The following is a 57,324-nucleotide window of genomic DNA, read 5'->3' on the forward strand; positions in this document are numbered from 1 at the left end:
TTCACGCGGTCGCCAGCGAACTGGGCCTGACCCTTGAGCCCATCGGTGAATTGGTTGAGCGACAGACCCACGCGGTAGAGGTGTTTTGATGGCGACTGACATCACCGACTACCGCGACATCTTCCTCAACGACCGGCCGATGATGGATACCCGCGCGCCGGTCGAGTTCGCCAAGGGCGCGTTCCCGGGCGTGGTCAACCTGCCACTGATGACCGATGACGAGCGTCAGCGGGTCGGCACTTGCTACAAACAGCAGGGCCAGCAAGCGGCTATCGTGCTCGGGCACGAACTGGTGTCCGGGGCGATCAAGGCCGGGCGTATCGAGCAATGGGCGCGGTTCGCCCAGGCCAATCCCGACGGCTACCTGTACTGCTTTCGTGGCGGGCTGCGCTCGCAGATCGTGCAGCAATGGCTGAAAACCGAAGCCGGTATCGAGTACCCCCGCGTCGGTGGCGGCTACAAAGCCATGCGTGGTTTTTTGCTGGAGACCGTCGAACAGGCGGTCGCCGAGTGTGATTTCGTGTTGCTGGGCGGCATGACCGGCACTGGCAAGACCGAAGTACTCGGCCAACTGCGCAACGCCCTGGACCTGGAGGGCCACGCCAACCATCGCGGTTCCAGCTTCGGCAAACGGGCCACAGTGCAACCGTCCAACATCGACTTCGAGAACCGCCTGGCGGTGGACCTGCTGAAAAAACGCGCGGGCGGCGTCGAGCAGTTTGTGGTCGAGGATGAGAGCCGCATGATCGGCAGTTGTGCGCTGCCGTTGCCGTTGCACAAGGGCACGCAGACCTTTGCGATGGTGTGGCTGGAAGACACTGTCGAAGGCCGGGTCGAACGTATCCTGCGCGATTACGTGGTCGACCTTTGCGCCGAATTCATCGCGGTATTTGGCGAAACCGGCTACGTCCTGTTTGGCGAGCGCCTGACCCAGAGCCTGGCCAATATCCACAAGCGCCTGGGCGGCGAGCGTTTCCAGCGGTTGCAGGCAATTCTGCAGGACGCCCTGGCGGAACAGACCCGCAGCGGCGCTGTGGACCTGCACCGGGTGTGGATCGAAGGGTTGCTGCGCGAGTACTACGACCCGATGTACGCCTTCCAGCGTGAAAGCAAAGGCGCGCGCATCGAGTTTGTCGGGGAGCAGGCAGCGGTGGTGGAGTATTTGCGCGAGCGTGGTGCGTTGCGAGGTTGATGCTTGCCTGCAATAAGGCCCTCAACCCCGCCTGCCACTTACAGAATCGCCGCTCCAATCAAGCCGCAGACCACGCCTACCAGCATGGTCAAGCCGGCCACGGTGACCAGCACCCGCGCGTCGAAATCCTTGCGCAACATCAGCAGCGACGGCAGGCTCACGCTCGGCAGGGTCATCAACAGGGCCACAGCCGGGCCGCTGCCCATGCCCAGCGTCATCATGGTTTGTACGATAGGAATCTCCGCGGCGGTCGGAATCACGAACAGCGTGCCGACAATCGCCAGCGGCACCAGCCACAGCAGGCTGTCGGCCATCGCCCCATCCACATGAGGAAACAGCCAGACCCGCGCCGCGCCCAACACCAGCACTGCCAGGATATACACCGGGATCGTGCTCCAGAACAGTTGCCACAGGGTGCGCAACCAGCGGCTGAAAAACGGTTGCGACTCGATCACGCTGGCCTCGGCCACCGCGCCCAGCGCCGCTTCCGGCACTTGTTCCGGGCGCGCGATGCGCTGGGCCACCAGGGACACGCCCACCACCAGCACAATCCCCGCCACCAGCCTTAACGCCGTGAAGCCCCAGCCCAGCACAAACCCCATGAATACCAGGGTGGCCGGGTTCAGCACCGGGTTGGCGATCCAGAACGCCAGCGCCGCGCCCACCGACACTTGCTGCCGGCGCATGCCTGCCGCCACCGGTGCCGCGCAGCAACTGCACATCATTCCGGGCAGCGCGAACAGCCCGCCGCGCAGGGTCGAACCCAGCCCGGCACGCCCGAACAGGCGCAACAACCAGTCGCGGGGGATCAACACTTGCAGCAACGAGCCCAAGATCACCGCCAAAACGGCGGCTTTCCAGATCGCCAGGAAATACACCTGGGCGTAGGCCAGCGCCGCGGCCAGTGGCGAGGTTTGCTGGTCATTGAGAATCGACGCGCCGATGCTGTGGTTGTCGGCGGCGACAAATGCCTTGAAGTAGTAGGGCGACCACTTCACGTAGTAGAGGCCGATGCAGGCGACCAGCAGGAACAGCGCTGGTTTCCACCAGAACGACCAGCCCCGGTTGGGCTGGGTGGAGACGAGGTTGGACATGGTGTTGATCCGCAGATGAGTCAATAGCCGCGCATCATACGCCGCTATCGCCCATCCTTCAGATATCTGCGCTGATCTGCGTCGCCGGTGGGCAGGTTTGTTCGCCGTTGTTCAGGCCCTGCTTGTAGTTGCGGCTCAGCAGCGAGGCCTTGCCGTTATGCCAGGTGAGCGTCAACACATACAACGTGTCGTAGTCATTGCCGGACCAGTCTTGGGTGATGGTGTGCTTTTCGCCCACCGCTTCGCTGGCCACCTTGTTGATCAATTCCGGCAGATAGCCGTGGGACCAGGCGGTGTAGATGATGGCGTTGTGGTACTTGTTTTCCACCAGTTCGTCGGCGAGGGCGCTGGTGTCATTCGCCGAAAACTTGATGTTCACCGGCAAGCCGAGCTTGATCGCGCTGGGGCTGATGGTCATCAGTGGGCGAATGTAGCTGTAGGAATTATCTTTTTCGCCTTCCTCGACATTGCGCGTCGGGTTGGCGGCGAAGACGAAGTTGGCCTTGCCGAACTTTTCCGGCAGCACGGTGGCCAGGTTCATCGCACGGTTCAGGCCCTGGCAATTGAGTTGGCCCAGGCCGCCGACGGGTTTTTCGCCGTGGCGCAGGAACACCAGGGTTTGCACGCCGTCCACCGATTCGGCGCGGCTGATGCGCGATTGCAAGGTCAGGTCGAGGGCGCCGCCGACCAGCAACAGCGGTAATATGATGTATGAATATCGTTTGAGGCGTTGCGCAAGGCACAGAGGCTTTATTGTCATTGGGCTCGAGTCTTCAGTGCATCGGATTAAGGCGGACAAGCCCGGCCCCAGTGACACACGCGGCGTCCTGCGGGTTCCGTGTCTTATTAACAGGGTGCCTCCATTCACCGTTCAGCGCACTTAAGAGTCCACTCGGCCACTTTGGTTCGCTCGTGGGGGAGAGTAGCGAGGGCATGTTGCGCAATGATGACCCATGCAGGATGCCGGACAGATGATTATCATGGGGATTTCCGCCGAGGGATATCCCGATGAATTCACTCGCCGCTTTCCCGATCAACCGTAAATGGCCCGCCCAGTATCCGGAACGCCTGCAACTGTATTCGCTGCCCACGCCCAACGGGGTAAAAGTCTCGATCATGCTCGAAGAGCTGGGCCTGCCCTACGAGGCGCACAAAGTCAGCTTCGAGACCCAGGACCAGCTGTCGCCCGAGTTCCTGTCGCTGAACCCCAACAACAAGATTCCCGCGATCATCGACCCCAACGGCCCCGGCGGTCAGCCGTTGGCGCTGTTCGAGTCCGGTGCGATCCTGCTGTACCTGGCGGAAAAAACCAGCCAGTTGCTTTCCGAAGACCCGGCGACACGTTATGAAACCATTCAGTGGCTGATGTTCCAGATGTCCGGCATCGGCCCGATGTTTGGCCAGGTGGGGTTCTTCAACAAGTTCGCCGGCAAGGCCTACGAAGACAAGCGCCCGCGTGACCGCTACGTCGCCGAGTCGCGGCGCTTGCTGGAAGTCTTGGAAAAACGCCTGCTGGGCCGCACCTGGATCATGGGCGACGACTACAGCATCGCGGACATCGCGACGTTTCCGTGGATCCGTAACCTGATCGGTTTCTACGAATCCGGTGACCTGGTCGGCATCGCCGATTTCCCCAATGTGCTGCGCGCGCTGGACGGCTTTGTCGCACGTCCGGCAGTGATCCGTGGCCTGAACATTCCGAGCTGAGCCCATGCCGACTTTCGATTTCAAACAACTGGATGTCTTCAGCAGTGTGTCGCTCAAAGGCAACCCGCTGGCGGTAGTGCTGGGGGCCGACAGCCTCAGCGAGCAACAGATGGCCGACTTCGCCAAGTGGACCAACCTCAGCGAAACCACGTATTTACTCACGCCCCGCGATCCACGGGCTGACTACCGGGTAAGAATCTTCACCACCTTGCAGGAACTGCCGTTCGCCGGGCACCCGACGCTGGGCAGTTGCCATGCATGGTTGCAGGCCGGTGGCATTGCGCGAGGGGAGGAAATTATCCAGGAGTGCGAAATCGGCCTGGTGCGTATCCGTCGCCAAGGCGATGAGCTGGCGTTCATCGCGCCGCCGTTGTTGCGCTCGGGCCCGCTGGAGGCGGCGTTGCTGGAGCGCGTGCGGCTGGGGTTGGGCCTGGCGCCGGAGGCTATTGTGCGCAGTCAGTGGGTGGACAACGGCGCAGGTTGGCTGGCGGTGATGCTGGCCGACCGCCAGGCGGTGCTCGATCTGCAGCCCGATTATTCGCAGTTGCTCGGTCTGGCGGTGGGCGTGATTGCCCCCTGCGATCCCGAACGCGACGCTGTAGACACGCACTTTGAAGTGCGCGCGTTCATCGCCGGCGACGGGTCCCCGGAAGACCCGGCCACCGGCAGCTTGAATGCCGGGGTGGCCCAATGGTTGTTGGACGAAGGCCTGGCACCGAACTGTTACGTGGTCAGCCAGGGCACGGCCATGGGGCGCGCGGGGCGTATCCGCATCGAGCGCCAGGGCGATGAGATCTGGGTCGGCGGTGCTGTGGCGGTGTGCATCGAAGGGCGTCTACAGCTCTAGATCAATGCAATTGTTGTGGGCCTTGCCATAAACTATTGCCTGCCTGGCATTTGCGCTGCCGGGGTCGGGGGGCATACGCTTTCGCCCCAACGTTTTTAGCCTTATTCAGGACAGCCATGACCAGCCAGTTCCCTCAAGCCCGCCCACGCCGTCTGCGCCGCTCCCCGGAGTTGCGTAGCTTGTTCCAGGAAACCGAGTTCACCCTCAACGATCTGGTGCTGCCGATTTTCGTCGAAGAAGAAATCGACGACTTCGTACCGATCACCAGCATGCCGGGTGTGTTGCGCATCCCTGAGAAAAAGCTGGCCGGGGAAATCGAGCGCTATGCCCGCGCCGGGATCAAATCGGTGATGACCTTTGGCGTGTCCCACCACCTGGACGCCAGTGGCAGCGACACCTGGAAGGAGCGCGGCCTGGTCTCGCGCATGTCCTCGATCATCAAGGACGCCGTGCCGGAAATGATCGTGATGTCCGACACCTGTTTCTGCGAATACACCGATCATGGCCATTGCGGTGTGATGCATGGCGCCCATGTCGACAACGACGCGACCTTGGTCAACCTCGGCAAGCAAGCCGTGGCGGCGGCTCGTGCCGGTGCCGATGTGATCGCGCCGTCGGCGGCGATGGACGGCCAGGTTCAGGCGATTCGCCGGGCGTTGGATGACGCCGGTTTTACCCATATTCCGATCATGGCCTACTCCACCAAATTCGCTTCGGCCCTCTACGGCCCGTTCCGTGAAGCGGGTGGCAGCGCGCTCAAGGGCGACCGCAAAAGCTATCAGATGAACCCGATGAACCGCCGCGAAGCCGTGCGTGAATCGCTGCTGGACGAGCAGGAAGGCGCGGATGCGCTGATGGTCAAACCGGCCGGTGCCTACCTCGACATCATCCGCGACATCCGCGAAGCCTCGCGCCTGCCGGTGGCGGCGTATCAGGTCAGCGGCGAGTACGCGATGATCAAATTCGGTGCCCAGGCAGGCGCGATCGATGAGGACCGCGTGGTGCGGGAAACCCTGGGTTCGATCAAGCGCGCCGGTGCGGACCTGATCTTCACTTACTTCGCCATGGACCTGGCGCTGGCAGGGATCTAAAGCGCCCAACCTGTGGGGCGGGTAAGCCCGTCCCCACAGCGGGTTGCAGTGTTTTTCAGCGCTGGGCGAGCGCTAGATTCAAGCCCAACCCCGCAAAGGCCGCCGCAAAACTGCGCCGCAGCCAGTTCTGTACCCGTGGTGACTCGATCACTGCGCGGCGAAACACATTGGCCAGCAGGCCATACACCACAAACACCGCAAACGTCATGGCCATGAACACGCCGCTCAGCACCAGCATTTGCAAGGCCGGCGCCGTGCTGGCCGGTGTGACGAACTGAGGCAGGAAGGCCAGGAAGAAAATCGTCAGCTTGGGGTTGAGAATATTCAGCAAAAAACCGCGCAGCATCAGGCCACGAGCCGTGGTTGCCGTTGGTGTGTCATTCACCGCGAAGGCCGAACGATCGCGCCACGTGGCGTAGGCCAGGTACAGCAAGTAGGCGGCTCCGGCGAATTTCAGCGCTTCGAATGCCAATGCGCTGGTGTGCAGCAGGGCGGAAAGGCCGAGTATGGATGCCAATAAGTGCGGGATGATCCCAGCGGTACAGCCCAGCGCGGCGAACACGCTGGCGCGCTTGCCGGCCATGAGCCCCGTGGACACGGTAAAGATCACGCCGGTGCCGGGAATCAGCACAACGATCAGGCAGGTGATGAGAAAGTTCATGCTGAGCATGGCATTCAAACTCCTTGTACGAATGGTCGGTGAAAGATCCTGTCATATTCGCATTGTGTTGGCGAGGGGGCCACAGGGCGAACCCGCGTTAGACTTATCGGTCGATATCTGCATCGCCCGGCCCATCGCCCCTCAAGGAAGCCCCATGCACCTACGCCGCCTGATCCTGTGTCTCACGCCCTTGCTGGTGCTGGCCGGTTGCTCGACCGCACGCGGCCCGCAACAGCCGGAGCGCAGTGAAGCCGAGGTCAAGGCGCAGATCGTGCGTTTGCTGCCCGCCAAGGTCGCCGATCGCAACGGTTGGGCCCAGGATATCTACACCGCTTTCGACACCCAGCACATCTACCCGAGTACCGAAAACATCTGCGCCGTGCTGGCGGTGACTGAGCAAGAGTCCACTTACCAGGTCGACCCACCTGTGCCGAACATGGGCAAGATCGCCCAGGATGAAATCCTGCGCCGTGCTGGCAAGGTGCATGTGCCGGCGGTGTTGGTCCGCACGGCACTGCAACTGCGTTCTCCCACTGGTAAGTCCTACGCCGATCGCTTGAATGCCGCCCGCACTGAGAAAGACTTGAGCGGGATCTTCGATGACTTCATCAGCATGGTGCCCTTGGGCAATACGCTGTTTGGCGGCTTCAACCCGGTACACACCGCCGGCCCGATGCAAGTCAGCATCGACTTTGCGCAGAAGCAGGCGCGGGGTTATCCCTACACGGTAGACGGCACGATCCGTCGGGAAGTGTTCACGCGACGTGGCGGCATGTACTTTGGCATCGCCCATTTGCTTGGTTACCCGGTGAGTTATGACCGGCCGCTGTACCGGTTTGCCGACTTCAACGCCGGTTGGTACGCCAGCCGCAACGCCGCGTTCCAGGCCGCCGTCAGCCGCGTCTCAGGCACTGAGTTGGCGCTGGACGGGGATTTGATCCGCTACGGTTCGCTGCTGCCCGGCAGCACCGAATTGGCGGTGCGTTCCCTCGGCGCCCGGCTGGGCATGCGCAACCCCAGCATCCGCAGTCAGCTGGAGCAGGGCGAGCAATTGGATTTTGAGCAGACCACGCTCTACACCCGCGTGTTTGCCCTGGCCGACACGGCGGCCGGCAAACCGCTGCCGCGCGCGATCCTGCCGGGCATCGTGCTCAAGAGTCCGAAGATCACCCGCAACCTGACCACTGCCTGGTTCGCCCAGCGGGTGGATGAGCGTTATCAGCGCTGTATGAAGCGCTGAGGCCGGTCCTGAGCGGGGTTGGCGAATCAGCCCCAGGCATTGCAGAGGATATGTGCGGCTGATGGTAATGGTCGCCGTGTGGGGCCTGGGGTACACCTCATGCCTGACTCCAAGGAAGACTCCGCGATGATCGCTCACGCCGTGCCCGAAGGTTTTGTCTCACTGCCGCGCAGCAGCCCGCTGCTCGACTTGTTGGGCCCGGCGTATTGCCGGGGTGAAGGTCTGCAACTGGAAATCGGCCTGCGCGCCGACAACCGTCATGCCAATGGCCGCGGCACGGTGCATGGCGGGGTGTTGGCGACTCTGGCGGATATCGGCATGGGCTACGCGATGGCGTTTTCCAGTGAGCCGCCATTGCCGTTGATTACCGCGAGCATGACTGTCGATTACCTGGGCGCGGTGCAAGTGGGGGAGTGGATCGTGGTACGACTGGAGCATCACAAGCGTGGCCGGCAAATGGCGTTTGCCACGGTGAGTCTGCAGGTGGAGGAGAAAGTCGTGGCGCGGGCGAACGCGGTGTTTGCGGTGCCGCGTGCGGACTGACAGGCGAAAAAAAGCCCGGTTTTTCGTGGAACCGGGCCTTTTCGTGTGTTGCTCTTGAATCAGCTGCGCTCAAGGGCCAGGGCTACGCCTTGGCCGCCACCGATGCACAGTGTCGCCAGGCCTTTTTTGGCGTCGCGCTTGATCATTTCGTGCAGCAGGGTCACCAGTATGCGGCAGCCTGATGCGCCGATCGGGTGGCCAATGGCAATCGCGCCGCCGTTGACGTTGACTTTGTCGGCGTCCCATTCCAGCTCTTTGGCCACCGCCAGGGATTGCGCGGCAAAGGCTTCGTTGGCTTCGACCAGGTCCAGGTCGCCGACGCTCCAGCCGGCTTTGTCCAGGCAGCGGCGGGTGGCCGCGACCGGGCCGATGCCCATGATGGCCGGGTCGACGCCGGCATTGGCGTAGCTGGCGATACGCGCCAGAACGGGCAGGCCAAGGGCCTTGGCCTTGTCGGCGCTCATCAGCAGCACCGCGGCGGCGCCGTCGTTGAGGCTGGACGCGTTGCCCGCGGTGACGCTGCCGTCTTTCTTGAACGCGGGTTTGAGTTTGGCCAACGACTCGGCGGTGGTGCCGGCGCGCGGTTGTTCATCCACGGCGAAGGCCACCGGGTCGCCCTTGCGCTGCGGGATCAGAATCGGCGTGATCTCATCGGCAAAGCGGCCGGCTTCGATGGCGGCGGCGGCTTTTTGCTGGGACGCGGCGGCGAAGGCGTCCTGGGCTTCACGGCTGATGCCGTACTTGTCCACCAGGTTCTCGGCGGTGATGCCCATGTGGTAGTCGTTGAATGCATCCCACAGGCCGTCGGTGATCATGCTGTCGATCATCTTGGCGTGGCCCATGCGCAAACCGGTGCGCGCACCAGGTAATACGTAGGGGGCCAGGCTCATGTTCTCCATGCCGCCGGCGATGATCACGTCGGCATCGCCACAACGGATGGCCTGGGCGCCCAGGTGCAGGGCCTTGAGGCCCGAACCGCAGACCTTGTTCAAGGTCATCGCGGGTACGGCATGGGGCAAGCCGGCGAGGATCGACGCCTGGCGCGCCGGGTTCTGGCCTGAGCCTGCGGTGAGTACGTGGCCGAGGATCACTTCATCCACCTGGGCCGGGTCGAGGCCGGTCTGCTCCAGCAGGCGACGGATTACGGCAGCGCCCAACTCCGGTGCCGGGACGCTCGCGAGCGATCCTTGAAAACTGCCTACGGCGGTACGTGTGGCAGCAACAATCACAACGTCTTGCATGGAATGTGTCCTCACTGGAATTGCATTTCTGGAACGTGGTCGGGGACGATTAGTTTACCGGCTGTCTTGCTGACAATCTCTTCAATACTGACCCCTGGGGCACGCTCCTTTAGGATAAAGGCGCCGTTGTCGATTTCCAGGTATGCAAGGTCCGTCAGCACACGCTTGATGCAGTGGGCACCGGTCAGCGGCAGGGTGCATTGGCTGAGCAATTTGGACTCACCGTCCTTGGAGGCGTGGGTCATGATCACGATGATGTTTTCCGCGCCGGCCACCAGGTCCATGGCGCCGCCCATGCCCTTGACCAGCTTGCCCGGGATCATCCACGAGGCGATGTTGCCCTGTACGTCCACTTCAAACGCGCCGAGCACGGTGAGGTCGACATGGCCGCCGCGAATCATTGCGAAGGACTCGGCGGAGGAGAAGATCGAGGCGCCGATGCGCGCGGTCACGGTTTGTTTGCCGGCGTTGATCATGTCGGCATCGATGGTGTCTTCGGTGGGAAACGGGCCCATGCCGAGCAGGCCGTTTTCCGATTGCAGCATCACTTCCATGCCTTCCGGGATGTAGTTGGCCACCAGGGTCGGAATGCCGATGCCCAGGTTGACGTAGAAACCGTCCTGCATTTCGCGGGCGACGCGTTGAGCCATTTGTTCGCGGGTGAGAGCCATTGTGCTGTTCCTCTTGTTCTCTTCGGGCTGGAGGGATTATTTGCGGACGGTGCGCTGTTCGATGCGCTTCTCGAAGGTGCCGCAGATGATCCGGTCGACGTAGATGCCAGGGGTGTGGATCTGCGACGGTTCCAGCTCGCCCGGTTCGACGATTTCCTCGACTTCGACCACGGTGATCTTGCCGGCGGTGGCGGCCAGCGGGTTGAAGTTCTGGGCGGTGTGGCGGTAGATGACGTTGCCGAAGTGGTCGGCTTTCCAGCCTTTGACGATGGCGAAGTCGCCGGTGATGGATTCTTCCATCAGGTACGGGCGACCGTTGAATTCGCGGGTTTCCTTGCCTTCGGCCACCGGGGTGCCGACGCCGGTGGCGGTGAAGAAGGCCGGAATGCCAGCACCGCCGGCGCGCATTTTTTCCGCCAGGGTGCCTTGGGGGGTGAGCACCACTTCGATTTCGCCGCTGAGCAGTTGCTTCTCGAACAGGGCGTTTTCGCCCACATAAGACGCGATCACTTTGCGGATCTGCTTTTGTTCCAGCAGCACGCCCAGGCCAAAGCCGTCGACGCCGCAGTTATTGGAAACCACGGTCAGGTCGCGGGTGCCTTTGCGCTTGATCTCGGCGATGAGGTTTTCCGGAATGCCGCACAGGCCAAAGCCGCCAGCGAGTACGGTCATGCCATCTTCCAGGCCTGCGAGGGCTTCTTCATAGGACGCCACGCGTTTATCGAAACCTGCCATATGCACCTCTTTTATTGTTAGTGGGCCAGCCAATGCCTCGAGTGTTGCGCCGACGGATTGATTTGTTAAGTTGTTTTTTAAGGTTGATTGATTTAAAAAACTGCATAGTCGAGCCGTCGTCCGGAGTAATGTCATGACCGTCAAACAGATGCGTGCCTTTTTGGCTGTGGCGCAGAGCCTGAGTTTTGCCGCCGCCTGCGAGCGCCTGCACCTCTCTCAGTCGGCGCTGAGCCTGACCATCAAAGGTCTGGAAGAAGGGCTGGGCGGGCGCTTGTTCAGCCGCAATACACGGAATGTCGCGCTGACCCCTGAAGGGGAATCCTTATTGCCGCTGGCGCGTCGGCTGATTGCCGATTGGGACAACGCCGAGGATGAACTGCGCCAGCGCTTCACCCTGCAGCGCGGGCGCGTAACGGTGGCGGCGATGCCGTCGTTTGCGGGCAACCTGCTGCCGCCGATCCTGAAGATATTCCGCGCGCGTTACCCCCATGTGAACGTGACGGTGCATGACCTGATCAACGAACAGGTGCTGGAAATGGTCCGTGATCGCCAGGTCGAGTTGGGCGTGGCGTTCGAACCGTCCGAGGGGTCGTCGCTGGCGTTTACGCCGTTATACCTGGACCGCTTCATTGCCGTGGTGCCCATGGATTCACCCTTGGCACTGCGTGCTGAAATCGACTGGAAAAGCCTGTTGGAACAACCGTTCATTGCCCTGCAACGACCCTCGACGGTACGGGTGATGCTGGAGGAGCATCTGGGCGCCTTGCAGATGAAATTGCCGGTGGCGCTGGAGAGTCATCAATTGGCGACGGTGGGCAAGATGGTTGCCAGTGGCCTGGGGGTCAGCGCCGTACCGGCATTATGTGCGCAGCAGATGCAGGAGGCGGGCGCCCATTGCATCACCTTGACCGATCCGGTGATCGAGCGGCCGATTGGTGTGTTGACCAAACCGGGGCATGAACTGTCGGCGGCGGCACAGGTGTTGTTTGATATTTTCCGCGATGAAGCAGGGAAAGGGCGTTATCCCAACTTTTGAAGTTGCATAAAAAATGTGGGAACTGGCAAGCCAGTTCCCACATTAGTTGAGAAGTACTTAGTAGTAGCGGTCGATTACTTTAACTTGCGAGTTGTCTTTGAAAGACTCCCACGCGTGGTTAAGTGTGTCGAACACTTGCTCGATGAAATTGCGATCGGCCGCCGCTTTCTTGCCGACATAACCCTGGCCACGGCGGTACATCTTCAGGCGCGCCGCCAGTTCACGGTTGTTTTTGTCGAACTCGGCTTCTTCGGTGTGGGGCGCCAGGCAGTCAATTTGGACTTTGCCCGATTTGCCAATCCACAGGATATGGTCGTCGAGTGTGTCTTTCTGCGCTGCGAACATCTCAGCCAATTCTTCGATAGTTGGTTGGTTGTTCAGATTCATGTGTAAGCCCCTTGACCAGTTGGCGATCTATCAATTGATTCGTTAAAACTGCTTAGTTGTCTCCGGTTCCGAAAACCGGGCGTCAGTGACGGTCTGCCGAATACGGGCAGGGTCTTGAACCTGATGCATGTAGTCTTGCTGATGAACTGCTACGCAATGGTTTCATAACGAAGACAAGCAGCGTTTGAGCTCCTTGTACCGAACCCTTCGGGTCGGTCAGCTTCATCAATCTGCCTTGTGGGCAGTGCACATCCGGAAGAAACAGCTCGGCGGTCAGACGAGCTTGTTCAAAACGCTTGTTACCAACGCTCCCGATCCGGGAGACGTCTAGATCATGCAAGGACAAAAAGGTTACGTCAACGGTTATGTAGTGATTATTTTTGATCACTACATAAATCGCCGTGGGGATGGGGGCATGCGAGGAGGTGTGACTCAGGCGTCATTTTTTGTGCGGTGGGTCGCTGCAGTTCGTTGGCCTGCCCGGGTCTCCCGCTGATTTTTGAGGGGCGGTGCCCTGGCTATCCCAGGCGCTCTGCCAATAGCGGCAACAACCGCTCGCAGGATGCCGCGATCTTCAGTTGCAACAACTCATCCCCACGGGTCTTGCCCAGATTGATGGCAATCACCGGTTTGCCTTGCTCGACCATCGCCTTGCACAGGCGAAACGCCGAATAGGCCATCAGCGACGACCCCACCACTAACAGCCCCTCGGCGTGTTCCACCGCCGCCATCGCCCTGGCGGCGGTGGCCTGGGCAACGTTTTCGCCGAAGAACACGACGTCCGGTTTGAGCCGTTCACCGTCGCAATGGGGGCAGCGGGGCACGCGAAAGCGTTGTTCAAACGCTGCGTCGAGCAGCGTATCGCCGTCGGGTGCCTGCACGGCGTCGACGCCTGCCAGGTACGGGTTCTCGGCCTCCATCAACCATTGGATCACATCGCGTGCGCTGGGCCGATGGCAATCCAGGCATAGCACGCGATGCAAGCTGCCATGCAGCTCGATCACATCCTCACTACCGGCCTGGTCATGCAGTGTGTCGACGTTTTGTGTGATCAGCCCGCTGATACGCTGGCGATGTTGCAAGGCGGCCAGCGCCAGGTGGGCCTGGTTCGGCTGCGCAATCCGTACCCGTGGCCAGCCCAGCATCGCCCGTGCCCAATAACGGCGCCGCGCTTGCGGGGTGGCCAGGAACTCCTGGTACATCATCGGCGCCTTGCCTCGGCGCACGCCTTCGCTGTCCCGATAATCCGGGATACCTGATGACGTGCTGATCCCCGCCCCGGTCAGCACCAGAAAACGCCGTGCGGCCATGGCCCGGTGCAGGGTCTCGAGGTGGGCTTCTTGATGTTCGAGCATGTCGAGCATGGGCTCTCCTATTCGCCGCGAATGTATTGCTCCAGTTGCTTGATCAGGTTGGCTTGTTCGGCAATGGCTTCCTTGACCAGGTCACCGATGGAGAGCAGGCCCAGCAGTTTTCCGTCGACGACCACCGGCAAGTGGCGCAGGTGACTGTCGGTCATGATGTTCATGCAGGCTTCGACCGTCTTGTGGGCATCGACCGTGATGACTGGAGAGCTCATGACCTCGTGGACTTTGGTGGTGACGGAAGAAAGGCCTTTGAGTATCAGCTTCCGTGCGTAATCGCGCTCGCTGATGATGCCAACCACCTCACCCTGCTTGACGACCGGCAAGGCCCCGACATTTTTCGATGACATCACCACCAATGCTTCGAATACGGTGTGGTCCCATTCAATGGTGTGGACTTCCTGGTTTTGCTTGTCTTTGGCTTTGAGTACTTCTGAGACGGTTTTCATGGTGGCCACTCCGGTGTTGTTGTTAGGAAGTCAGCAATCCCCTACAGAATCCTAGACCGCCGGCGCCGGAGCAAGGACCAAAGCGGCGTTAAAACTGTCGAAAAACGTCATCCGCCGGATTTATTCATGGTTTACCCGGTACTTGTCGGCTTTTTCGCCCGCTTTGGGCTGGCCGCCGTCTTGCGGGGCGCGGCCGTGCGTTTCTTCTTCCACGGGGTGGCGCCGCGTCCTGCCGGGCTGGCGGGGCCGGTGATGGTCATACGCATACCGTTGCAGCGGGCCACTTGCTTGCTCATCCAGGCCGCTTGCTTGGCGACGAATTCTTCCAGGCTCATTTCGCCGCTTTGCACCATGTCCAGCGCCTGTTCCCAGATCGCCGTGGTGCCCGGGTCGGCGATGGCGCGCGGCACCGCATCGATCAGGCTGAACGCCGCCGGGGTGGCCGAGAGGGCCTTGCCGTTTTTCACCAGGTAGCCTCGGTCCAGCAGGCCCTGGATGATCCCGGCGCGGGTGGCTTCGGTGCCGATGCCGGTGGTGTCCTTGAGCTTTTGCTTGAGCAACGGGTCTTCCACCAGCTTGGCGACGTTTTTCATCGCCTTGATCAGGTCGCCCTCGGTGAAGGGTTTGGGCGGCTGGGTCCACAGGTCCTTGAGGTTGACCTTGGCAACGGCGTAATCCTGGCCCTGCACCAGCGCCGGCAGGGCTTGCGGCACCGGCGCCTCACGGCCTTTGGCGGGTGCAAGGGCTTCGGGCAGCGCGCGTTTCCAGCCTGGCTCGATGACGACTTTGCCCACCGCGCGCAGCGCTTGACCGGCACAGTCGAAATCCGCCTGGGTGCGGTCGTATTCATGGTTGGGCAGAAACTGCGCCAGGTAGCGCGCGCGAATCAGTGTATAGACCGCCCGATGCTTGCCGGTGAGCTGCCCGGCATCCTTGCCGGCGCCGGTGGGAATGATGCCGTGGTGGGCGCTGACCTTGGCGTCGTTCCACGCCCGCGAGCGGCGCTGGGGATCGAGATGCGGCATCAGTTCGTTGACGGCCGCGTCGGCCCGGCCCAGGGCGGCAAGGATCTTCGCCGCGTCGCCATGCTGACTCAATGGCAGGTAGCCGCAATCGCTGCGCGGGTAGGTGATGGCCTTGTGGGTTTCGTACAGCGATTGGGCGATGTCCAGGGTTTCCTGGGCGCCGAGACCGAGCTTCTTCGAGCAGATTTCCTGCAACGTCCCCAGGTCGAAGGGCAGGGGCGCGACCTCGCGCATGCGTTCGGTGCGCAACTTCACCAGCCGCGCACTGGCGGCGTGGGTCATGGCGTCGGCGGCGTCCCGGGCGAGTTGCGGGTTGAGGCAGCGGCCTTGGTCGTCACAGGCATCGTCGACGGCGCGCCATTGGGCGGTGAAGGTCATGTGCGCGTGGCGCAGGTCGACGTCGATGGCCCAGTAGGCCACCGGTACGAAATCGGCGATGCTGCGGTCGCGGTCGACCACCAGGCGCAGGGTCGGGGTCTGCACCCGGCCCACCGGCAGCACGCCTTGGTAACCGGATTGGCGGCCGAGCAAGGTAAACAGGCGGCTCATGTTCATGCCGATCAGCCAGTCGGCGCGGGAACGGCCGAGGGCCGAGTGGTACAGGCTGAAGGTCTCGGCGCCGGGTTTGAGCGCGGCCAGGGCCTTGCGGATGGAGGCGTCGTCCAGCGCCGACAGCCACAGGCGTTGGATCGGCCCGCGATAGCGGCAATGTTCCACCAGCTCGCGGGCGATCATTTCGCCCTCGCGGTCGGCGTCGGTGGCGATCACCAGTTCCAAGGCTTCCCCCAGCAGGCGCTTGACCGCCTTGAACTGGGCGGCGGTCTTGGGCTTGACCCGCATCTTCCATTTGTCCGGGACGATCGGCAGGTCGGCGAGCACCCAGCGCTTGTACTTGGCGTCGTAGGCGTCGGGCGGGGCGGTTTCCAGCAGGTGGCCGATGCACCAGGTGACAGTCACCCCGTTGCCCAGCCAGCAACCGTCGCCACGGCGCGTGGCGCCGAGCACGGCCGCAATATCCTTGGCCTGGGAGGGTTTTTCACAGAGGAACAGCCGCATGGTCATCACATCAGATCGGGTTGATGCCTTGCAGGATGCGTAGTCCGAGGGATTTGAGCAACCATTATCTGTATGGATGTACAGCAATTTGTGTGGCGCCGCAGAGCAGATGTGGGAGGGGGCTTGCTCCCTCCCACAGGGGACCTGCGGTGTTCAGGTGGTCGGGTCAGTTGTTGTCGATATCCACATGCCGCGTTTCCTTGAGGCAGAACATCCCGACAACCAGGCTCACCCCGGTCACGACCACCGGATACCACAAGCCATAGAAGATATCGCCGGTGTACACCACCAGGGCAAACGACACGGTCGGCAGGAAGCCGCCAAACCAGCCGTTGCCGATGTGATAGGGCAGGGACATCGAGGTGTAGCGGATGCGTGTCGGGAACAGTTCCACCATCAACGCCGCCAGCGGGCCGTAGCACATGGCCGCGATCAGGATCAGCACCACGATCAGCGTCACCACCATCACCTTGTTGACCTGCGCCACATCCGCCGATGTCGGGTAGCCGGCCAGGGTCACGGCGGCGCGCAGGGCCGACTCGTCAAAGCCATCGATGTGCACGTCGCCCACGCTCACCTGCACCGGGCTGCCCGCAGGGGCGGCGGCGCTGCTGTAGGGCAGGCCTTGCTTGACCAGGAAGGTCTTGACCTTGTCGCAGGGGCTGTCAAAACGCGCCTTGCCCACCGGATCGAACTGGAAGGTGCAGGTGGCCGGGTCGGCCAGCACGGTGATCGGCGCCTGGCGACTGGCCTGGTCCATCGCCGGGTTGGTGTAGTGCGCCAGGCCCTTGAAGATCGGGAAGTACAGCGCGGTCGCCAGCAGCAGGCCGAGCATCAGCACCGGTTTGCGCCCGATCTTGTCCGACAGCCAGCCGAAGAAGATAAAGAACGGTGCGCCAATCACCACGCTGATGATCAGCAGCATATTGGCCAGGGCCGGGTCCATCTTCAGGAACTGCGTGAGGAAGAACAGCACATAGAACTGCGCCGCGTAAAAGGTCACCGCTTGCCCGCCGTTGATGCTGAACAGCGCAATCAGCACCACCTTGAGGTTTTCCCACTTGCCGAAGGACTCGCGGATCGGCGCCTTGCTGGCCTTGCCTTCCTCCTTCATTTTCAGGAACGCCGGCGATTCATGCAGGCTCATGCGGATCCAGGTGGAAATGCCCAGCAGCACGATGGAAAACAGGAACGGAATGCGCCAGCCCCACACTTCGAACTGATCGCCAGTGAAGTAGCGGCAGGCCAGCACCACCAGCAATGACAACAGCAACCCCAGGGTGGCGGTGGATTGAATCCAACTGGTGTGCAGGCCGCGCTTGCCGGCGGGGGCGTGTTCGGCCACATAGGTGGCTGCGCCGCCGTATTCACCGCCCAGCGCCAGGCCTTGCAGCATGCGCAGGGCGATCAGAATGACCGGCGCCGCGATGCCGATGCTGGCATACGTCGGCAACAGGCCGACGCAGAACGTCGCCACACCCATCAGGATAATGGTCACGAGGAAGGTGTACTTGCGCCCGATCATGTCGCCCAGGCGGCCAAACACCAGCGCGCCGAACGGGCGCACCACAAAGCCGGCCGCGAAGGCCATCAAGGCAAAGATAAACGCCGTGGTGTCGTTGACCCCGGCAAAGAACTGTTTGCTGATCACCGCCGCGAGGGCGCCATAGAGGAAGAAGTCATACCACTCGAATACCGTCCCCAGGGACGAGGCGAAGATGACTTTTCTCGATTCGCTAACGGTGCTCGTGCTGACCGCCGAGCCCAGGGTTTGAGCATGTTCTGACATCGGGTATCCCTCACAGTGATTATTTATTGTTGTTCCACTGTCGGCGCCAACCTCAGCGCCGGTCTGTTTTCCGTTCCTCTGTAGGCGCGCGCTTGCTCGCGAAAATCACCAACGATTACGCGGGAAATCTGGATGAACGCGGCGCCTTTGTGTTTTTCGCGGGCAAGCTCGCTCCTACAGTGTTCGGTGAAAGGATCAGTTGCGCGGCTTTCTCCGCGATCATCAGCGTCGGTGAGCAGGTATTGCCGGATGTGATGCGGGGCATGATCGAGGCATCGGCGATGCGCAGCCCCGGCACGCCATGCACCCGCAGCTGCGCGTCGACCACCGCGTCCTGGTCACTGCCCATGCGGCAGGTGCCCACCGGATGGAAGATCGTCGTGCCGATGCGCGCCGCGGCTTCGTGCAGTTGCTCTTCGGTTTGCAGCGCATCGCCGGGCAAGTATTCCACCGGTTTGAACGGGCTCAGGGCCGGCGCGGCGACGATCCGTCGAGTCAGGCGAATCGCGTCGGCGGCCACCCGCAGGTCTTGCGGATGGCTGAGGTAATTGGGCTGGATCAACGGCGCATCCGCCGGGTTGACCGAGCGAATATCGATACGCCCGCGGCTTTGCGGGCGCAGGTCGCAGACCGACGCGGTAAACGCCGGGAACGCGTGCAACGGCTCGCCGAAGCGCTCCAGGGACAGCGGCTGCACATGGTATTCAAGGTTGGCCGAGGTTTGTTCCGGGCCCGAGCGGGCAAACGCGCCGAGCTGGCTGGGCGCCATCGACAGCGGGCCGCTGCGGTCATACAGGTAACGCAGGCCCATGCCCATTTTGCCCCACATGCTGCCCGCGATCTGGTTCAGGGTGCGCGCGTTTTCCAGCTTGTAGATCAGCCGCAGTTGCAGGTGGTCCTGCAGGTTGCCGCCAACCCCCGGCAGTTCATGCAACACATTGATGCCGAGCGACTTGAGCACGTTGGCGGGGCCAATCCCCGAACGCTGCAAAATGCCGGGCGAACCCACGGCGCCAGCACACAACACGATTTCCTTACGGGCCTTCCAACGGAGCGACTGGCCGTGCTGACGCCCGACCACTGCCGATGCGCGGCCGTTTTCCAGCAACACGCGGTCGACTTCGACTTCGGTCAAGACCGTCAGGTTCGGCCGTTGGCGGATCGGTTTGAGGAACGCCTTGGCCGCATTCCAGCGGACGCCGGCCTTCTGGTTGACCTGAAAGTAACCGCAGCCTTCGTTATCGCCCTGGTTGAAGTCGCTGACGTTGGCGATGCCGCTTTGCGCTGCGGCCTCGCGAAAGGCATCCAGGATCGGCCAATGCAATCGCTGTTGCTCGACGCGCCACTCACCGCCGTCGCCGTGAAATGCCGAACCGCCGGCAAAATGGTTCTCGCTGTGCTTGAACAGCGGCAGCACGTCTTCCCACGCCCAGCCCGGGTTGCCTGCCGCCGCCCAGCCGTCGTAGTCCTGAGCCTGGCCGCGCATGTAGATCATGCCGTTGATCGACGAACAACCGCCGAGCACCTTGCCCCGCGGGTAACTCAGGGCGCGGCCTTGCAGGCCGGCCTGGGCTTCGGTCTTGAAGCACCAGTCGGTGCGTGGGTTGCCGATGCAGAACAGGTAGCCGACGGGGATGTGAATCCAGGGGTAATTGTCGCGACCACCGGCTTCAAGCAACAGCACACGGTGGGCGGGGTTGGCGGACAGTCGATTGGCCAGCAGGCAGCCTGCGGGGCCGGCGCCTACGACGATGTAATCGTATTCAGCAGTTGCAGTGGGCATCTGAGGTCTCGCTTGTTTTTCTTATTGGCTCCATCCTAGTTGTTAGTTTTCGTCTTAAAAATGTTAGTTTTTACCCAGTGGCTGTGCGTTTTTAAACAGCGCGGCCCAGGCTCACGGATTGGAGGCGCTATGTTCGACTGGAATGACCTGCGGTTTTTTCTTGAGTTGCAGCGCAGCGGCCGCCTGCTCACCGCCGCGCAACGCCTGAAAACCACCCACGCCACCGTGGCGCGGCATATCGAGGCGATCGAGAAAAGCCTCGGCACCGCGTTGTTCGTGCAGCACGCCCACGGCTATGAGTTGACGCCGTCCGGCGAGGCCCTGCTCAAACACGCCGAAGCCATGGAAAACGTCGCGCTGCTGGCCGAAGACGAACTGACCCACACCGCCGCGCCCCTGGGCAAGATCCGCCTGGGCGTGGCCGAAGGGCTGGGGGTGATGTTCCTCGCCAGCCGCATGGGCGGGCTGTTCGAGCGCTATCCGGGGTTGGAAGTGGAGCTGGTGGCCGTGCCGCGTTTCGTCAGCATCCTCAACCGCGAAGCCGAAATCAGCATCCACCTCGAACGTCCCAGCGTCGATCAACTGGTCACGCGCAAACTCACCGACTATCGCCTGGCGCTCTATGCCAGCCGCGCGTATCTGGCGCGCACCCCGCCGATTGAAAAACGCGAAGACCTCGCCGCCCATGCCTGGATCGATTACGTCGACGATCTGCTGTTCAGCCAGGAACTGAAACTGCTCAGCAGCTTCTGCCGCAACCCCAAAGTGGTGTTCCACAGCACCAGCGTGATCGCCCAGCACCAGGCGGCGCGTTCCGGGCTGGGGATTGCGGTGTTGCCGTGCTTCATGGCGGCCGGTGATCCGGACCTGGTGGCGTTGTTGCCGGGGGAGGGGATTCAGCGCAGCTATTGGATCAGCTCGCGCCGGGAACTGCACAAGTCGGTGCGGCTGCGGGTGTTGTGGGATTACGTGGTGGAGTTGTGCGCGCGGGAGCAGCCACTGTTGCTCGGCGGGTCCACCTGAAGAACCTGGATCAAAAATGTGGGAGGGCGCTTGCCCCCGATAGCAGTGTGTCAGCCAAAACATGCATGACTGAAGCACCGCTATCGGGGGCAAGCCCCCTCCCACATTTTTGACCGGATTCAGCTTCCAAGATCGGGTCGGCTATAAGGCCAAGCAAGAGCAAGAGCAGAGCAAAAGCAGCTCAGGGTCTATCTGATCTATGGGGATCCAAATGTGGGAGGGGGCTTGCCGCCGATAGCAGTGTGTCAGCCAAAACATGCATGACTGAAGCACCGCTATCGGGGGCAAGTCTCCTCCCACACTTTTGACCGGATTCAGCTTCCAAGATCAGGTCGGCTATAAGGCCAAGCAAGAGCAAGAGCAGAGCAAAAGCAGATCAGGGTCTATCTGATCTATGGGGATCCAAATGTGGGAGGGGGCTTGCCCCCGATAGCAGTGTGTCAGCCAAAACATGCATGACTGATTCACCGCGATCGGGGGCAAGCCCCCTCCCACATTTTTGACCGGATTCAGCTTCCAAGATCAGGTCGGCTATAAGGCCAAGCAAGAGCAAGAGCAGAGCAAAAGCAGCTCAGGGTCTATCTGATCTATGGGGATCCAAATGTGGGAGGGGGCTTGCCCCCGATAGCAGTGTGTCAGCCAAAACATGCATGACTGAAGCACCGCTATCGGGGGCAAGCCCCCTCCCACATTTTTGACCGGATTCAGCTTCCAAGATCAGGTCGGCTATAAGGCCAAGCAAGAGCAAGAGCAGAGCAAAAGCAGATCAGGGTCTATCTGATCTATGGAGATCCAAATGTGGGAGGGGGCTTGCCGCAGATAGCAGTGTGTCAGCCAAAACATGCATGACTGAAGCACCACTATCGGGGGCAAGCCCCCTCCCACACTTTTGACCGGATTCAGCTTCCAAGATCAGGTCGGCTATAAGGCCAAGCAAGAACAAAAGCATATCAGGGTCTATCTGATCTATGGAGATCCAAATGTGGGAGGGGGCTTGCCCCCGATAGCAGTGTGTCAGCCCAAACATGCATGACTGAAGCACCGCTATCGGGGGCAAGCCCCCTCCCACATTGGATCTGTGGTGTTGCTTGAACTGAGTCAATCGCGCAAGACGAATTCCGCGCTGCCCAGCCGTTCTCCATTCACCAGCACATGCACCGCGTGCTTGCCCGGGTAGTGCTTGCGCGTGGTCAGTTCACGGATATGTTGTTCGCGGCTGATGTGCTGCTGCTCGCCTGCGCCAAGGGTAAAGGCCTTTAGCTTGAACACTTTGGCCGCACGGTGGCCGGCGCTTTTTACGTAGTCGATGGCGTAGTCCACCACCAGTTTTTGTGGTGCGGCGGCGGTGGATTCGAGGCTGAAGGTCAGGTTGATCCGCTCCCCCAGTGTGATCACCGCCGGCGTGACGCGCAGGTGATGAATCTTGACCTCGGCCTTGGCTCCCGCGCCGATGATCGTCAGCGCGCGGGTGTTGCCCTGCTTGATCAGACTGCGCAGTGCATGGCGGGCGATCCAGGCGGTGTGCGGGTTATCCAGCGACCAGCCTTCGATCAGGCTGAGGACCCAATCGGGGTGGTCCTTGGTGATGTCGTTGAGGTGGTTGGCCACGGACTTGCGCACGTAGAGGCTGCTGTCGGCCTTGAGGTTGTCGAGGATCGACGCGCACAGCGCGGGGGTGGCCTGCACGTCGGCCAGGCGGAATGACCACGGCAGGCGCGGTCGCGAGCCTTCGCTGGCGAGGCGGCGCACGTGTTCGTTGTCATCCAGCGACCACTGTTGCATCACCGCCAGGGTGCGTTGGAAGTCGTGCAGCAAGAAGTGCCGGATCGCGAATTCGGCGGAGCCAAAGGTGGTGAAATATTTGAGCGCGGCCATGGAGCGCTCGAAGTCATCCCGGCCATGACTCGCCACGTAGTGCGGCAGGAACAGGCTGACAAAGCCGCTGTTCAAGCGCGGCGCGAGGGCATAGAGCCGCGTGAGAGTCTGTGGGTAATCCAGCGGGATCACCGCATGCAGGCTGTCGCTGACCCGCGCCACGCGCTGCATCACCGACAACTCGGCCAGCCCGGCCTTGGCGTGCTGGAGAAAGCCCTGGGCGTCGAACGCCGGGTACACCGCCGTCATCTCGGTGGCGATGTGTTGCAGGCGTTCGGCGTTGAAGATTTCCTTGAGGGCCGGGGCGCTTTGGTCGGTCATCGGTGATTCCATGGGGGGTTAGAGAAACCAGCGGTATTCCCGCGTGTTGATCTCCTGCTGAAACGCCAAGTGGTCCTGGCGTTTGTTCTCGCAGTACACGTCGACAAATTCCGCGCCCAGCTTATCGCGCAATACCGCTTGATGTTGCATGGCGCGCACGGCCTCGAGCATTTCCAGGGGGAAGTCGGTGCCGCTGTTGCGGTCGTCGTTCAGTGGGGCGATGGGTTCGCGCTTGGCGTCAAGCCCATGCTCCAACCCCACCAGAATCGCCGCCAACACCAGGTACGGGTTGGCATCGGCGCTGGCCAGGCGGTGTTCGATACGCAGGTTGCGCGGGTCGGACTCGGGGATGCGTACGCACGCATCGCGGTCTTCGAAGCCCCAGCTGGCACGGGTGGCGGCGTTGACCGTACCGCCCAGGCGGCGGAAGGCGTTGTGGTTCGGCGAGAAGATCGGCATGCAGTGCGGCAGCAACTCCAGGCAGCCGGCCACGGCGTGGCGCAGGGGTTGCTGTTGATGGGCCGCGAGTATGTTGTTGCCGGCGCCGTCGTACAGGCTGACATGCACGTGCATGCCGCTGCCGGGGAATTGCAGGTAGGGCTTGGCCATGAAGCTGGCGCGGTAGCCGTGCTTGAGCGCCACGCCGCGGGTGCTGCGGCAGAACAGGGCGGCCCAGTCGGCAGCGCGCAGGCCATCGTCCAAGTGGCCGAAGTTGATCTCGAACTGGCCGGGGCCGAGTTCTGCGGTGATCACCGTGATGTCGATGCCTTGGTCCTTGGCGGTTTGCGCCATATCGTCGAGCACCTCGCTGAAGCGCGACAGTCGCTCGATATGCAGGTTGGGCTGGTCGTCGGCGTCGTTACTCAGCGGGTCGCGGGCGAATTGCGGCAGGCCGTTGTCGAGCTGCTTGTCGAACAGGTAAAACTCCAGTTCAAAGGCCACCACCGGGTGAATGCCTTTGTGGTGCAGGCGTTCCAGGACCTTGGCCAATACTTCCCGCGGTTCGAATTCGATCGGTGCTTGCGTACCGTCCGAGGTGATCAGCATCTGGCCCAGCGGCTGCGACTCCCAGCTCACCGGCTTGAGCGTGCCCGGTACCAGGCGGCGGTTGGCGTCGGGGTCGCCATCGTTGAAGCAGTAATCACCGATTTTGAACAACCCGCCCTGAACCCCCAGCAGCACGGCGTTCTGCGGCAGCTTCAAGGGGCCGCCGGCGGCGACTTTTTCCAGCATCTCCACCGGGTAGCGCTTGCCGTAGAAATGCCCGGGGATGTCCAGGGCGATCAGGTCGACATAACGCACGTCGGGGTGGTTCTGGCGAAAGCTCCGTACTTCGGCCAGCAGCGTGGAGGAATGGCTTTTCACGGGTGTAGCTCCTAGTTGTAAACCCACAGCACGCGGGCGGGCAGTTCGGTCAGGTTGGCGTAGCGGCAACGGGCGAAACTGGCCAGGTGGAAGCTGTCGCCTTGGTGCAGGGTGACCGAGTCGGCTTCCCCTTCCACCCACAGCGTCAACTCACCCTCCAGCACAAACCCGGCCTGCTCGGCGCGGTCGCTCATGGTCTGCTCACCGCTATTGGCTCCGGGGGCCAGCAGGCTGTCGAGCATCGAAAACGCACCGTTCATGTTGGGGGAGACCAGGATGTCGGTGATGCCATTGGCGTAATACACCGTGCGCCGCTCGTTGGGGCGCGTCACCCAGTTGATGGCCTTGGGCTTGCTCAGGCTGTAGAAATAGGTGGTGGGCACGTCAAGGGCGTGGCTGATCGCGGTCAGGTCCGCCACGGTCGGGCGTGACAGGCCTCGTTCGACCTGAGACAGGAAACCCACCGAACGCTCGATCTTTTGCGCCAATTGCGCGAGGGTGAGTTTCTTGTACTTGCGCAGGTCGTGGATCAGGATTGCCAGGGCTTCGAGTTCTTCTTGTTGGTTCATGAAATTTATTTCGTTAAATTTCATGAAAAATTACAGGATAAATTTCACGAGGGCAATAGGTTTGTGCTGCTCAAAACCACTAACGGCACCATCCTCGAGATCACCCCGGTCAAGCAATAATCCGCTGGCAACGTCTGCTTTTTTTCGGGTTACTGAGGTAAGGTGACCGGCTGCAATGGCCGCGTTACCTTCATGGAATGAGAGCAGGATGCTTGCCACCCTAAGACACTACCCCCGCACAGTGAAGCTGTTGCTGTCCGCCACGTTGATGTTGACGCTGGCCAAGGCGATCACCTTTCCGTACCTGGTTATCTACCTCACCCGGCATTTTACCCTGGACATCACCCAGGTCGGCCTGGTGATCGGCAGTTCGCTGATCGTCGGTTCGTTGCTCAGCGTGTATGGCGGGTTTCTCGTCGATCGCATCAGCAGCTATCGGTTACTGCTGGGCTTGAGTGCGCTGTTTGTCGTGGGCTTTATCGGTACGGTGCTCGCGCAGACTATCTGGGCGTTCTATGGCTGCCTGATCCTGATCAACCTGGCTTACGCGGTCATCGATATTGCGATCAAAGCCGGCTTTGCCAGCCTGTTGCCGGAAGACGCGCGCAGTGAGGTGTTTTCCATCAAGTACACCCTGACCAATATCGGCTATGCGGTGGGGCCGTTCTTTGGTGCGATGGTGGCCAGGTTGGATATCAGCTTGCCGTTTATGCTGTCGGCGCTGTTGGGGGCGGGTTTTTTCCTGCTGTACTGGCGCTGGGGTGATCGTGCGCTGGCCACTGTCGATGCCACGCAAAAGCCGGTGTCGTTCCTGGCTGTCGGCCGCGTGCTGTTGAAGGATCGGCGCCTGGTGTGCTTCACCGTTGGCGGCGTGCTCAGTGCGGTGGTGTTCGGCCAGTTCACGGCTTACCTGTCGCAATACCTGGTGACCACCACCACAGCTGAATACACCTACAAGGTCATCAGCGCGGTGCTTACGACGAACGCCGTGTTGGTGATTGCCTTGCAATACGTGATCGGTCGGCGCATCTCGCACCGTTACCTGAGCCAGTGGCTGATCTTCGGCTTGAGCATGTTCATGCTGGGGTTGATCGGCTTTGCGCTGTCCACCAGCGTGCTGTGGTGGGTGCTGGCGATGGCGGTGTTTACCGTGGGGGAAATCGTCGTGTTCCCGGCCGAGTACATGTTTATCGACCGTATTGCCCCGGACCACCTGCGCGGCATGTATTACGGCGCGCAAAACCTGTCCAACCTCGGCGCCGCGCTGGGGCCGGTGCTGTGCGGGTTGGTGTTGGCCAGCCTGCCGGCGCATTACATGTTCTACATGCTGGGGGCGTTTATCGTCGGTGGCGGGGTGTTCTATTTCATGGGTGCGAGGCTGAAGGCAAGTCATCCAGAGTGAGTTTGCCCAGGTGGTTGCTGTGCAGCTCGTAGCGTAATTCTTCGACCATCTTGTCCACTTCTTGCGGGGTCTGCAGCCGATTGGTGCTGATCCCGGTGACCACCAGGTCGACCCGGCCGGTTTCGGCGTCGAAGACTTTGAGGGTCAGCGACGCGTCCCGGCACAGGGTGAATTCGCACGTCAGCGGCGACAGGCCTTCTTCGATGCAATTTCGCAATTGAGACAGGGTAAACATGCTAATTCCTTCCGGGTGTGGAATACGACGACACAGGATCGAAAGCCTGTGCCCACCTCAGGAAGGTTAAGCATTACACCTAGGCGCAATAAGGCGAATTCGCACTAGCCGCACTAGTGCATTTGCACTTTCAGCGCTTGTTTTTCAGACGCAGTTCACCGGCGAACAGCCCGCGCTCACGGGCCCAAACGATCGCTGCACTACGGCTATGCACCCCCAGTTTGGAATACACCGTGGCCACATGGTTACGCACCGTGTTGGGCGCCAGCTTCAGGCGCGAGGCGATCTCTTTGTCGGCCAGGCCTTCGCAAATCAAACCCAGCACATCGCGCTCGCGGGTGGTGAGATCGGTGAAGGCAATGCCCGGCACATTGGGTCGGTTGGCGCCTTTGGCGTTGGCCAGCTTTTCGATCAGGGTCTGGCTGAACCAGGAGGCGTCCTGCATCACTTCTTCGATGGCCGCCACCAGCTCCAGCTCCGAGCGCTTGCGTTCGGTGATGTTCATCAGCACCAGCAGGTAGCAGGGCACGTCCTGGATGCTCACGGTATCGGCGGACACCACGCAGTCGATCACCTCAGCGCCTTTCTTGCGCACCTTCAGATCCAGCCCGTCGAGGTTGCCGGCTTTTTCCAGAGTGGCGAACAACTGCGCGCAGGCTTGGGCGCTGTCGATGAAGTCGATGTCTTCGATGGCTTTGCCGATCAGTTCTTCACTGGTGTAGCCGGTAATGCTCATGAAGGCTTCGTTGATATCCACCACTTGACGGTTGTCGGCGTTGCACACCAGGGTTGGCACCGGCGTCAGGCGGAACGACTTGGCGAAGCGCTCCTCACTCTGGCGCAGGGCGATTTCTGCCTTGCGCCGCGGTTCCAGGTCGGTGAAGGAAAACAACATGCAGTCTTCCTCGTTCATGTCCAACGGCTGGCCGGCCACGATCACCAACTTGCTGCCGCCCTCGGGCAATCGCAATTCGGCCTGCATCTGCGGGATGGTCGCGCCTTCGGCCAGGCGCTGGATGGCCAGGTCCTTGCGCTCGGCGTGTTCCAGCACGTCCAGTTCATACACCGAGCGGCCGATCACTTGGTCGCGGTTATAGCCGGTCATCTCCAGAAAGCCCTGGTTGACCTTGATATAGCGCAGGTCGCTGAGGCGACAGATCACGGCGGGCGCGGGGTTGGCGTTGAAGGTTTTTTCGAAGCGCTGCTCGGCACTCGCCCATTCGGTGGCGTCGCTGAGGATCAACACCAAAAGCTCCGGTTCGCCGCGTGAATCGGTCAGCACCAGGCTGCGCAGGCGATGGACCCAACTGCGCTCGTCGTCGCCGGTGGGGCTGACTTCCACGATCACGTCGCTGAACGCTTCGCCGGCCGCCACCCGGCTGAGCGGGTAGTTGTCCGGCAACAGCGGGTGGTTATTGCGATAGCGCAAGGCGAACCGCTCGGCATAGGCCTGATTGTTGGCGCCCAGGTGTTCGACCGCGCTGACCCCGTGCATGGTCAGCGCGGCCTCGTTGGCCCAGAGGATGGTTTGGTCGAGCTCGGCCAAAATCACCCCGTCGGACAACCCGGAGATGATCTGCTGCAATTGGCGGCGGTTGGTTTCTTTGGCGAGGACGTCCTGGCTCATGGTTTCTCCTGGGAATGGGCGCATGCGAGTTACGACACCCAGGCTGCGCGATAGTGCAGCGCAACTGCCCCGTGCGATCTGGCGCACGCTGCTGTTGCGCACGGCGCTGAACGTTTCCTTTCTTCACCTGCCGCGTTGAATGGGTAAAATGCCGGCTTTTTACGCGTATCCCGCAAAGGTGCATCTTGAACGCAGGCAAAGCTGTCGGCTTGTTATTACTCACTTCGCTGCTGGCGGCCTGCGGCACCTCGCCACCCCGCACGCCCAACGACCTCTGCGGCATCTTTCGCGAAAAGGCCGACTGGTACGACGCCGCCCAAGTCACCCAAAAGCGCTGGGGCGTGCCGATCCAGTTACCGTTCGCCATCATGTACCAGGAATCGGCCTTTCGGCAGGACGCCAAGGCTCCGCGTAACTACCTGTTGTGGATCATCCCCTGAGGCCGCGTCTCCACCGCCGCCGGCTACGCCCAGGCCAAGGATGAAGTGTGGAACGACTACCGCAAAAGCACCGGCCGCAGCGGCGCCAGCCGTCAGGACTTCGACGACGCCATCGACTTCGTCGGTTGGTACATGGACAAGACCTACACCATCAACGGCGTTTACAAGTACGACGCCTACGGCCAATACCTGAACTACCACGAAGGCTGGGGCGGCTATCGCCAGCGCACCTACGCCAGCAAAGCCTGGCTACCCCCCGTGGCCAGCAAAGTGCAGGCTCGCTCGCAGCTGTATGCGCAGCAATATGCGGGTTGCAAGAATGATTTGGGGCGTGGGTTCTGGAGCCGGTTTTGGCATTGGTTGTGAGGCCGCTCGTGCTCAACGCGGCAATGCTCGATGCTGCATATAGCCCAGCATCTGATCGTACAGGTCAACCCGCCGATCCCTTTGCAGATCATTGAGGCTGTTCCAGATGGGCGCACTGCGCGCGCTGCTCAGGTCGATATCGGCGAACAGGATTTCCTGGCGATTGGCCGACGCCACCTTGCCGATAGGCCACCCATTGGTCCCGGCAATCAGCGAACACCCCAGGTAACGGGCATCGCGCTCTTCGCCGATTCGACTGGCGGCGGCAATAAACACGTTATTGACGTGTGCTGCCGTCATCGTCTGGAAAGCTCCGGCAGCACGATCAGATTGGCGCCGCCGTTCGCTGCCGCGGCTGCCAACTCCAGGCTACGTCGCAGGTTTGCGGTACGGTGGTCCACACCGACCTGGGGATCGAATTGCACAACAGAAACACGTACAGGGCTTGTGGCTTGGTTCATTGCGGGGTGATCTCTTTGGATGGCTACAGCCAAAGTGGCTGGCGTTCCATAAGAGGTGATTTGACGGGCGGGAGAAAATCGGGCGCTTCCGGTTGAGGTGTCAGTGGGCTCTTGATAGTTCGCTGCCCCTATTCGTGGAGAGAGGTCAGGTCTTTTGGTCCCAGCGAAATTGGATCGACATGCACTAGCGTTGGTTGTGAGAACGACACCCGGCAACTGGTACAGACCTGTGAACTCTGACAGTAGGCAGGATGCAGTGAGCTTCTTAAGCTGTTGCGTGTGCCCTCACGCATTGTTGAAGAAGGAAACTGACAATGAAAAAGTCTGAATTTAGCGCTTACCTTGATAAAGAGATTAATACTGCCCAGGGCCGTATCTCATCCAAGGACAGCAAGTCCGATAAGGTCGATTCGGGCCGGGTGGAGTTTTTGACAGCGTTGAAGGATGTTGTCGATGGGAAGCCCCAGCCTAAAAATGTGGGCGTTGTCGGCGCCGTCAATGACGTGTTGCAGACACTAGGTCTGCTCTCTCGCGACAAAACCTTACTATCCGGCCTTGAGCTTTGAGGCGGTGATTGCTTTTGTTGTGGTGAGGCAATCGTCCCTCATCACAACGCGTGCCGCCGGTTCAGCTCGGCAGCATGCACTCCAGCGATCAATTCACCGCCCCCTCCGATTATGTTCACCGAGTGCGATCTCGAAATAGCGCCTGTGCGCGAGGTGCTGCCCAGCCGGCGGAAACGCCCCGCAGGTTAAAGAGAAATGTCATTGAGCCGACGCTTCCTCCACTTGCCAAACCCACCCAATTCTGGGAAAACCCCAGCCTTTGCGCAGTCAACGAGAGCCCCCCATGAGCGACGAACAACTCCAGATCACCGACATCCGCCCCGGCACCGGCAAGGCCGTGGTCAAGGGCGCGTTGATCACCACTCAATACACCGGCACCCTGGAAGATGGCACGGTGTTCGATTCGTCGTGGGAACGGGGCAAGCCGTTTCAGTGTGTGATTGGAACGGGCCGGGTGATCAAGGGCTGGGACCAGGGGTTGATGGGCATGCAAGTCGGCGGTGTACGCACATTGTTCGTACCGGCGCACCTGGCGTATGGCGAACGTTCGATGGGCGCGCATATCAAGCCGAACAGCCCTTTGCGCTTTGAAATTGAATTGCTGGAAGTACTGACGCGTGATGATTGAGGGCGGCGGTTGCACGCCGACCTCGAAGCATGGGCCGTCACGCAGGGTGCCGAGTGGCTGCGCCTGACGGTGGTGGTCGGTAATCGCAAGGCCGAGCGTTTCTGGCCGAAACTGGGGTATGTGCCGGTGCGTATTCGCGAGGGGATCAGGATGGGGCGACAGCTGAATACGGTGTCGATTCAGGTCAAGGCGCTGGTGGGTGGGCAGGTGGATGATTACCTGATACGGGTGCCGCGAGATCGACCTGTTGCACCTTAGCTGCGGATAGACACATTCAACCTGTGGGAGGGAGCTTGCTCCCGATGGCGATGGTGCAGCTAGAGATAAGCTAACTGCCCCACCGCCATCGGGAGCAAGCTCCCTCCCACATTTATGCCTCGGAGGGCTTCAAGATAGGGGTTCCTGAACCCATCCTGAAGAATCCTCTTATTCATCATGCAGGTACTTTCCTACGGTTTACTCTCCTGTAATCGGGGCGTAAGCTTCGCGCGTTTTCATCAATAGCGGAGACCCTCAGTGGGTACTTGTTCAAGTGACAGTCGTCGGCCGGTTTCGGTAACCGGCACAGACTTGGCAAGGTAACGCGCATTCTTCCGATGCCGTTGTCTCGCCAAACAGCGAGAAGCGGCATCCCGGCAGCGACCAGTCCTGGCGCCTGCCTCGATCCACTCTCATCGACGCTGACCAGCACCTGACTCACCTCAGGTTGCTACGGACGCGCCTGCCTTTTTGCGGCGGGCGGGCCAGGCTGGCTGTGCCTTTTTGATCGGGCGCGGCGCAGTTGGCCGTACCTGCACGACGGTTTCCTCGCGCAGGAGTAACACCATGAACTTCACTCTGTTGAAAGAGTTCTTTGCCGGCTTCCTGCGGACCCGGCATATCGCTCGGCATTTCCGTCGCCTGGCACTGCTCGACAGCGTCACTGACGCCAGCGTTAGCCGCGAAGTCCCGCCGAGCCTGGCGCAAACCCTGGTGGCTGCGGCCAACAGCGGCGCGGAACAATTGCTGGGCACCCTGGGCAGTCACGCCGAAGGCTTGGACGTCCAGGAAGCCGACGCGTTGCGGGAGCAATACGGCCTCAATGAAGTCGAACACGAACAGCCGCTGCCCTGGTGGGTCCACCTGTGGCATTGCTACAAGAACCCCTTCAACCTGCTGCTGACCTTGCTGGCGGTGATCTCCTGGCTGACCGAAGACATGAAGGCCGCCACGGTGATTTTTTCCATGGTGGTGCTGTCGACGCTGCTGCGTTTCTGGCAGGAGGCCAAGTCGAACAAGGCTGCCGACGCACTCAAGGACATGGTGAGCAATACCGCGACGGTGTTGCGCCGCGAGGCGGCCAAACCCATCGAGCTGCCGATCAAGCAACTGGTGCCGGGCGACCTGATCGTGCTGTCGGCCGGCGACATGATCCCCGCCGACTGCCGCGTGCTCAATGCCAAGGACCTGTTCGTCAGCCAGGCGGCGATGACCGGCGAATCGATGCCGGTGGAGAAGTTCGCCCAGCAGAAGGATGCCAAGACGCGCAACCCGCTGGACCTGGAAAACATCCTGTTCATGGGCACCAACGTGGTGTCCGGCGCGGCGACGGCAGTGATTCTGACCACCGGCAACAGCACCTATTTCGGCGCGTTGGCCCAGCGCGTCACCGCCACGGATCGCGCGACCACCTCGTTCCAGCAGGGCGTCAACAAAGTCAGTTGGCTGCTGATCCGCTTCATGTTCGTGATGGCGCCGCTGGTGTTGTTCATCAACGGTTTCACCAAGGGCGACTGGACCGAAGCGCTGCTGTTCGCGCTGTCGATTGCCGTGGGCCTGACCCCGGAAATGCTGCCGATGATCGTCACCTCGACGTTGGCCAAGGGCGCGGTGTTTCTGTCGCGCAAAAAGGTCATCGTCAAGCGCCTGGACGCGATCCAGAACTTCGGCGCCATGGACGTACTGTGTACGGACAAAACTGGCACGCTGACCCAGGACAAGATTTTCCTGGCGCGCCATGTGGACGTGTGGGGCGAAGAGTCCGACGACGTGCTGGAAATGGCCTACCTCAACAGTTACTACCAGACCGGTCTGAAAAACCTGCTGGACGTGGCGGTGCTGGAACACGTGGAGGTGCATCGCGAGCTGAAAGTCGCCACCGCGTTCCAGAAGGTCGATGAGATCCCGTTCGACTTCAACCGGCGCCGGATGTCGGTGGTGGTGGCCGAGCAAGGCCAGCCGCACCTGTTGATCTGCAAAGGCGCGGTGGAAGAGATTCTGTCGGTGTGCAACCGGGTGCGCCACGGTGACTCCAACGAAGCGCTGACCGATGAGTTGCTGGCGCGCATCCGCCAAGTGACCGCGGCATTCAACGAAGAAGGCTTGCGGGTGGTCGCGGTCGCCGCGCAGCCGATGTCAGCGGGGCGCGATACCTACAACCTGGCGGATGAAAAAAACCTGACGTTGATCGGTTATGTGGCCTTCCTCGATCCGCCCAAGGAAAGCACCGCGCCTGCCCTCAAGGCCCTCAAAGCCCACGGCGTGGCCGTCAAAGTGCTGACGGGCGATAACGAACTGGTCACCGCCAAGATCTGCCGCGAAGTGGGCCTGGAGCAGCAAGGCCTGCTGATGGGCAACGACATCGAGGACATGACCGACGCCGAACTGGCCAAGGCCGTGGAAACCACCAACGTATTCGCCAGGCTGACGCCGTCGCACAAGGAACGCATCGTGCGCCTGCTCAAGGCCAACGGCCATGTGGTGGGCTTCATGGGCGATGGGATCAACGACGCACCGGCGCTGCGCACGGCCGATATCGGTATTTCGGTGGACAGCGCGGTGGACATCGCCAAGGAAGCGGCTGACATCATCCTGCTGGAAAAGAGCCTGATGATCCTGGAGGAGGGCGTGCTCGAAGGCCGGCGCACCTTCGCCAACATGCTCAAGTACATCAAGATGACCGCCAGCTCCAACTTCGGCAACGTGTTTTCGGTGCTGGTCGCCAGTGCGTTCATTCCGTTCCTGCCGATGCTGCCCATGCATTTACTGGTGCAGAACCTGCTGTACGACATTTCGCAGATCGCGATTCCATTCGATAACGTCGATGAAGACATGCTCGCCAAGCCGCAACGCTGGCAACCGGGGGATGTGGGCCGTTTCATGCTGTTTTTCGGGCCGATCAGTTCGATCTTTGACATCACCACGTTCGCACTCATGTGGTATGTGTTCGATGCCAACACCCCGGACCACCAGACCCTGTTCCAGTCGGGTTGGTTCGTGGTGGGGTTGCTGACCCAGACGCTGATCGTACACATGATCCGCACCCCGAAAATCCCGTTCCTGCAAAGCCGTGCGGCAATGCCGCTGATGGTGATGACGGGGGTGATCATGGCCGTGGGGATTTTCCTGCCGATGGGGCCGCTGGCGCACTACTTCAAACTGCAGGCGTTGCCGTCGCTGTACTTTGTGTTCCTGCCCGTGATTCTGTTGGGGTACATGGCGTTGACCCAGGCGGTGAAGGGCTACTACATCCGTAAGTTTGGCTGGCAATAACAGTTGTATCGAACGCGCCTGGGCCCGGTGGGAGCCGGGCCTGCCCGCGATGGCAGTGGGGCTGCCGCCGCATTCATGGAGTTTTTATGCAGGCAATCAACAACATCAACCTCGATTCCCTGATCGATACCGTGGTCAGCCTGACCGCCGCGTTTATCCTCGGCGGCTTGATCGGCTTCGAGCGCCAGTACCGCCAGCGCACGGCGGGCTTGCGCACCAACGTGCTGGTCGCAGTGGGCGCGGCGATTTTCGTCGACATGGCCAACCGCCTGGGCGGTGCAGACGGTGCTGTGCGGGTGGTCGCCTATGTGGTGTCGGGCATCGGCTTTCTGGGGGCCGGCGTGATCATGCGCGAAGAAGGCAACGTGCGCGGGCTCAACACCGCCGCCACCCTCTGGGCCTCGGCCGCGGTGGGCGCCTGTGCCGGTGCCGACCTGATCCTCGAAGCGCTGCTGGGCACGCTGTTCGTACTGGCGGCCAATACGCTGCTGCGGCCGATCGTCAATAACATCAACCGCCAGCCACTGGATGTGGTGTCGGCGGAGGTGACCAACATCCTCTATGTGATTGCGCGGCGTAGCCAGCAACAGGCGGTCATGGTGTTGCTGGAAGCCGAGCTGGCACGTTGCAACTACCCCGCCAGCGATGTCGATGTGCGCCCGTTTGGCAGCGAAGAAGTGGAGATCGAAGCGACCCTGGCGGCCACTTCCGTAGACGGTGATGAACTGGACGCCCTGGTGACGCGCATTTCCATGTCGAGCCTGGTGGTGCAGGCTTTCTGGAGCCCAAGTACCACCGACTGATCCACCCTGGTCAAGCCTAGGCATACCCAGGATTGGCTATGCTTTTGTAAGGAAAAGTCCTACACGCAGTCAGGATTATCCCTTCGTAAGAAACATCACCCCATTGCTAAGGTTGATCGCTGCGGCTGGCCGGCAGCAATGATATGGCTTCATATGTTCGTGGTGATTTTCAAGGGAAGGGACCAGGCACCCGTCTGTTGGCGCTCTGAGGGACTGTACCGTTCGTCGGGACTGTCAATTCTCACAGGTGGCTGGATCCCGTGTGATGTGTCAGCGTACTTTGTCCTCTCAGGGGTGTTTTATGAGCAAAGCGTTAGTAGTGGATGACCACCCGTTTATTCGTGCCACTGTCAAATTTCTGTTGAAGCAGGAAGGTTTTACTGAAATTGATGAAGCGGGTAATGGCGCGGATGCCGTGCAGAAGGCCAGAGAAGGGCGCCCGGACCTGGTGATTCTCGACCTGGCGATGCCCAAGTTGGGTGGCCTGGAGGTCATCAGTCGGATCAAGGCCTTGGGCCTGCCGTGCAAGATCCTGGTGCTCACGTCCTACTTGGCGGTGTTTTTTTCGACCCGGTGCATGCGGGCCGGTGCCATGGGGTTTGTCGCCAAGACCGGCGAGTTGGACGAGCTGCAAAAAGCAATCAAGGCTGTGATGTGCAACTACAGTTGCTTTCCCAGCCTGCCCACCAGTTCGGTGCGCCGCGATGATTTGCAGACCTCCGAGCACGAGTTGGTGGAAGCTCTTTCGGACCGCGAGTTGACGGTGCTGCAGAAGCTGGCCCTGGGCCTGGGCAACAAGGAAATCGCCGAGGACATGCTGCTGAGCCACAAGACCATCAGCACGTACAAAACCCGCCTGAAGGAGAAGTTGCGCATGTCCTCCGTCGTGCATTTATCCAAGTTCGCCCAGCGCAATCACTTGATCTGAAATGACTGCCACTGCGTTTAAGCGGCTCGCCGCTATCTTGTTGCTGGGTCTGTTGCCCATGCTCGCAGTGGCCGTCGATCAGCCACACGCGCTGCGCCTGTTGGGGCACTCTCAGCTCGAAAACCCCCGCCTGATACTGGATGAAACCGACTGGCGCTGGCTACGTGAGCGGCGCACGTTGGTGATGGGGGTGTCGGCGCCGGATTACGCGCCATTCGACCTGAGCAACAACAACGACGAGCTTGAGGGCATTACCGCCGATTATGCGGCGCTGGTGGCGCAGGCGTTGAATATCATCATCGAGGTGCGACGCTACGATACCCGCGATGAAGTGATTGAAGCGCTCAAGCAGGGCGCGGTGGATTTCGTTGGCTCGGCCAACGGCTATGAAGCCGCAGACCCTGAGTTGGAGCTGTCACGCTCTTACGCCAACGATCAACCCACCCTGGTCACCCGCATCGGAGACACCCAGGCCCTGAGCGCGGACTTGGCCGGCAAACGCGTGGCCATGCTGTATCACTACATGCAGCCCGATGCCGTGCAGCGGTTCTACCCCCACGCGCAGTTGCAACTGTTTGCCTCGACCTTCGAAGCCATCGGTGCGGTGGCGTTCGGCCGGGCCGATGCGTACCTGGGCGATGCCATCAGCACCCGGTACCTGATCAACAAGAACCACCTCAATAATGTGCGCGTGGCGGATTTTTCCGGCCTGGAGGTCAACCCTTTCGGGTTTGCGTTCACCAAGGACAATATTCGCCTGCGCAATATCATCAACGCCGCGTTGGCCATCGTGCCGGTCAACCAGCAGATGGATATTCTGCGCCGCTGGAGTGCTGGCGGCAGCGGTTTCATGGAAGCCGAACGGCTGCGCCTGAGTGACAGCGAGCAGCGCTGGCTGGAGAAACACCCGCGGGTGAAAGTGGCGGTGCTCGACAAGTTCGTGCCATTGTCGTTTTTCAATGAGCAAGGGCAATTCGAAGGGCTTAGCGCGGAGGTGCTGGCGCGGATCAGCTTGCGCACGGGCCTGAAGTTCGATGTGGTGAAGGGCAGTTCGTTGCCTCGACAAATCGACGAGGTCAATGCTGGCCAGGCAGACATGCTGGCGGTGATTACCCCCAGCGTCGAGCGGACCGAGAAGTTGCGCTTCACCCGGCCTTACCTGTCCAACCCGTATGTGCTGGTGGTGCGCGCCGAAGACGAGCGGCTGGTTACCCTGGAAGACTTGCCCGGAAAGCGCCTGGCGTTCATTCGCAGCAACAGCCTGGGTGAGAAAATCGCGCGGGATTACCCCGGTATTGAGTTTATCGACAGCGCAAACCCCGAAGCCGCCATGGAGTTGGTGGCCAATGGCGGGGCCGATGCGACTGTTATTTCGCTCATCAGTGCGCGCTACATGATCGCGCGTCATTACCGCGACCGCTTGCGTATGACCAGCACCGTCGGCACGGAGCCGGCGCGGATCACGTTTGGCGTCAACCGCAGCCAACTGGAGCTGTATTCGATCCTCGACAAGGCATTGTTGAGCATCACACCTGAGGAGCTGGATGAGCTGACCAATCACTGGCGCAGCGAGATCATCATTGAAGACAGCTACTGGCTGCGCCATCGCAACGCAATCATCCAGGGTTTCAGTCTCGCCGCGGTGCTGTTGTTGATCACCCTGTGCTGGGCCTTTTACCTGCGCAGCCTGATTCGCAAGCGCGCCCAGGCCGAGCGGGCGTTGAGCGATCAGATGCGCTTTATGAGCGTGTTGATCGACGGCACGCCTCACCCGATTTACGTGCGCGATCGCCAGGGGCGGTTGATGGCCTGCAACAATGCCTACCTCGACGTGTTCGGTTTCAAGCTCGAAGACGTGATCGGCAAGACCGTGGTGGAAACCGACACCGGTAACCCGCCGCAAGCCCAGTCGTACCATGACGACTACCTGAAGTTGATGGTGCGGGGCGAGCCGCAGATTCATGACCGGATCCTCAGGGTGCCGGGCGGCGAAGTCCTCACGATTTACCACTGGATGCTGCCGTACCGCGACGGCGACGAGAAGGTCGTGGGTATGATTGCCGGCTGGGTGGATGTGAGTGAGCGCCACCGCTTGCTGGGCCAGTTGCAGGAAGCCAAGGACGATGCCGACGCCGCCAACCGCGCCAAGACGACGTTCCTGGCCACCATGAGCCACGAGATCCGGACGCCGATGAACGCGGTGATCGGCATGATCGAGCTGGCGCTCAAAAGCGCCGAGCAAGGTCGAGCGGATCGCGATGCGCTGGAAGTGGCGTCGGTGGCCTCGCGCGGCATGCTGGAATTGATCGGCGACATCCTGGACATCGCCCGGATCGAGTCCGGCCACCTGTCCCTGGCCCAGGAGCCCGCCAACCTGCGTGAGCTGCTGGCCTCGGTGGTGCGGGTTTTCGAAGGCCTCGCGCGGGCCAAAGGGCTGGCGCTGCGCGTGACGCTCGATCCGGCGCTCGATCGCCCGGTGCTGATCGACCCGCTGCGCTTCAAGCAGGTGGTTTCGAACCTGCTCAGCAATGCCATCAAGTTCACCAGCAAAGGCCAGGTGCAACTGGGCGCCCAGGGCGATGTCGCCGAGGATCAACTGCGGCTCAGGTTGTGGGTGCAAGACACCGGTATGGGCATCAGTGCTCAGGACCAGCAGCGGCTGTTCAACCCGTTCAGCCAGGGCAGCAACGCTGAACAATCGGCGCGCAGCGGTTCCGGCCTGGGGCTGGTGATCAGTCGCAGTCTGTGCGAAATGATGGGCGGTCAGTTGCACCTGAGCAGCGTGCTGGGGCAGGGCACCCGGGTGGACGTGAGTGTGGCGCTGAGCCTGGCGGCCGCGCTGCCGGCGCCGGCTTCGGCGCCTGCTGCACACAGCCCACCGACACGCGCGTTGAGTATCCTGGTGGTGGATGACTACCCGGCCAACCGTTTGCTGCTGGCCCGGCAGTTGAGCTTCCTGGGGCATCGCATTACCACGGCCGAGGACGGTGTGCAGGGGCTCGCGCTGTGGCAGGCCGGGCACTTCGATGGTGTGATCACCGATTGCAATATGCCTCTGAAGGACGGTTACACATTGGCGCGGGATATTCGTACTCAAGAGCACGAGCGAGGCCTGGTGCCGTGCCTGCTGCTGGGGTTTACCGCCAATGCTCAACCCGAAGAAGCCGAGCGCTGCCGCCAGGCGGGCATGGACGGGTGCCTGTTCAAGCCCACCGGGCTCGAAGACTTGCGATCGGCCCTGGCGCCGCGCATGGCGAGCCTATGCGAGCCGCAAGCCGAACCGGCGTTCGATCTGGGAGCGCTGATCATGCTGACGGGGGACGATCATGCCGCGCTCAACGAATTGTTGATGCCGCTGCTCGACAGTCTGGAAGCCGATCAACGGCTATTGCCGTCATTGCGACGTCAGGCCGACTTTGCCCAGTTGCATGACCTGGCACACCGCGCCAAAGGCGGCGCGCGGATGGTCAAGGCGCACGCGCTGATCGCTTGTTGCGAAACCTTGGAGGCCGTGTGCGAACGGCAGGACCTCCAGGCGTTGGGGGCAGCGGTTGAGGACGTCGAGCAGGCGATCGATGATTTGCATCACAGCTTGAGCGTTTATTGCAATCAACCTTGACGCGGTTGGGTGGTTATTCGGTGGATTTGGGACAACTCCTACATGAAAGGGGAACATGCCTGATTTTGTCTGCGGGATATGTCTGGAAAATGGGCTGCTCTCATTCAACGAGCACAGCCTGCCAGGGGTTTGCCATGCCGAACAAAGCACTGACCATCCTGATTGCCGATGAACAGCACCTGCAACGGTTGTATATCGAAAAAATGCTCAACCGGTTGGGGTATCACCGGATTGTGCCGGTGCAAACCTTTGAAGAGGTCCAGATCCTCACGGCGATCCCGGCCAAACCCTTTGATGTGCTGATCGTCAATGCGGGCTTGGCGGCCCACGCCGGTGGGCCGCAGGCCCAGGTACGCCACGTGCTGGTCTACGATCACCTGGACCTGGGCGTACCCGCAGGCTTGACACCGCAGGTACTGGTCCGCTTGCCCGGCGTACCGGATAACATCAACCTTGAGCACTTCATGGACATCATCGACCCACCTGAGGCCGCCGCGGGCTTGCGGGTATTGCCCTGGCTGCGGGAATTATCGCGCACGCCGGTGGCCGGGGTTTAGTTCCGCGTCGGCGTGATGCCATTGGGGCTGTCAGGCGCTGGCTCCGTCGCGGCCAGCAATCTGCAGCTTGTCGGCAGCGCTCAAGGTCAGTTGCAGGGTCTTGAGGTTGCTCTCCAGGTTGGCGGCCGTCCGACTTGCCCGCGCTTTGCAGGCAAGCCGGTGTCCATTGCTCAGCCGATGGCGTGTTCGCGCAAGCGTTGAGCTGCGCTGCGCAACAGCTGCTCGGTGCTGTCCCAACCCAGGCAACCGTCGGTCACCGACACGCCGTATTTCATCGCCGGGCCCAATGGTTGGCAGCCTTCGAACACGTGGCTTTCGAGCATCATGCCGATCAGCGAAGTGTCGCCCTGCAGGCGTTGCTCCAGCACTTCATTGAACACTGCCGGCTGACGCAGCGGGTCTTTGCCACTGTTGGCATGGCTGCAATCGACCATGATCCGCGCGGTCACCTTGGACTTGGCCAGGTCCTGTTTCACCTGGGCCACGCTCTGCGCATCGTAGTTCGGCCCACGGTGACCGCCGCGCAACACCAGGTGGGTGTCGGGGTTGCCCGGGGTCTGGATGATCGCCGGGTGGCCCTGGCTGTCGACGCCGAAGTGCCGGTGCGGGTGGGACGCCGAGCGCATCGCATCGCAGGCAATGGCGACGCCGCCGTCGGTGCCGTTCTTGAAGCCGACGGGCATGCCCAGGCCGCTGGCCATTTCGCGGTGGATCTGCGACTCGGTGGTGCGCGCGCCAATGGCGACCCAACTGAGCAGGTCGTCGAAGTAGCCGGCGGCCATCGGTTGCAGCAACTCGGTGGCGACCGGCAGGCCCAGGCGCAGCATCTCACGCATCAGTTCGCGGGACAGGCTGAGGCCGGCGGCCATGTCATCGCTGCCATCCAGGTGCGGGTCGTAGGCCAGGCCTTTCCAGCCAATGGTGGTGCGCGGTTTTTCGACGTAGGCGCGGATTACCAGCAGCATCTGGTCGCTGACGTCCAACGCCAGTTTCTTCAGGTTGCGTGCGTATTCCATGGCCGATTCCGGGTCGTGGATCGAACACGGACCGACGATCACCAGCAAACGTGAATCTTCGCCATTGAGAATGGCGCGCACGGCTTGGCGATGGGCGTGGATTTGCTCATTGAGGAATGGGCTGAGAGGTAACTGGTGCTTGAGTTCAAGGGAACTGGGCAAGCGCAGGGTCAGCGCTTCATTGGCGCTGGTCAGGGTAGAGACGGGCAGAGCGGCGACGGAGGAGTTCATCTTCAAGGCTTCCTGGGCAAGCGGCGGGCGATTCCCGCACGCTCTGCCCTACTGGGGTGTTCGACAATTGGCCGTAGTGGCTACGTGTGTTGGCTTGCCACCGATAGGTGACCGATCGGAGGCGGCAGGCTGTCCCGAGCGGAGCTTGCTAAATCGCCATGCAGTGCTGGTGTCGTAGCGGTAATAGGTGGCGTAGTTCATGTCGTGATTCCTTTAAATGGTCTTGATCAAACAAAGTGTTCAGGGCTGAAAAAACAAAACCCCCGATCGGGGAGCCGACCGGGGGTTAGATTTCTCTGGTAGGCGACCCCTTGAGCAGTGGGCGCCGATTTCAGGTATCAGGCGCGCCAGTGGCTAAACCAATACCCAAAATAAAAGCTGACCAGTGCGCTCAAACCGTTCACACGGGTAGCCGATACCGAGCGCGAGGCGCTGGCAGCAGGGCAAACCTGGGTGTGGGTGAGTTGCAACATGGTGGCTCTCCAAATGATGGTGGCAGCTTACTAGAGGCGCACGGGTGGATTCAATCGGTAATTTCTATTGTGTGGAGGTACTTACGACTATGGGGGGAGTGCCGATATGCTGGTGGCCACTCAATAATGCTTGCCGGGACGCGACCATGACTGCCTTGACTCTTGCCGCTGCTCAATCCATTTCCATCGCCGGCGACGTACCGGCCAATATCCTGCGGCACCTGGCGTTCATGCGCGCCGCGGCTGAGCAGGGTGTGCAAGTGCTGGTGTTTCCGGAGCTGTCGTTGAGCGGGTATGAGCCGTCCTTGGCGGCTGAGCTGGCAATCGCCCCCGAGGACGCGCTGTTGACGCCGCTGCGCGAGATGGCGCGGGAGCTGCGCTTGACGGCGGTGGTGGGCATGCCGATCCGCTTGGCGCCAGGGGCGGACGTGTCGATCGCCGCGTTGGTGCTGGGAGCAGACGGTTCGCTTGCGGTTTACACCAAGCAGCATCTGCATCCCGGCGAAGAGGTGGCGTTTGTCGCGGGGCAGGGCGGTGACGTGCTTGAGTGGCGGGATGATCGGATCGCGCTGGCGGTCTGCGCCGACTTTTCCCACGCCAGCCATGCACGTCAGGCTGCGCAAGCGGGCGCCACTATATACGCCGCCGGCGTGCTGATCAGTGAAGGCGGCTACGCAACGGACAGTGCGTTGCTCCAGGGCTACGCCGCCGAGCATGGCCTAGTGGTATTGATGGCCAATCACGGTGGCCCCTCGGGCGGCTGGGCGTGCGCTGGGCGCAGTGCTATCTGGGGCGCCGATGGGCAGGTGCTTGCCGCCGCGCCGGGGGTGGGCGACGCGCTGGTCGTTGCCCGTCGCGATGGCGGGCGCTGGACCGGTCAAGCGGTAGCACTGCGGGCTGAAGGGGCGCGATGACATGACGTTTCACCTGCGCGCGGCGACTGACCAGGACCGCTCATTTGCCCGGACGCTGACCTACGAAGCCATGCGCGGCTACTACGCGCAATACCGTTTGCTGTGGTCCAACGATGGTTTCGACGTGGCCTGGGCGGGGCGCGAGAATTGGCTGATCTGCAGCGACGATACCGTGGTGGGCTTTATCAGCCTGAGTCGCGACAGCCAGGCGCTGTACATTCGCGAGTTGCATATTCTCGAACCGTTCCGTGGCCGTGGAGCAGGCAGCTGGGTACTGGAGCAAATGGCACTCAAAGCGTGCGGTCAAGGTCGCGGTCTTTTACGGTTGACCGTGTTTAAAACCAATCCGGCAAAAAGGCTTTATCAGCGCAAGGGCTTGCAAGTTGCGGGTGAGGAAGCGTGCTTCTGGTGCATGGAACGCGATTGTCGGCCCATGTCCGCAGACTAATAAGTGACTCATTTGCGCAAAACAGGCACAACGGCTTAATAAGCGCATACTGAACCTAGGGCAATATTTCTTGTTCCTGCCTCAGAGGCTCATTCTCGGCAAGGATGATGCCTTCTTTCATGCCCAGAAGGACCGCTACCTTATGGGCCTCTCCCCGCCGTCCTTTCTTGCGCCCAGCGAGCACCTGATACGTGGTTGCCGGGTCGACACCGTGTTCCCGGGCGAACGCTTGAACCGACTTACCTTGGTGTTCAAGCCAAGCCTTGGCTTGTGCAGCAGTACGAATTCCGGGCATAGTTCAAAACCGTTCAAGTTTGTGTAACCAAGGGATCAGCGTATCACCTCTTGGGGTGTGCCAATTTAGGATCATACATCCAAATGAGTGGAATCGGTTTGCGTCTAAGGCAGGAAAGAGAGCGGCTTGGGTTGTCGCAAAAAGTGTTTGGTGAAATTGGAGGCGTTGAAGCGAACGCACAAGGCAAATACGAAAACGGCGGGCGGGCGCCGAAGGCCGATTATTTATCGCGTGTGGCCGAAAGAGGCGTGGATCTTCTGTACGTATTAACAGGCGCTCCCACGCCGGCGCAAATGGATAACTTGAGTCAGATCGAAGAAAAGGTGCTGGGCAACTATCGGGCGATGTTCAAAGAGGACCAGGATGCGATCCACCGATTGACCTCAACCTTGGCTGAACATTCGTCAATGTTGATAATGAATGGTAAATCCAAGCTGTAGCCCGGGATTCCTGACCTTTCCCCCAGGAAATAGCGTTGCGCGTCGTTCGACGGGCGCGCTTCCCGGCGTCAAGCGCTATATATATGACACTTGCAACTAGGTCTGCGCCTTGGTTTTTTGCTAAGGTGTTCAGCAACCTATAAGACCATATCGCGAGGTGTCTGCTTGATTAGGGTGCTAGTAGTCGATGACCATGATCTCGTTCGTACAGGCATTACACGAATGCTGGCTGACATCGATGGCCTGCAAGTAGTCGGCCAGGCTGAATCGGGTGAAGAGTCCCTGATCAAGGCCCGGGAGTTGAAACCCGATGTGGTGTTGATGGACGTCAAGATGCCTGGGATCGGCGGCCTTGGCGCCACTACCAAATTGTTGCGCAGCCACCCGGACATCAAAGTCGTGGTGGTCACCGTGTGCGAAGAAGACCCGTTTCCTACACGTCTGCTGCAGGCGGGGGCGGCGGGATACCTGACCAAGGGCGCAGGCCTGGCGGAGATGGTACAAGCCATTCGCCTGGTATTTGCCGGCCAGCGCTACATCAGCCCGCAGATCGCGCAGCAGTTGGCGATCAAGTCCTTCCAGCCCACCAGCGATTCGCCGTTTGACGTGCTGTCGGAGCGTGAAATCCAGATCGCCTTGATGATTGTCGGCTGCCAGAAGGTGCAGGCCATCTCCGACAAGCTGTGCCTGTCCCCCAAGACCGTCAACACCTACCGCTATCGCATTTTCGAGAAGCTCGCCATCAGCAGTGATGTTGAATTGACCCTGCTCGCGGTGCGCCACGGCATGGTGGACGCCAGCGCCTGACATGACCACACCGTTTGATCCGAGTGCCTTTCTCTCGACCTGCAGCGGCCGCCCCGGCGTGTACCGCATGTTCGACAGCGAGGCGCGCCTGCTGTATGTGGGCAAAGCCAAGAACCTGAAAAACCGCCTGGCGAGCTACTTCCGCAAGACCGGCCTCGCGCCGAAAACCGCGGCCCTGGTGGCGCGTATCGCCCAGGTCGAAACCACCATCACCGCCAACGAAACCGAGGCGCTGCTGCTTGAGCAGACGCTGATCAAGGAATGGCGGCCGCCTTACAACATCCTGCTGCGTGACGATAAATCCTACCCCTACGTGTTTTTATCTGACGGCGACTTCCCACGCCTGAGTATTCATCGGGGCGCGAAGAAGCAGAAGGGCAAATACTTCGGACCTTACCCCAGCGCCGGTGCGATCCGCGAAAGCCTGAGCCTGCTGCAAAAGACCTTTTTCGTGCGGCAGTGCGAAGACAGCTTCTACAAGAACCGCACCCGGCCGTGCCTGCAATATCAGATCAAGCGTTGCAAGGCACCCTGTGTCGGCCTGGTTGAACCGGCGGAGTACGCCGAGGATGTGCGCCATTCGGTGATGTTCCTCGAAGGGCGCAGCAACGCCCTCACCGACGAACTCTCCGGCGCCATGGAACAAGCCGCGAGCACCCTGGATTTCGAGCGAGCCGCCGAGTTGCGCGACCAGATCTCCCTGCTGCGGCGTGTGCAGGACCAGCAAAGCATGGAGGGCGGAACCGGCGACGTCGATGTGATCGCTGCGTTCGTCAACCCGGGTGGCGCCTGTGTCCACCTGATCAGTGTGCGTGGCGGTCGGGTGTTGGGCAGCAAGAACTTCTTCCCGCAGACCGGGATCGACGAGGAGGTCGCTGAAGTCATGGCCGCGTTCCTGGGCCAGTATTACGTCAGCAGCCCCGAGCGCGACTTGCCGTCGGAACTGATCGTCAACGTGGTGCATGAAGACTTCCCGACGTTGATCGAGGCCATCCACGCGTTGCGTGGCCGTGAACTGGACATCAGCCACCGCGTGCGCGGCACGCGGGCGCGCTGGCAGCAACTGGCCGTGACCAACGCCGAGCAGGCCCTGAGCGCGCGCCTGGCGAATCGACAGCACGTGGCCGCGCGCTTCGAGGCCCTGGCCGAAGTCCTCAACCTGGACGAACCGCCCCAGCGCCTGGAGTGTTACGACATCAGCCACTCCAGCGGCGAAGCCACGGTGGCGTCCTGCGTGGTGTTCGGGCCGGAGGGGCCGATCAAGTCCGATTACCGGCGCTACAACATCGAAGGCGTCACCGCCGGCGACGACTACGCCGCCATGCACCAGGCCTTGACGCGCCGCTTCAGCAAATTGAAGGAGGGGGAGGGCAAGCTCCCCGATATCCTGCTGGTGGACGGCGGCAAGGGCCAGCTGTCCATGGCTCGCGACGTGCTCAACGAACTGGCGGTGCCCGACCTGATCCTGCTCGGCGTGGCCAAGGGCGCCACGCGCAAGGCCGGCTTCGAGACGTTGTACTTGAATGATGCCGCCCATGAGTTCACGTTGAAGGGCGACTCGCCTGCGCTGCACCTGATCCAACAGATCCGCGACGAAGCCCACCGTTTCGCCATTACCGGCCATCGCGCCCGTCGCGGCAAAACCCGGCGAACCTCAACCCTGGAAGGCGTGGCCGGAGTAGGCCCGACACGCCGACGCGACCTGCTTAAACATTTTGGTGGCTTGCAAGAGCTCTCCCGTGCCAGCATTGACGAAATAGCCAAAGCACCCGGTATCAGTAAAAAGCTCGCTGAGTTGATTTATGCAAATCTGCACAGCGAGTAGAATGCCTTCTCACCTCGCAGCCAGTTGTGCCGATGAATATCCCTAATCTGATCACCGTTCTACGCGTCCTGCTTATTCCGATTTTCATTTTGTTGTTCTATTTGCCTTACGAATGGAGCTACATGGCCTCCAGTTCGGTGTTCGCCGTTGCGGCCGCCACCGATTGGCTCGACGGCTACCTGGCCCGGCGCCTGGAACAGAGCACGCCGTTCGGCGCGTTCCTCGACCCGGTGGCCGACAAATTGATGGTGGCCGTGGCCCTGGTGCTGCTGGTGCAGGAACACGGCAACCTGTGGCTGACCTTGCCGGCTGCGGTGATCATCGGCCGCGAGATCGTCGTTTCGGCCCTGCGCGAATGGATGGCCGAAATCGGCGCCCGCGCCCACGTCGCCGTGTCGAACATGGGCAAATGGAAAACCGCCGCGCAAATGCTCGCGTTGGTGATCCTGCTGGCCAACCCGTCGGACTTTTCCTTCTGGGTCTTGCTGGGCTACGCCTTGCTGCTCATCGCTGCCGGCCTGACGCTGTGGTCCATGCTCCAGTATTTACGCGCTGCCTGGCCTCATCTGCGCACCACGGTTGAAAAAAAATAAAACTTTTTTGAATCAAGGGGTTGACGGGTGCTGAGGATTCTATAGAATGCGCCTCACCAAGACGCGGGAATAGCTCAGTTGGTAGAGCACGACCTTGCCAAGGTCGGGGTCGCGAGTTCGAGTCTCGTTTCCCGCTCCAAATATTGCGCTACAGAGTTCCACTGAATTCTGTAAGTGATTGAAACAAGGGCCTTTAGGCCCTTGTTTCGTTCCAGCGGGAACCACTGAAATCCAGCTCCATCCAGTGCTTTTAAGTCCCGATTTAAGTCCCGAATGAGGATCTTGGATTTGGATGTGCACTGAATCGGTTTTTTGCTGGAGCAGCTTGGATAGCGAAACGAGCATCTGGCCCTGACTCTGTTCAGGAGCTCGCTATGGCACTCTCAGATACCACCGTTCGGCAAGCCCGAATCACCGGCAATGACTACACGATAGGCGACACGGATGGGCTCGCGCTCAACGTGACCGCACGCGGCGGGAAAATCTGGCGTTTCAGATATTACTGGGCGGGCGTGCAGAAGCGCATGTCTCTGGGTAGTTATCCGCAAATCAGCCTTAAAGAAGCCCGTGCCCGACGTGACGAAGCGCGTGCCTTGGTCGCCCAAGGCATCAATCCCTATGAGCACCGTAAGCAGCAGCGTCGTGCTGTTCGTTTTGCGGCGGAGCATACCTTCGAGGCTGTGTTCAATCAGTGGGTGGAGTTTCGCAGGCTGAGCCTGAAGGAAGGACGCCAGAGCACGCTCTCGCAGATCTTGAGAATCTTCAATAAAGACGTTCTGCCCACCCTGGGCGGGCGGTCCATCTACGATATCAATCGTCACGATCTGCTGGATTTACTGAGCAGGATCGAACAGCGCAAGGCCTTAACGACGGCCGAAAAATGCCGGACTTGGTTTAACCAATTGTTCCGCTATGCGCTGGTGAAAATCGAGGGGCTGGAACATAACCCGGCTTCAGACCTTGATGTGGTCGCACTTCCCAAACCTCCCGTGACGCACAATCCGTTTCTCCGCATGGACGAGCTCCCGGGGTTGATGGCTGCGCTTCGAAACTACGGCGGTGCCGACCAAACTCGGCTTGGCCTTCGGTTGTTGTTGCTGACCGGTGTGCGCACGGGCGAATTGCGCTTGGCAACACCCGACCAGTTCGATCTGGAGAAGCGCTTGTGGGTCATACCGGCGGAAGTGGTGAAACAACTCCAGCTAGCGATGCGGAAGCCAGGTAAGCAGACCCAAAATGTACCGCCTTATATCGTGCCGCTGTCGGTTCAGGCGCTGGAGATCGTGCGTCACATGCTGGACCAAGTTGTCCCCGCACAGCGCTACCTATTTGCGCATCGAAGCGATCTAAGCAAACGCATCAGCGAGAATACGCTGAATGGCGCGTTACGCCGTATGGGGTACGCCGATCAACTCACCGGTCATGGCATGAGGGCGACGATCTCGACGGCGCTGAACGAGATCGGATACCCGAAGGTGTGGGTGGATGCTCAGCTTTCTCATGCTGATCCGGATAAGGTGAGTGCGGCTTACAATCACGCGGAGTATGTCGAGCAGCGTCGGACCATGATGCAGGATTGGGCGAACCGTCTAGATCTGTGGGGGCAGGGCCAGCTGAAAGCGGCAAGCTCTCCGCTGACCATCCGTTTGGAAGGGGCCGCTTCGCTGCCATCGCTTGAAAACGCGAGCGCGAATTCCATTCAGTTCAACGGCGCCTTTCCAGTGACAGCGGTCTCGATGCCCAAGGCTTCGGTTAGCAACGAACCAGCTCTTATCGTGCCGCACCAATCGCCTGTCGTACCTCTTTCGGTCCCGACTGAAAAACCGCATAAATCTCACGTGTCTGACATCCAGCGCGAACGTGCTGAGATGCTAGCCACCTATGAAGCTTCGAATAATTTGCCGCTGCTTGTTTTCGCCAAACTGGCAGGCAAATCCCGAGATCAGATCAACCGCGATATCAAGGCTCGGCGCCTGCTATCCCTGAGCCTAGGGAATCGCGGTCAGCGCATTCCCGATTGGCAGCTTGATCCACTGCGGCACAAGTTGGTGCTCGCCGTCTTGAAGCGATTTCCAGATGTGGATTCGTGGCGGCTTTATCAGACGGTCTGTGAGCCTCATGAGCGACTGAAGGGGCGTTCGCCAATTGATGTGCTCACATTGGAGAATTTCGACGTGACTGCACGAATCGTTTGCAGTGCGCTGGGTTCAAACTGAGTGGTCTTCGAGCGGTGACAACGGATGTTACCGTTTGCATTCAGGAGGCCAGGCCGAACGCGAGTCTGAAAGTGGTGTGGCAGCGTCTTGACGGCAGCCCAGTAATTTCTCATCATTATGTCTCGCGCCAGTGACGGAGGCGTTCGGCCCTAGCTTGGTGAAGCCCCTGCACCGTCGTGTTACCCCTCTTTATAAGCCATCTCAATGGTCAGCATCCTCTAGGGTTCCATGCTGATAATTTGAGGTTTGGTCATGAACACTCCAGCTACACCTTCACTTTCGATTTTGAAGTCTGATGCAAAGAGACTTTTACGTGATGCTCGTGACGGCTGCCCAGACGCAGTGATTCGACTTGTGCAACAAGGCTTTCGAAGAACCAAGGAGCTAACGCACGACACATGCTTGCGCGTCGTTGCCGAGGAGTATGGTACGACCTTCGTTGAGGCAATCCGCGAAGAGAAGCTGATCTCCCGTTATGTCCAGCATTCAGAAGCAAAGGGGTTCTGGCGTGAGCCCTATGGATATCCGTTCCGTCGTGCCCGGTACTTGCGGCAATTTGATGCTTTGGTGGAGTCCCTTCGCGATCAGGTGCCTTTGGCTGTGGCAGCTCAGAAACGAGGTGTTGATTTCGCCGGTTTCCATTTCAGCAGCTTGCTATTCGGACGCATTGATCAGGTGCTAAAGCGGCGCAAGGTGCCTGATTTTAGCCATCTTCAGGCTCCTGGCAGCCTTGTTCACTGGCACTGGGTATTGGACGTCGTCAAGTACAACCACGCAAATTTCAGTGACGCGAAATTTTATACGGTCACCGCAGACCCTCTCACACGTCCTGGCGGACATTTCTGGATGGCGGATTTCAGCTATGCAAATCTGTCAGGTGCTGACTTCCGTGGCTCGTACATGAGAGGTGCAAAATTTGTAGATGCCGACCTAGACGGCGCTGACTTCCGAAACGCTAACATCTTTGAAACAGACTTCACCGGATCACAAGGTGGGTATCTCACTGGAGAGCTGGGGGATGAAGATTGGGATGTCGGGCTGAAAAGACTAGTGCGTGCCAAGGCTAGCCACAGCAAATTCTCGGCTAAGGCATAAAGGGCAAGGCTCTAGGAGAGTGGATGAGCTAGCGAGTCGGGACTAAAAAGGCGTTTTGTCCCGACCGTTTTTCCGGCCGCTAGCTCGCTTGAGGGCATACGGGGAACATCTACTGAATGTCGCAGAAGCTGAGGTGACATTTTAGTACCTACATCATGACGTCCTTTATTTTAAGCTTGAGGGCTAGGTGATTTGGCCTACACGCTAGCCAGTTGCGCCAGAGCAGCACAACTGGCGGGCTCGACCTACACAGGGTCAGTGTGTGGATGAATCCAGTGGGCAGGGATTAGACCATCGCCCTTACGCTCCCAGGCTGCGACGGGCACTGTGTCAGCCACATTCCCCCAGATGTCCGGGCCCGCATGTTCAAGGACAATGATCTGGATGAAATGACCTGCTCGCTTCAGGCCCTCAGCCAGTACCTCGAAGATTCTGCGCGTGGCAATGACGTCCGCTGGCCTGGCCTGATTAACAGCCTCGAAGCCCGCATCCAATGTGTTGATGCCACCAGTGTTACTAGGGAAATAGACTTGGCTCGGCTGGTCGATCACGATGAAACTGAAGGGTGGGAGCTTGCGATTCTCTTCCCTCGACAGGTACTCATGAATGCCGAGGAACGTCGCAATGTGGTACCCCATCCAGTTAGCGCCACTGCCGATTTCCCAGAGGAAGTCCCGTTGGCCATGTGACTCGAAGCGCAGCGTGAGTTCTTTTCTGTCTAAATAGATTTGAGCGCCAGGCGTTCCGTTAAGAGCGAACTGATCCGCATAATCCTCGAACATAGGGGCCAACTGGGCATCTACCTTCCGCTCTTGCTCAGCCATGTCGGTCAACGACATCTGGAAGTTGTAATGCCGAATTAAGTTCTCCAGCTCGGTCATGCGCTTCTGCAGGCTTTCGTCAGCTTCAGAGCCATCCAGTTGTTTGAGAAGCCGGCTGATTTCGCCCGCAACGTAGTAAATCTGCCCGATGGCAGTTCGGGTGCGCTCATCCTCTTGGATCAGGCGAGTCTGCTCGCGCATCAAACGGGATAGTTCACGCTCTTCTTTGGCGCGCTGCCGTTTCAGCGTAGCCAGCTGCCTGTCGACAACGGGGTTGTCTTTGAGAGCGTCCGAAATCCGGGTAACCTTTTTGACCTTCTCTTCCAGGTTCTCGATAACCAGGGGCAGGGCGTTTGTGAACGTTCCACAGGCCACGCAATGCCCACCGTCAGAGACGCTCTGCTTGAGCCAATCGAGACCAATGACATGGGATTTTTCGGTATCAATGGCCGCGACGAATTGTTTGCTGTTACGAGCCAAGTAGTCGAAGCCATCGATCTGGGCGTCAAATTCGTCAACGATACGTTGCTGCTTCCCGACTTCCTCGATGACCACCTTCAGTTTCTGTGAGATATGCAGTCGTTGAGGCTCCAGAAGTGTCTGCTCGAGCCGCCCTTCATGGGTGGCTATGACGACCTTCTTGAGCAGCTCGACTTTCTGAGCACCCTGTGCGCTCGTGCGCTCAAGTAAGCCCAATTGAATGCAGCGATCAAACAACTGGTCAACGTCGGCGTAATGGCTCGCCTTGGCTGCATCGTGTACCGCCACCTGTTTGCGTAGCCGATCCTGCTCACGCTGCGCCTCATCCCGACGCCGCTCATTCATGATGTAGTTTGCATCCACCATGCCGAGCGCATAGGGCATGGCCCGCGTCAGGCGCTCCTTGTGAGCAAACGAGTCGGTTTTGAAAAATAGGGTGTTCGGGTTCGCCACAATATGCTGTGGGAGGAAGTTAAACGCAGCCATGTCCCGATAAGAGCTGCGGCGATCGAAGCTAGACGGCTCGTCCTCATCGGAGTGGGGGAGGTCACTGACTCGTACCATGCCATCAAATGCGGCTTTGTACTGACCCAGGGAATGGGTGCGGTAAACGGAATCCGGAATGCCATCATCGTTGACCTCCATCATGCAGAGATCGTTTGAGCCTTGGGTGTTTCCTGGAGTACGTCGCGCGACGATGTAAGTCGTATCGAAAAGACGGATCTTCATCCCGAACCACTCGACCGTGTCGCGGATGATGCCGATTGGGATCTGGCACTTGGTCGCGCCCAGCACATAGTCAATAATATGAACAATTGACGATTTGCCGGTGCCGCTCAATCCGTAAATGATGTTGATCTTCCCATCTTCAAAGGGAATGACTCGTGGCTCCAAACCAGGGCAGCGAGGCCAGAGGATGACAGCGTCAATCGTGAATTTCATTCGGAATCCCAAACAAGAGCTTGTACAGGTTTTCTGTAGTGTCGGTGGCAAACCACTTCGCCAGTCTCTCAGTGGTCTGCAGCATGGGCGCTGGAATCGTGCTCTTGATGCCTCGTGGCAAGCGATCGACCAGGACTTGGAAGCTCGCATCATCTTCCCTGCCGCCGACTTTTCCAACCAGTCGAGAGGAGACGGCGAGATTGAGGCCCTGCAGGGTTGTACCCATATGAGCGGCCACTCTACGCTGCAAATCAATTTTCAATACCGGAGTTTCCCTGAGCACTGCACCCAGGGTGGAGCGGCTGGTACGCTTGCACAACGCTTCGCGCGAGCTTTGACTCCATACCAGCGGCAACACCAACATCAGTTTGGGCAGATCTGGGTTTTGCCCAAGCCCGACCTCCTGGTATTCGCCAATGAAATGCGTCAGGAGGAAGCATGCCAGTGACGAGTTGTGGATCAATTGGCGATCCAGATACACCTCACTCATGACTCATCCTCCGGGGTCGACGCGTCACGGTGCCAATGGATGGGTGACTGTGTCCCATCGCCATTGGCCATTCTGTGGTAGGTGCCGCTGAACAAGTATTGAGCGGTGGAGTTCACCCGCCCGACCTTCATGGGAAACGTGTCTGGAAACAACGTGCTGATCATTACGACGTTGTAATCGGCAATTTCGAATTGAGCCACCGACTTCATGCTCGTCAACCGGTGGCGACTGTTGATAGACCCCCAGCGGTCACTCAGCACGCGCTCAGCAGAGTCTAAATCGTTGAGCAGAACTCGACCTGAGTCCAAAAGGCGGATGCGCTCAGAGTAGGCGGCACAGAAGAAGCCGAACTGCTGCATCAGCAAATCTTTGGGCATGTTGATTTTGTTGAGCTGTTCCACGAAGAGCATGTCCGCGGGATCAATTTTCTGGGCCCATTGTGCGAAGTCAGTTTTCTCGAAGGGCAGAGGTTCCCAAGGGCCATTCATGAACGCCTCTACGAGCGCTTGTCGCTTGTTGTAGTAAGGCTGAGCGGTTGTCCAGAACGGCTTGCGCGCTACCCAAGTCTCTTGGCATTGGTCGAACAAGAAGCCGACCAGGCCATGGTAGATGGTCTCAGCGTTAGCAACTGCGTCTTCTGGGAGGTGAAGGGAAGCGATCACCCGCTGCTTCATCTGGGCATTGAACTGGCCATCCTCGATGTGCATGTGCTCGATCAGAAACGCCAGGTCGGCGTCCGGGTACGCGATGACATCCCGAGCGATTTCACCAGGCTTCCCTGTCATGCCGCTGGCATGTGTTCGCAGTGCAACGACTGCCTCTGCCACTTCCTGCTTTGAGGAAGCGTCAGAGAGCCGCATGGCTAACGTGCCTTTTTTCAAAATTCGATTGGTGACGAAGAGGTACTGTAACGCCTCGTGCTCCTTTCGAGCTGCCGCTAACCCGCTCAACCAGATGCGGAGGGTCTTCCACAGGTTTTTACTGCTGTCTTGCAGTGGGTTTTTACGAGGTTGTACGGAGAGCTTGGCCTGCTCAGAAACGCGCCGAGTACCTGCTGCTGTCTGGCTGATCTCCTCCACGTCGTCAGCCGTTTCGATGCCGAATCTGGTCTGCGCATTGGGTGCAGTGAAGATTCGGTATAGCGCGCGTTCGTACTGGAAGCCATATCCCGCTGCACTGGGGCTAGCGTCTGGATCCTTCATCCTTCATCCCTCTATCTCTCAGGCCATACCCGTATAACTGCGGGGCAGAGGCCCCATTCCTTGTTCCATGGCACAACGGGGAAAGAACTGTACCGGCAAGGATGTCATTTGGCCATAGTTTTCAGGTTGTAGCTGATGGGCTGGTTGATGGAGGCTGCCCCTATAGCAGCTACCACTGCGATATCTGAAGCCCGGCAGTCGTCCATTTTTTGGGGGGGCACGCTGAGCCCCGTGATGACTGTCTGCGCCTGACAAATCACGGCGATGCTAGCTAATAAGCCCACGATGGCTGGCTAGAATATCTAGCTTCTCAGCGCTCTGGAGGCTTGGTGAGGCAACCGCCATTCGGGAGCATCGCTGGTAGCTTGATAGGAATTGGTATGGTGTTTGGAATTGTTGCCGTCTAATCTTGCTAGTACCCCGCGTTATGCGGTCATGCTAGAGCCTGACCAGACCCAGGTCGCACGCCCGGTTCTGGCCAGACTATAAGCGCTTTTATTTACGGGCCGAAAACTCAGCTATCCAGTTGTGCAACGCCGTAACATCAGCCTCAAACACCGCCAGCTCAAGCGCGCTGCTCGGCAGTTCTTCTGATTGAGCATGCTCGAATACGGAGTAGCGGGTCATCAGATCATCAATGAATGAGCAGTCATCAGTGGTTACCTTGGCAACCTTATGTAGCTTGCCCTGGGTATTGATCGCGCGGCGGAAGCGTCCGACGACATCTGCCAGCAGAATGAACTCGATTGTTTTCTCCACGATGATTCTGAAATCGCTGCAAGCACTCTTGGCGAGTACCTCATAGCTATCGACTTCGGCGTTTTCCTGATGCTTTTTCAGGTGCTTGATCGTGTGGTCGATCAGGCCTTTCAGTGCGTTGGCTGGTTTTGCGTCGCGGGCACTTTGAGTAGCCACGATGCCGACGGTTTTGTCCATCCTACGAAGCGAGGTGAGCGATGGTTTTACAGCAGGCATGCCAGGAGTCTTGGACAATTTGTCTGAGACGGAATCTACCAGGGAAACCAGCGAAAGTCGGTGGGTAAAAATGATGACCTGTCTTGTATGCGATAGCTGTACCAGGCGCTCCACGACTTTCTCTTCGAAATCTTGGTCGAGTGATGAGATCGGGTCGTCGAAAATGAAAGGGGCCAGCTGATTGGAACCCGTTGTATCAGCCAGGAATGCAGCGAGTGCAGCTATTCGTGTCTCGCCCTCGCTCAGGATGTACTCTGGGCCATGAGTGCCATGAGCACCCACCAGATTCAAGCCGAAGGTGATTTTTCCCTTGCCCCCGGATTTGCTTTGCGGTGATACGGGAATACGATGCCCCCCCAAGAGCTTCATCTCGTTCACAAATCGAGTCTGATAGCCTGCATCCAGCTCGGTCTTGGCAAGCTCATTCTTTTTAGTTGTCAGGGAATTCGTCGCAGCCGAGCGTGATGCTTTGTCTAGGGATGCCACTGCGGTGAGTCGGTCCTTCTCGGTGACGATCGAAGACTTGTTCTGCGAAAGCCATTGTTTCGCCTGAAGCGTCAGCACTCGCTGATGCATGACTTGACGGTGCTCATCTTTCTGCAGTGCGACCAAACTTGCTTCTTCAGTAGTCAAGGTGACGGATTTCTTCTTCACCGCATCGTTGATGTTCGACCAATCAAAAGGTTGCTGGCCGACGAGGGGAGTACCTTGTGCAAGCCGCTCCAACCGTGTCTTCAGCGAGATGAGCCAAGATTCTGCTTCCGCCTTCTCGAAGCCCAGAGTGGACATCTGGACGAGCCAATCCGCTTGAGAAGGAAGGGCAGGGATACGGCGCTTACGTTCAGTTAGCGCTGTTTCAGCTTTCTTTGCGGCTGTCTCCAGGCCGTCGGTTACAAACTTTTCAAATCCAGCCAGCCGTGCCTGTGCCGCCTCGTCGAGGTCTTGGTGGCAAAGCACGCAGCGTGACTCAGGTGACACATTTGGGAAAGCTGACTCAGGATAAGCCGCGGCGGTGGAATACGCGCGAGCGTGCTCCCACATTTGCTGCCAGGTTGCTGAGCCGACACCCTCAAGCTCTGCTTTCCCAAAAATAGCTGTCGCAGCCTCTTCACTGACTTTTCGTGCTTTCACGGCTTTGTCGTTCAAGTCGACTAGCTCGAGCGCAGTTGTATCGTTCGATCCTAGCTGGAGGGTCGACATCGTCGTTTCGATGCTTTTCAGTGCGGTTTTTTCTTTGCCTATAGCCTGGAGTCGGCCAGAAATATCCTTCTCGGCGAGAAGTGCTTCTTTCTCGATTCGCTCACGATCAAGCTCCTCGGTGTAAAGGCACTCTTTGTCTATGCTCGACGCTGTAGTCGTGCTTTTGAGTGTCTGCAGCCAATTTGCCTCGGCAGTGGAAGAGAGGGAGCCAGGCACGGCAGGGAGGGCTCCCTTCAGTAGATTCCTCTCCCTATTCAGCTCCGCGTTTACTGCGTCGGCGGTGGTGATGAGCGCCGACACAAATTTCATGCGGCTTGGCTCGTAGCAAGCTTCATTCCGACCCATGTACTGCTGAGCGGCTTTACTATCGAAGATCTGGGCCTGCCTCAAAGCTTTGTGAGGACCGCTTGGGATGTCCCAATGGACATCAACAGCGTTTCCGTCCACTGAGACTTTGAAATGAGCACGGCATTCCGTGGGGTTAGGATCGAAGACATTGCTCCGTATCTCGTCTTTGGAACGAGATCCGCAAATCTGTTTCAGTAGTCGTGCGAACCCGCTCTTGCCAGTGCCGTTCTGACCGTAGATGACAGCGAGGTTCGAGCTGCCGAATGGAAGATGGGCTCCAGCCTTG

The 57,324-nt window shown here is 60.0% G+C and carries 49 protein-coding genes, 1 tRNA gene and 3 pseudogenes (2 of these 53 running past the window's edge); 28 read left to right on the forward strand and 25 right to left on the reverse strand.

Translation table 11 applies throughout. The features are described from left to right. Together selD and mnmH are read left to right on the forward strand one after the other, a co-directional pair. Window positions 1-89, forward strand: partial view of a selenide, water dikinase SelD gene (gene selD / locus PverR02_RS10875; RefSeq protein WP_079443297.1) — the 3' portion only. The gene continues 946 nt to the left of window position 1, outside the view; only the last 89 of its 1,035 coding nucleotides appear in the window; its start codon lies beyond the left edge, outside the window; it ends in the stop codon at window positions 87-89. Continuing rightward, complete coding sequence (gene mnmH / locus PverR02_RS10880) at window positions 89-1,192, forward strand: tRNA 2-selenouridine(34) synthase MnmH (RefSeq protein WP_079443298.1); 1,104 nt, start codon at window positions 89-91, stop codon at window positions 1,190-1,192. Before selD ends, mnmH begins: the two co-directional genes overlap by 1 nt. 38 nt (window positions 1,193-1,230) lie before the next feature. Here the strand turns inward: mnmH and PverR02_RS10885 are convergent, their stop codons facing one another. Both PverR02_RS10885 and PverR02_RS10890 read right to left on the reverse strand, forming a co-directional pair. Further along, complete coding sequence (locus PverR02_RS10885) at window positions 1,231-2,286, reverse strand: permease (protein ID WP_026140034.1); 1,056 nt, start codon at window positions 2,284-2,286, stop codon at window positions 1,231-1,233. A 58-nt stretch (window positions 2,287-2,344) separates the two neighbouring features. After that, window positions 2,345-3,046 (reverse strand): histidine phosphatase family protein, encoded by a 702-nt coding sequence (locus tag PverR02_RS10890; protein WP_079443299.1) that lies wholly within the window; start codon window positions 3,044-3,046, stop codon window positions 2,345-2,347. Between the two features lie 248 nt (window positions 3,047-3,294). Between PverR02_RS10890 and PverR02_RS10895 the strand changes: the two genes are divergently transcribed. The 3 genes from PverR02_RS10895 to hemB all read left to right on the forward strand — a co-directional run bounded on the left by PverR02_RS10895 (window position 3,295) and on the right by hemB (window position 5,931). Then, complete coding sequence (locus tag PverR02_RS10895; RefSeq protein WP_079443300.1) at window positions 3,295-3,993, forward strand: glutathione S-transferase N-terminal domain-containing protein; 699 nt, start codon at window positions 3,295-3,297, stop codon at window positions 3,991-3,993. Window positions 3,994-3,997: 4 nt separating this feature from the next. Further along, complete coding sequence (locus PverR02_RS10900) at window positions 3,998-4,840, forward strand: PhzF family phenazine biosynthesis protein (RefSeq protein WP_079443301.1); 843 nt, start codon at window positions 3,998-4,000, stop codon at window positions 4,838-4,840. 116 nt (window positions 4,841-4,956) lie between these two features. Continuing rightward, the gene (gene hemB, locus PverR02_RS10905; RefSeq protein WP_017847039.1) at window positions 4,957-5,931 is read left to right on the forward strand and encodes a porphobilinogen synthase; all 975 of its coding nucleotides are present in this window, start codon (window positions 4,957-4,959) and stop codon (window positions 5,929-5,931) included. A gap of 55 nt (window positions 5,932-5,986) precedes the next feature. On the opposite strand, the gene PverR02_RS10910 is transcribed toward hemB, so the two are convergent. Further along, on the reverse strand, window positions 5,987-6,601 hold the full coding sequence (locus tag PverR02_RS10910) for a LysE family translocator (RefSeq protein ID WP_046384025.1): 615 nt from the start codon (window positions 6,599-6,601) through the stop codon (window positions 5,987-5,989). A 145-nt stretch (window positions 6,602-6,746) separates the two neighbouring features. Between PverR02_RS10910 and PverR02_RS10915 the strand changes: the two genes are divergently transcribed. Both PverR02_RS10915 and PverR02_RS10920 read left to right on the forward strand, forming a co-directional pair. Then, window positions 6,747-7,832 carry a DUF1615 domain-containing protein gene (locus PverR02_RS10915; RefSeq protein ID WP_079443302.1) on the forward strand — a complete coding sequence of 362 codons (1,086 nt, stop codon included), beginning with the start codon at window positions 6,747-6,749 and terminating at the stop codon, window positions 7,830-7,832. Between the two features lie 126 nt (window positions 7,833-7,958). Beyond that, the gene (locus tag PverR02_RS10920; protein WP_079443303.1) at window positions 7,959-8,375 is read left to right on the forward strand and encodes a PaaI family thioesterase; all 417 of its coding nucleotides are present in this window, start codon (window positions 7,959-7,961) and stop codon (window positions 8,373-8,375) included. A gap of 59 nt (window positions 8,376-8,434) precedes the next feature. On the opposite strand, the gene PverR02_RS10925 is transcribed toward PverR02_RS10920, so the two are convergent. Genes PverR02_RS10925 through PverR02_RS10935 form a run of 3 tightly spaced genes read right to left on the reverse strand, consistent with a single transcriptional unit; the run spans window position 8,435 to window position 11,022 of the window. Beyond that, entirely contained in the window at window positions 8,435-9,616 is a 1,182-nt protein-coding gene (locus PverR02_RS10925; RefSeq protein WP_079443304.1) for an acetyl-CoA C-acetyltransferase, read from the reverse strand. A gap of 11 nt (window positions 9,617-9,627) precedes the next feature. Further along, window positions 9,628-10,287, reverse strand: coding sequence for a CoA transferase subunit B (locus PverR02_RS10930; RefSeq protein WP_010566045.1), 660 nt, complete (start codon window positions 10,285-10,287; stop codon window positions 9,628-9,630). A 36-nt stretch (window positions 10,288-10,323) separates the two neighbouring features. Then, window positions 10,324-11,022 (reverse strand): CoA transferase subunit A, encoded by a 699-nt coding sequence (locus tag PverR02_RS10935; RefSeq protein ID WP_017847044.1) that lies wholly within the window; start codon window positions 11,020-11,022, stop codon window positions 10,324-10,326. Window positions 11,023-11,155: 133 nt separating this feature from the next. On the opposite strand from PverR02_RS10935, the gene PverR02_RS10940 reads away from it, so the two are divergent. After that, on the forward strand, window positions 11,156-12,058 hold the full coding sequence (locus PverR02_RS10940; protein ID WP_046384021.1) for a LysR family transcriptional regulator: 903 nt from the start codon (window positions 11,156-11,158) through the stop codon (window positions 12,056-12,058). Between the two features lie 57 nt (window positions 12,059-12,115). On the opposite strand, the gene PverR02_RS10945 is transcribed toward PverR02_RS10940, so the two are convergent. From PverR02_RS10945 to PverR02_RS10970, 6 genes are all read right to left on the reverse strand, one after another. Next, window positions 12,116-12,445: a hypothetical protein gene (locus PverR02_RS10945; RefSeq protein ID WP_017847046.1), complete on the reverse strand. Its 330-nt coding sequence runs from the start codon at window positions 12,443-12,445 to the stop codon at window positions 12,116-12,118. Between the two features lie 518 nt (window positions 12,446-12,963). After that, window positions 12,964-13,809, reverse strand: a complete 846-nt coding sequence (locus tag PverR02_RS10950) for an NAD-dependent protein deacetylase (RefSeq protein WP_079443305.1) — start codon at window positions 13,807-13,809, stop codon at window positions 12,964-12,966. A gap of 8 nt (window positions 13,810-13,817) precedes the next feature. Further along, window positions 13,818-14,258 carry a CBS domain-containing protein gene (locus tag PverR02_RS10955; RefSeq protein ID WP_017847048.1) on the reverse strand — a complete coding sequence of 147 codons (441 nt, stop codon included), beginning with the start codon at window positions 14,256-14,258 and terminating at the stop codon, window positions 13,818-13,820. A 131-nt stretch (window positions 14,259-14,389) separates the two neighbouring features. Beyond that, window positions 14,390-16,339: a DNA topoisomerase III gene (locus PverR02_RS10960; RefSeq protein WP_079444999.1), complete on the reverse strand. Its 1,950-nt coding sequence runs from the start codon at window positions 16,337-16,339 to the stop codon at window positions 14,390-14,392. 166 nt (window positions 16,340-16,505) lie between these two features. Beyond that, window positions 16,506-18,128: an MFS transporter gene (locus PverR02_RS10965; protein WP_079443306.1), complete on the reverse strand. Its 1,623-nt coding sequence runs from the start codon at window positions 18,126-18,128 to the stop codon at window positions 16,506-16,508. Between the two features lie 115 nt (window positions 18,129-18,243). After that, window positions 18,244-19,911 (reverse strand): GMC family oxidoreductase, encoded by a 1,668-nt coding sequence (locus tag PverR02_RS10970; RefSeq protein WP_079443307.1) that lies wholly within the window; start codon window positions 19,909-19,911, stop codon window positions 18,244-18,246. Window positions 19,912-20,040: 129 nt separating this feature from the next. Here PverR02_RS10970 and PverR02_RS10975 point away from each other — a divergent pair, with 129 nt between their 5' ends. Continuing rightward, window positions 20,041-20,934: a LysR family transcriptional regulator gene (locus tag PverR02_RS10975; RefSeq protein WP_079443308.1), complete on the forward strand. Its 894-nt coding sequence runs from the start codon at window positions 20,041-20,043 to the stop codon at window positions 20,932-20,934. 1,098 nt (window positions 20,935-22,032) lie between these two features. On the opposite strand, the gene PverR02_RS10985 is transcribed toward PverR02_RS10975, so the two are convergent. From PverR02_RS10985 to PverR02_RS10995, 3 genes are read right to left on the reverse strand one after another with little or no spacing between them, the layout of a single operon-like run. Then, the gene (locus tag PverR02_RS10985; RefSeq protein WP_079443310.1) at window positions 22,033-23,130 is read right to left on the reverse strand and encodes a DNA alkylation repair protein; all 1,098 of its coding nucleotides are present in this window, start codon (window positions 23,128-23,130) and stop codon (window positions 22,033-22,035) included. A gap of 18 nt (window positions 23,131-23,148) precedes the next feature. Continuing rightward, the gene (locus PverR02_RS10990; protein ID WP_079443311.1) at window positions 23,149-24,495 is read right to left on the reverse strand and encodes a glutamine synthetase family protein; all 1,347 of its coding nucleotides are present in this window, start codon (window positions 24,493-24,495) and stop codon (window positions 23,149-23,151) included. Window positions 24,496-24,506: 11 nt separating this feature from the next. After that, window positions 24,507-25,064 (reverse strand): helix-turn-helix domain-containing protein, encoded by a 558-nt coding sequence (locus PverR02_RS10995; protein ID WP_017847055.1) that lies wholly within the window; start codon window positions 25,062-25,064, stop codon window positions 24,507-24,509. 208 nt (window positions 25,065-25,272) lie between these two features. On the opposite strand from PverR02_RS10995, the gene PverR02_RS11000 reads away from it, so the two are divergent. Continuing rightward, complete coding sequence (locus PverR02_RS11000) at window positions 25,273-26,466, forward strand: MFS transporter (RefSeq protein ID WP_079443312.1); 1,194 nt, start codon at window positions 25,273-25,275, stop codon at window positions 26,464-26,466. On the opposite strand, the gene PverR02_RS11005 is transcribed toward PverR02_RS11000, so the two are convergent. Further along, on the reverse strand, window positions 26,429-26,701 hold the full coding sequence (locus PverR02_RS11005) for a DUF1652 domain-containing protein (protein ID WP_017847058.1): 273 nt from the start codon (window positions 26,699-26,701) through the stop codon (window positions 26,429-26,431). The two genes, PverR02_RS11000 and PverR02_RS11005, sit on opposite strands and share 38 nt — an antisense overlap. Before the next feature lie 130 nt (window positions 26,702-26,831). Continuing rightward, entirely contained in the window at window positions 26,832-28,328 is a 1,497-nt protein-coding gene (locus PverR02_RS11010; protein ID WP_046384013.1) for a helix-turn-helix transcriptional regulator, read from the reverse strand. A 185-nt stretch (window positions 28,329-28,513) separates the two neighbouring features. Between PverR02_RS11010 and PverR02_RS11015 the strand changes: the two are divergent. Beyond that, window positions 28,514-29,134, forward strand: a pseudogene (locus tag PverR02_RS11015) (transglycosylase SLT domain-containing protein). A 12-nt stretch (window positions 29,135-29,146) separates the two neighbouring features. Here the strand turns inward: PverR02_RS11015 and PverR02_RS11020 are convergent. Beyond that, a pseudogene (locus tag PverR02_RS11020) lies at window positions 29,147-29,440 on the reverse strand (hydratase); the annotation flags it as partial. A 469-nt stretch (window positions 29,441-29,909) separates the two neighbouring features. Between PverR02_RS11020 and PverR02_RS11025 the strand changes: the two are divergent. The 8 genes and pseudogenes from PverR02_RS11025 (at window position 29,910) to PverR02_RS11060 (ending at window position 40,227) form a co-directional block, all read left to right on the forward strand. After that, a complete protein-coding gene (locus tag PverR02_RS11025) occupies window positions 29,910-30,161 on the forward strand; it encodes a hypothetical protein (RefSeq protein WP_046384010.1) in 252 nt (83 codons plus the stop codon). Window positions 30,162-30,444: 283 nt separating this feature from the next. Further along, window positions 30,445-30,789, forward strand: a complete 345-nt coding sequence (locus tag PverR02_RS11030; protein ID WP_017847066.1) for an FKBP-type peptidyl-prolyl cis-trans isomerase — start codon at window positions 30,445-30,447, stop codon at window positions 30,787-30,789. A 3-nt stretch (window positions 30,790-30,792) separates the two neighbouring features. Continuing rightward, window positions 30,793-31,047, forward strand: a pseudogene (locus tag PverR02_RS11035) (GNAT family N-acetyltransferase); the annotation flags it as partial. Between the two features lie 567 nt (window positions 31,048-31,614). Continuing rightward, on the forward strand, window positions 31,615-34,320 hold the full coding sequence (gene mgtA, locus PverR02_RS11040) for a magnesium-translocating P-type ATPase (protein ID WP_079443313.1): 2,706 nt from the start codon (window positions 31,615-31,617) through the stop codon (window positions 34,318-34,320). A gap of 86 nt (window positions 34,321-34,406) precedes the next feature. Continuing rightward, window positions 34,407-35,123, forward strand: a complete 717-nt coding sequence (locus tag PverR02_RS11045) for an MgtC/SapB family protein (RefSeq protein ID WP_017847070.1) — start codon at window positions 34,407-34,409, stop codon at window positions 35,121-35,123. Between the two features lie 301 nt (window positions 35,124-35,424). Then, on the forward strand, window positions 35,425-36,051 hold the full coding sequence (locus PverR02_RS11050) for a response regulator transcription factor (protein WP_017847071.1): 627 nt from the start codon (window positions 35,425-35,427) through the stop codon (window positions 36,049-36,051). 1 nt (window position 36,052) lies between these two features. Further along, complete coding sequence (locus PverR02_RS11055) at window positions 36,053-39,670, forward strand: transporter substrate-binding domain-containing protein (RefSeq protein ID WP_079443314.1); 3,618 nt, start codon at window positions 36,053-36,055, stop codon at window positions 39,668-39,670. 134 nt (window positions 39,671-39,804) lie between these two features. Next, entirely contained in the window at window positions 39,805-40,227 is a 423-nt protein-coding gene (locus PverR02_RS11060) for an ANTAR domain-containing protein (RefSeq protein WP_046384007.1), read from the forward strand. Window positions 40,228-40,397: 170 nt separating this feature from the next. Here PverR02_RS11060 and PverR02_RS11065 read toward each other — a convergent pair whose 3' ends face one another. After that, window positions 40,398-41,474, reverse strand: coding sequence for a 3-deoxy-7-phosphoheptulonate synthase (locus PverR02_RS11065; RefSeq protein WP_046384006.1), 1,077 nt, complete (start codon window positions 41,472-41,474; stop codon window positions 40,398-40,400). Window positions 41,475-41,812: 338 nt separating this feature from the next. Further along, complete coding sequence (locus PverR02_RS32860; protein WP_256350929.1) at window positions 41,813-41,947, reverse strand: hypothetical protein; 135 nt, start codon at window positions 41,945-41,947, stop codon at window positions 41,813-41,815. Between the two features lie 146 nt (window positions 41,948-42,093). Here PverR02_RS32860 and PverR02_RS11070 point away from each other — a divergent pair, with 146 nt between their 5' ends. After that, window positions 42,094-42,861 carry a carbon-nitrogen hydrolase family protein gene (locus PverR02_RS11070; protein ID WP_079443315.1) on the forward strand — a complete coding sequence of 256 codons (768 nt, stop codon included), beginning with the start codon at window positions 42,094-42,096 and terminating at the stop codon, window positions 42,859-42,861. A 1-nt stretch (window position 42,862) separates the two neighbouring features. Next, the gene (locus PverR02_RS11075) at window positions 42,863-43,309 is read left to right on the forward strand and encodes a GNAT family N-acetyltransferase (RefSeq protein WP_046384004.1); all 447 of its coding nucleotides are present in this window, start codon (window positions 42,863-42,865) and stop codon (window positions 43,307-43,309) included. Between the two features lie 55 nt (window positions 43,310-43,364). Here the strand turns inward: PverR02_RS11075 and PverR02_RS11080 are convergent, their stop codons facing one another. Next, window positions 43,365-43,604 (reverse strand): DNA-binding protein, encoded by a 240-nt coding sequence (locus tag PverR02_RS11080; protein WP_046384003.1) that lies wholly within the window; start codon window positions 43,602-43,604, stop codon window positions 43,365-43,367. Between the two features lie 83 nt (window positions 43,605-43,687). On the opposite strand from PverR02_RS11080, the gene PverR02_RS11085 reads away from it, so the two are divergent. From PverR02_RS11085 to PverR02_RS32285, 7 genes are all read left to right on the forward strand, one after another. Further along, window positions 43,688-44,044 (forward strand): helix-turn-helix domain-containing protein, encoded by a 357-nt coding sequence (locus PverR02_RS11085; RefSeq protein WP_017847078.1) that lies wholly within the window; start codon window positions 43,688-43,690, stop codon window positions 44,042-44,044. Between the two features lie 165 nt (window positions 44,045-44,209). Further along, window positions 44,210-44,851, forward strand: a complete 642-nt coding sequence (gene gacA / locus PverR02_RS11090) for a response regulator transcription factor GacA (protein WP_026140040.1) — start codon at window positions 44,210-44,212, stop codon at window positions 44,849-44,851. 1 nt (window position 44,852) lies between these two features. Then, window positions 44,853-46,676: an excinuclease ABC subunit UvrC gene (gene uvrC, locus PverR02_RS11095; RefSeq protein WP_017847080.1), complete on the forward strand. Its 1,824-nt coding sequence runs from the start codon at window positions 44,853-44,855 to the stop codon at window positions 46,674-46,676. Between the two features lie 32 nt (window positions 46,677-46,708). After that, window positions 46,709-47,269, forward strand: coding sequence for a CDP-diacylglycerol--glycerol-3-phosphate 3-phosphatidyltransferase (gene pgsA, locus PverR02_RS11100; RefSeq protein ID WP_017847081.1), 561 nt, complete (start codon window positions 46,709-46,711; stop codon window positions 47,267-47,269). Between the two features lie 63 nt (window positions 47,270-47,332). Then, window positions 47,333-47,408: transfer RNA gene (locus PverR02_RS11105), tRNA-Gly, on the forward strand. 235 nt (window positions 47,409-47,643) lie between these two features. Then, window positions 47,644-49,485 carry a tyrosine-type recombinase/integrase gene (locus PverR02_RS11110; protein WP_079443316.1) on the forward strand — a complete coding sequence of 614 codons (1,842 nt, stop codon included), beginning with the start codon at window positions 47,644-47,646 and terminating at the stop codon, window positions 49,483-49,485. A 252-nt stretch (window positions 49,486-49,737) separates the two neighbouring features. Further along, entirely contained in the window at window positions 49,738-50,580 is an 843-nt protein-coding gene (locus PverR02_RS32285) for a pentapeptide repeat-containing protein (protein ID WP_079443317.1), read from the forward strand. 245 nt (window positions 50,581-50,825) lie between these two features. Here PverR02_RS32285 and PverR02_RS11120 read toward each other — a convergent pair whose 3' ends face one another. The 4 genes from PverR02_RS11120 to PverR02_RS11135 form a co-directional block, all read right to left on the reverse strand. Beyond that, window positions 50,826-52,823, reverse strand: a complete 1,998-nt coding sequence (locus tag PverR02_RS11120) for a DUF3732 domain-containing protein (protein ID WP_079443318.1) — start codon at window positions 52,821-52,823, stop codon at window positions 50,826-50,828. Further along, window positions 52,807-53,313 (reverse strand): three component ABC system middle component, encoded by a 507-nt coding sequence (locus PverR02_RS11125; protein WP_079443319.1) that lies wholly within the window; start codon window positions 53,311-53,313, stop codon window positions 52,807-52,809. The genes PverR02_RS11120 and PverR02_RS11125 overlap by 17 nt, the downstream gene beginning before the upstream one ends. Then, complete coding sequence (locus PverR02_RS11130; protein WP_079443320.1) at window positions 53,310-54,515, reverse strand: ABC-three component system protein; 1,206 nt, start codon at window positions 54,513-54,515, stop codon at window positions 53,310-53,312. Before PverR02_RS11130 ends, PverR02_RS11125 begins: the two co-directional genes overlap by 4 nt. 495 nt (window positions 54,516-55,010) lie before the next feature. Further along, on the reverse strand, window positions 55,011-57,324 hold the 3' portion of the coding sequence (locus PverR02_RS11135) for an AAA family ATPase (protein WP_079443321.1). It continues 281 nt past the right edge of the window; 2,314 of the gene's 2,595 nt are visible here — the last part of the coding sequence; the start codon falls outside the window, past its right edge; its stop codon occupies window positions 55,011-55,013.

Source organism: Pseudomonas veronii (assembly GCF_002028325.1).
Taxonomy (GTDB): Bacteria; Pseudomonadota; Gammaproteobacteria; order Pseudomonadales; family Pseudomonadaceae; genus Aquipseudomonas; species Aquipseudomonas veronii.

Coding starts and splice junctions, on each gene's coding strand:
- PverR02_RS11075 (WP_046384004.1), top strand. CDS start 42,863: ATGACGTTTCACCTGCGCGCGGCGACTGACCAGGACCGCTCATTTGCC.
- PverR02_RS11000 (WP_079443312.1), top strand. CDS start 25,273: ATGCTTGCCACCCTAAGACACTACCCCCGCACAGTGAAGCTGTTGCTG.
- PverR02_RS11120 (WP_079443318.1), bottom strand. CDS start 52,823: ATGAAATTCACGATTGACGCTGTCATCCTCTGGCCTCGCTGCCCTGGT.
- PverR02_RS10995 (WP_017847055.1), bottom strand. CDS start 25,064: ATGAACCAACAAGAAGAACTCGAAGCCCTGGCAATCCTGATCCACGAC.
- PverR02_RS10900 (WP_079443301.1), top strand. CDS start 3,998: ATGCCGACTTTCGATTTCAAACAACTGGATGTCTTCAGCAGTGTGTCG.
- PverR02_RS10955 (WP_017847048.1), bottom strand. CDS start 14,258: ATGAAAACCGTCTCAGAAGTACTCAAAGCCAAAGACAAGCAAAACCAG.
- PverR02_RS10985 (WP_079443310.1), bottom strand. CDS start 23,130: ATGACCGACCAAAGCGCCCCGGCCCTCAAGGAAATCTTCAACGCCGAA.
- PverR02_RS10965 (WP_079443306.1), bottom strand. CDS start 18,128: ATGTCAGAACATGCTCAAACCCTGGGCTCGGCGGTCAGCACGAGCACC.
- PverR02_RS10910 (WP_046384025.1), bottom strand. CDS start 6,601: ATGCTCAGCATGAACTTTCTCATCACCTGCCTGATCGTTGTGCTGATT.
- PverR02_RS11025 (WP_046384010.1), top strand. CDS start 29,910: ATGAAAAAGTCTGAATTTAGCGCTTACCTTGATAAAGAGATTAATACT.
- PverR02_RS10915 (WP_079443302.1), top strand. CDS start 6,747: ATGCACCTACGCCGCCTGATCCTGTGTCTCACGCCCTTGCTGGTGCTG.
- hemB (WP_017847039.1), top strand. CDS start 4,957: ATGACCAGCCAGTTCCCTCAAGCCCGCCCACGCCGTCTGCGCCGCTCC.
- PverR02_RS10925 (WP_079443304.1), bottom strand. CDS start 9,616: ATGCAAGACGTTGTGATTGTTGCTGCCACACGTACCGCCGTAGGCAGT.
- PverR02_RS11005 (WP_017847058.1), bottom strand. CDS start 26,701: ATGTTTACCCTGTCTCAATTGCGAAATTGCATCGAAGAAGGCCTGTCG.
- PverR02_RS11070 (WP_079443315.1), top strand. CDS start 42,094: ATGACTGCCTTGACTCTTGCCGCTGCTCAATCCATTTCCATCGCCGGC.
- PverR02_RS10940 (WP_046384021.1), top strand. CDS start 11,156: ATGACCGTCAAACAGATGCGTGCCTTTTTGGCTGTGGCGCAGAGCCTG.
- PverR02_RS11050 (WP_017847071.1), top strand. CDS start 35,425: ATGAGCAAAGCGTTAGTAGTGGATGACCACCCGTTTATTCGTGCCACT.
- PverR02_RS10895 (WP_079443300.1), top strand. CDS start 3,295: ATGAATTCACTCGCCGCTTTCCCGATCAACCGTAAATGGCCCGCCCAG.
- PverR02_RS11065 (WP_046384006.1), bottom strand. CDS start 41,474: ATGAACTCCTCCGTCGCCGCTCTGCCCGTCTCTACCCTGACCAGCGCC.
- PverR02_RS10945 (WP_017847046.1), bottom strand. CDS start 12,445: ATGAATCTGAACAACCAACCAACTATCGAAGAATTGGCTGAGATGTTC.
- mgtA (WP_079443313.1), top strand. CDS start 31,615: ATGAACTTCACTCTGTTGAAAGAGTTCTTTGCCGGCTTCCTGCGGACC.
- PverR02_RS11110 (WP_079443316.1), top strand. CDS start 47,644: ATGGCACTCTCAGATACCACCGTTCGGCAAGCCCGAATCACCGGCAAT.
- PverR02_RS11130 (WP_079443320.1), bottom strand. CDS start 54,515: ATGAAGGATCCAGACGCTAGCCCCAGTGCAGCGGGATATGGCTTCCAG.
- pgsA (WP_017847081.1), top strand. CDS start 46,709: ATGAATATCCCTAATCTGATCACCGTTCTACGCGTCCTGCTTATTCCG.
- mnmH (WP_079443298.1), top strand. CDS start 89: ATGGCGACTGACATCACCGACTACCGCGACATCTTCCTCAACGACCGG.
- PverR02_RS10960 (WP_079444999.1), bottom strand. CDS start 16,339: ATGCGGCTGTTCCTCTGTGAAAAACCCTCCCAGGCCAAGGATATTGCG.
- PverR02_RS11010 (WP_046384013.1), bottom strand. CDS start 28,328: ATGAGCCAGGACGTCCTCGCCAAAGAAACCAACCGCCGCCAATTGCAG.
- PverR02_RS10950 (WP_079443305.1), bottom strand. CDS start 13,809: ATGCTCGACATGCTCGAACATCAAGAAGCCCACCTCGAGACCCTGCAC.
- PverR02_RS11080 (WP_046384003.1), bottom strand. CDS start 43,604: ATGCCCGGAATTCGTACTGCTGCACAAGCCAAGGCTTGGCTTGAACAC.
- PverR02_RS11030 (WP_017847066.1), top strand. CDS start 30,445: ATGAGCGACGAACAACTCCAGATCACCGACATCCGCCCCGGCACCGGC.
- PverR02_RS11060 (WP_046384007.1), top strand. CDS start 39,805: ATGCCGAACAAAGCACTGACCATCCTGATTGCCGATGAACAGCACCTG.
- PverR02_RS11045 (WP_017847070.1), top strand. CDS start 34,407: ATGCAGGCAATCAACAACATCAACCTCGATTCCCTGATCGATACCGTG.
- PverR02_RS11125 (WP_079443319.1), bottom strand. CDS start 53,313: ATGAGTGAGGTGTATCTGGATCGCCAATTGATCCACAACTCGTCACTG.
- PverR02_RS32285 (WP_079443317.1), top strand. CDS start 49,738: ATGAACACTCCAGCTACACCTTCACTTTCGATTTTGAAGTCTGATGCA.
- PverR02_RS32860 (WP_256350929.1), bottom strand. CDS start 41,947: ATGTTGCAACTCACCCACACCCAGGTTTGCCCTGCTGCCAGCGCCTCG.
- PverR02_RS10930 (WP_010566045.1), bottom strand. CDS start 10,287: ATGGCTCTCACCCGCGAACAAATGGCTCAACGCGTCGCCCGCGAAATG.
- PverR02_RS10975 (WP_079443308.1), top strand. CDS start 20,041: ATGTTCGACTGGAATGACCTGCGGTTTTTTCTTGAGTTGCAGCGCAGC.
- PverR02_RS10970 (WP_079443307.1), bottom strand. CDS start 19,911: ATGCCCACTGCAACTGCTGAATACGATTACATCGTCGTAGGCGCCGGC.
- PverR02_RS10920 (WP_079443303.1), top strand. CDS start 7,959: ATGATCGCTCACGCCGTGCCCGAAGGTTTTGTCTCACTGCCGCGCAGC.
- PverR02_RS10885 (WP_026140034.1), bottom strand. CDS start 2,286: ATGTCCAACCTCGTCTCCACCCAGCCCAACCGGGGCTGGTCGTTCTGG.
- PverR02_RS11085 (WP_017847078.1), top strand. CDS start 43,688: ATGAGTGGAATCGGTTTGCGTCTAAGGCAGGAAAGAGAGCGGCTTGGG.
- PverR02_RS10890 (WP_079443299.1), bottom strand. CDS start 3,046: ATGACAATAAAGCCTCTGTGCCTTGCGCAACGCCTCAAACGATATTCA.
- PverR02_RS11055 (WP_079443314.1), top strand. CDS start 36,053: ATGACTGCCACTGCGTTTAAGCGGCTCGCCGCTATCTTGTTGCTGGGT.
- uvrC (WP_017847080.1), top strand. CDS start 44,853: ATGACCACACCGTTTGATCCGAGTGCCTTTCTCTCGACCTGCAGCGGC.
- PverR02_RS10935 (WP_017847044.1), bottom strand. CDS start 11,022: ATGGCAGGTTTCGATAAACGCGTGGCGTCCTATGAAGAAGCCCTCGCA.